The sequence below is a fragment of the Seonamhaeicola sp. ABD4_175 genome (assembly GCF_056160885.1).
Genome location: NZ_JBSWYC010000001.1, coordinates 1 through 57,671, shown reverse-complemented (window position 1 = coordinate 57,671; position 57,671 = coordinate 1). Strand labels below are relative to the sequence as shown.

47 protein-coding genes and 1 tRNA gene (1 of these 48 running past the window's edge) are annotated in these 57,671 nt (G+C 32.7%); 27 read left to right on the top strand and 21 right to left on the bottom strand.

Annotation, left to right across the window (positions count from 1 at the left end; genetic code table 11):
• The 21 genes from ACXAG4_RS00240 to ACXAG4_RS00140 form a co-directional block, all read left to right on the top strand.
• On the top strand, positions 1-1,714 hold the 3' portion of the coding sequence (locus tag ACXAG4_RS00240; RefSeq protein ID WP_475294078.1) for a sulfatase-like hydrolase/transferase. 128 nt of this gene lie to the left of the window's left edge; 1,714 of the gene's 1,842 nt are visible here — the last part of the coding sequence; its start codon lies beyond the left edge, outside the window; it ends in the stop codon at positions 1,712-1,714.
• Between the two features lie 9 nt (positions 1,715-1,723).
• The gene (locus tag ACXAG4_RS00235; RefSeq protein ID WP_475294077.1) at positions 1,724-3,760 is read left to right on the top strand and encodes a right-handed parallel beta-helix repeat-containing protein; all 2,037 of its coding nucleotides are present in this window, start codon (positions 1,724-1,726) and stop codon (positions 3,758-3,760) included.
• 7 nt (positions 3,761-3,767) lie between these two features.
• The gene (locus tag ACXAG4_RS00230) at positions 3,768-5,072 is read left to right on the top strand and encodes a glycoside hydrolase family 117 protein (protein WP_475294076.1); all 1,305 of its coding nucleotides are present in this window, start codon (positions 3,768-3,770) and stop codon (positions 5,070-5,072) included.
• Between the two features lie 4 nt (positions 5,073-5,076).
• On the top strand, positions 5,077-5,838 hold the full coding sequence (locus ACXAG4_RS00225) for a 3-keto-disaccharide hydrolase (protein ID WP_475294075.1): 762 nt from the start codon (positions 5,077-5,079) through the stop codon (positions 5,836-5,838).
• 169 nt (positions 5,839-6,007) lie between these two features.
• Positions 6,008-9,211, top strand: coding sequence for a glycoside hydrolase family 2 TIM barrel-domain containing protein (locus ACXAG4_RS00220; protein WP_475294074.1), 3,204 nt, complete (start codon positions 6,008-6,010; stop codon positions 9,209-9,211).
• Positions 9,212-9,225: 14 nt separating this feature from the next.
• Positions 9,226-10,914, top strand: a complete 1,689-nt coding sequence (locus ACXAG4_RS00215) for a hypothetical protein (RefSeq protein ID WP_475294073.1) — start codon at positions 9,226-9,228, stop codon at positions 10,912-10,914.
• A 51-nt stretch (positions 10,915-10,965) separates the two neighbouring features.
• Positions 10,966-12,492 (top strand): alpha-L-fucosidase, encoded by a 1,527-nt coding sequence (locus ACXAG4_RS00210; RefSeq protein ID WP_475294072.1) that lies wholly within the window; start codon positions 10,966-10,968, stop codon positions 12,490-12,492.
• Positions 12,493-12,579: 87 nt separating this feature from the next.
• A complete protein-coding gene (locus ACXAG4_RS00205) occupies positions 12,580-13,473 on the top strand; it encodes a family 16 glycosylhydrolase (protein ID WP_475294071.1) in 894 nt (297 codons plus the stop codon).
• Positions 13,474-13,823: 350 nt separating this feature from the next.
• Entirely contained in the window at positions 13,824-16,070 is a 2,247-nt protein-coding gene (locus tag ACXAG4_RS00200) for a chondroitinase-B domain-containing protein (protein WP_475294070.1), read from the top strand.
• Between the two features lie 12 nt (positions 16,071-16,082).
• On the top strand, positions 16,083-17,096 hold the full coding sequence (locus ACXAG4_RS00195; protein ID WP_475294069.1) for a polysaccharide lyase family 7 protein: 1,014 nt from the start codon (positions 16,083-16,085) through the stop codon (positions 17,094-17,096).
• 169 nt (positions 17,097-17,265) lie between these two features.
• Positions 17,266-19,536, top strand: coding sequence for an alginate lyase family protein (locus tag ACXAG4_RS00190; RefSeq protein ID WP_475294068.1), 2,271 nt, complete (start codon positions 17,266-17,268; stop codon positions 19,534-19,536).
• A gap of 5 nt (positions 19,537-19,541) precedes the next feature.
• Positions 19,542-19,916, top strand: a complete 375-nt coding sequence (locus tag ACXAG4_RS00185) for a cupin domain-containing protein (RefSeq protein WP_475294067.1) — start codon at positions 19,542-19,544, stop codon at positions 19,914-19,916.
• A gap of 411 nt (positions 19,917-20,327) precedes the next feature.
• Positions 20,328-23,411, top strand: a complete 3,084-nt coding sequence (locus tag ACXAG4_RS00180) for a SusC/RagA family TonB-linked outer membrane protein (protein WP_475294066.1) — start codon at positions 20,328-20,330, stop codon at positions 23,409-23,411.
• A 19-nt stretch (positions 23,412-23,430) separates the two neighbouring features.
• On the top strand, positions 23,431-24,915 hold the full coding sequence (locus ACXAG4_RS00175) for a RagB/SusD family nutrient uptake outer membrane protein (protein WP_475294065.1): 1,485 nt from the start codon (positions 23,431-23,433) through the stop codon (positions 24,913-24,915).
• A 20-nt stretch (positions 24,916-24,935) separates the two neighbouring features.
• A complete protein-coding gene (locus tag ACXAG4_RS00170; protein WP_475294064.1) occupies positions 24,936-25,883 on the top strand; it encodes a PKD domain-containing protein in 948 nt (315 codons plus the stop codon).
• 37 nt (positions 25,884-25,920) lie between these two features.
• Positions 25,921-27,411 (top strand): hypothetical protein, encoded by a 1,491-nt coding sequence (locus tag ACXAG4_RS00165; protein WP_475294063.1) that lies wholly within the window; start codon positions 25,921-25,923, stop codon positions 27,409-27,411.
• A 15-nt stretch (positions 27,412-27,426) separates the two neighbouring features.
• Positions 27,427-28,347 carry a polysaccharide lyase family 7 protein gene (locus ACXAG4_RS00160; RefSeq protein WP_475294062.1) on the top strand — a complete coding sequence of 307 codons (921 nt, stop codon included), beginning with the start codon at positions 27,427-27,429 and terminating at the stop codon, positions 28,345-28,347.
• Positions 28,348-28,392: 45 nt separating this feature from the next.
• Complete coding sequence (locus ACXAG4_RS00155) at positions 28,393-29,301, top strand: polysaccharide lyase family 7 protein (protein WP_475294061.1); 909 nt, start codon at positions 28,393-28,395, stop codon at positions 29,299-29,301.
• A gap of 199 nt (positions 29,302-29,500) precedes the next feature.
• Positions 29,501-30,202, top strand: coding sequence for a FadR/GntR family transcriptional regulator (locus tag ACXAG4_RS00150; RefSeq protein WP_475294060.1), 702 nt, complete (start codon positions 29,501-29,503; stop codon positions 30,200-30,202).
• 251 nt (positions 30,203-30,453) lie between these two features.
• Positions 30,454-31,755 (top strand): MFS transporter, encoded by a 1,302-nt coding sequence (locus ACXAG4_RS00145; RefSeq protein WP_475294059.1) that lies wholly within the window; start codon positions 30,454-30,456, stop codon positions 31,753-31,755.
• Positions 31,756-31,788: 33 nt separating this feature from the next.
• Entirely contained in the window at positions 31,789-32,553 is a 765-nt protein-coding gene (locus ACXAG4_RS00140) for an SDR family NAD(P)-dependent oxidoreductase (RefSeq protein ID WP_475294058.1), read from the top strand.
• Between the two features lie 303 nt (positions 32,554-32,856).
• Here the strand turns inward: ACXAG4_RS00140 and ACXAG4_RS00135 are convergent, their stop codons facing one another.
• From ACXAG4_RS00135 to ACXAG4_RS00120, 4 genes are read right to left on the bottom strand one after another with little or no spacing between them, the layout of a single operon-like run.
• Positions 32,857-34,203 carry a DUF3526 domain-containing protein gene (locus tag ACXAG4_RS00135; protein ID WP_475294057.1) on the bottom strand — a complete coding sequence of 449 codons (1,347 nt, stop codon included), beginning with the start codon at positions 34,201-34,203 and terminating at the stop codon, positions 32,857-32,859.
• 1 nt (position 34,204) lies between these two features.
• Positions 34,205-35,650 (bottom strand): ABC transporter permease, encoded by a 1,446-nt coding sequence (locus ACXAG4_RS00130; RefSeq protein ID WP_475294056.1) that lies wholly within the window; start codon positions 35,648-35,650, stop codon positions 34,205-34,207.
• 5 nt (positions 35,651-35,655) lie between these two features.
• Complete coding sequence (locus ACXAG4_RS00125; protein WP_475294055.1) at positions 35,656-38,154, bottom strand: TonB-dependent siderophore receptor; 2,499 nt, start codon at positions 38,152-38,154, stop codon at positions 35,656-35,658.
• An 18-nt stretch (positions 38,155-38,172) separates the two neighbouring features.
• Positions 38,173-38,865 carry an ABC transporter ATP-binding protein gene (locus ACXAG4_RS00120; protein WP_475294054.1) on the bottom strand — a complete coding sequence of 231 codons (693 nt, stop codon included), beginning with the start codon at positions 38,863-38,865 and terminating at the stop codon, positions 38,173-38,175.
• A gap of 544 nt (positions 38,866-39,409) precedes the next feature.
• On the opposite strand from ACXAG4_RS00120, the gene ACXAG4_RS00115 reads away from it, so the two are divergent.
• Positions 39,410-39,787 (top strand): Fur family transcriptional regulator, encoded by a 378-nt coding sequence (locus tag ACXAG4_RS00115; RefSeq protein ID WP_475294053.1) that lies wholly within the window; start codon positions 39,410-39,412, stop codon positions 39,785-39,787.
• A 181-nt stretch (positions 39,788-39,968) separates the two neighbouring features.
• Here ACXAG4_RS00115 and ACXAG4_RS00110 read toward each other — a convergent pair.
• A tRNA-Met gene (locus tag ACXAG4_RS00110) sits at positions 39,969-40,042 on the bottom strand.
• 130 nt (positions 40,043-40,172) lie between these two features.
• Here ACXAG4_RS00110 and ACXAG4_RS00105 point away from each other — a divergent pair.
• Together ACXAG4_RS00105 and ACXAG4_RS00100 are read left to right on the top strand one after the other, a co-directional pair.
• Complete coding sequence (locus ACXAG4_RS00105) at positions 40,173-40,565, top strand: START-like domain-containing protein (RefSeq protein ID WP_475294052.1); 393 nt, start codon at positions 40,173-40,175, stop codon at positions 40,563-40,565.
• 63 nt (positions 40,566-40,628) lie between these two features.
• Positions 40,629-41,471 (top strand): aminotransferase class IV, encoded by an 843-nt coding sequence (locus tag ACXAG4_RS00100; protein WP_475294051.1) that lies wholly within the window; start codon positions 40,629-40,631, stop codon positions 41,469-41,471.
• On the opposite strand, the gene ACXAG4_RS00095 is transcribed toward ACXAG4_RS00100, so the two are convergent.
• From ACXAG4_RS00095 to ACXAG4_RS00075, 5 genes are all read right to left on the bottom strand, one after another.
• On the bottom strand, positions 41,468-42,028 hold the full coding sequence (locus ACXAG4_RS00095; RefSeq protein ID WP_475294050.1) for a YqgE/AlgH family protein: 561 nt from the start codon (positions 42,026-42,028) through the stop codon (positions 41,468-41,470). The two genes, ACXAG4_RS00100 and ACXAG4_RS00095, sit on opposite strands and share 4 nt — an antisense overlap.
• Before the next feature lie 121 nt (positions 42,029-42,149).
• Complete coding sequence (locus ACXAG4_RS00090; protein WP_139698478.1) at positions 42,150-42,422, bottom strand: HU family DNA-binding protein; 273 nt, start codon at positions 42,420-42,422, stop codon at positions 42,150-42,152.
• Between the two features lie 188 nt (positions 42,423-42,610).
• Positions 42,611-43,558, bottom strand: coding sequence for a methionyl-tRNA formyltransferase (fmt, locus tag ACXAG4_RS00085; protein ID WP_475294049.1), 948 nt, complete (start codon positions 43,556-43,558; stop codon positions 42,611-42,613).
• A complete protein-coding gene (locus tag ACXAG4_RS00080) occupies positions 43,555-45,459 on the bottom strand; it encodes a RecQ family ATP-dependent DNA helicase (RefSeq protein ID WP_475294048.1) in 1,905 nt (634 codons plus the stop codon). The genes fmt and ACXAG4_RS00080 overlap by 4 nt, the downstream gene beginning before the upstream one ends.
• A 4-nt stretch (positions 45,460-45,463) precedes the next feature.
• Positions 45,464-46,021, bottom strand: coding sequence for an AAA family ATPase (locus ACXAG4_RS00075; protein ID WP_475294047.1), 558 nt, complete (start codon positions 46,019-46,021; stop codon positions 45,464-45,466).
• A gap of 88 nt (positions 46,022-46,109) precedes the next feature.
• On the opposite strand from ACXAG4_RS00075, the gene ACXAG4_RS00070 reads away from it, so the two are divergent.
• The 3 genes from ACXAG4_RS00070 to murA all read left to right on the top strand — a co-directional run bounded on the left by ACXAG4_RS00070 (position 46,110) and on the right by murA (position 48,432).
• Positions 46,110-46,403, top strand: coding sequence for a DUF493 domain-containing protein (locus ACXAG4_RS00070; protein ID WP_475294046.1), 294 nt, complete (start codon positions 46,110-46,112; stop codon positions 46,401-46,403).
• A 65-nt stretch (positions 46,404-46,468) separates the two neighbouring features.
• Positions 46,469-47,110 carry a DUF4290 domain-containing protein gene (locus tag ACXAG4_RS00065; RefSeq protein WP_475294045.1) on the top strand — a complete coding sequence of 214 codons (642 nt, stop codon included), beginning with the start codon at positions 46,469-46,471 and terminating at the stop codon, positions 47,108-47,110.
• 8 nt (positions 47,111-47,118) lie between these two features.
• Positions 47,119-48,432, top strand: a complete 1,314-nt coding sequence (murA, locus tag ACXAG4_RS00060; RefSeq protein WP_475294044.1) for a UDP-N-acetylglucosamine 1-carboxyvinyltransferase — start codon at positions 47,119-47,121, stop codon at positions 48,430-48,432.
• A gap of 101 nt (positions 48,433-48,533) precedes the next feature.
• On the opposite strand, the gene ACXAG4_RS00055 is transcribed toward murA, so the two are convergent.
• From ACXAG4_RS00055 to ACXAG4_RS00005, 11 genes are all read right to left on the bottom strand, one after another.
• Positions 48,534-50,339 carry a cytochrome-c peroxidase gene (locus ACXAG4_RS00055; protein WP_475294043.1) on the bottom strand — a complete coding sequence of 602 codons (1,806 nt, stop codon included), beginning with the start codon at positions 50,337-50,339 and terminating at the stop codon, positions 48,534-48,536.
• A gap of 75 nt (positions 50,340-50,414) precedes the next feature.
• Positions 50,415-51,974, bottom strand: coding sequence for a PhoX family protein (locus ACXAG4_RS00050; RefSeq protein ID WP_475294042.1), 1,560 nt, complete (start codon positions 51,972-51,974; stop codon positions 50,415-50,417).
• A gap of 154 nt (positions 51,975-52,128) precedes the next feature.
• A complete protein-coding gene (locus tag ACXAG4_RS00045; RefSeq protein WP_475295224.1) occupies positions 52,129-52,371 on the bottom strand; it encodes a helix-turn-helix domain-containing protein in 243 nt (80 codons plus the stop codon).
• Between the two features lie 394 nt (positions 52,372-52,765).
• Positions 52,766-52,888 carry a helix-turn-helix domain-containing protein gene (locus tag ACXAG4_RS00040; protein ID WP_475294041.1) on the bottom strand — a complete coding sequence of 41 codons (123 nt, stop codon included), beginning with the start codon at positions 52,886-52,888 and terminating at the stop codon, positions 52,766-52,768.
• Positions 52,889-53,096: 208 nt separating this feature from the next.
• The gene (locus ACXAG4_RS00035; protein ID WP_066757883.1) at positions 53,097-53,396 is read right to left on the bottom strand and encodes a type II toxin-antitoxin system RelE/ParE family toxin; all 300 of its coding nucleotides are present in this window, start codon (positions 53,394-53,396) and stop codon (positions 53,097-53,099) included.
• Entirely contained in the window at positions 53,389-53,640 is a 252-nt protein-coding gene (locus ACXAG4_RS00030) for a type II toxin-antitoxin system ParD family antitoxin (protein ID WP_070138491.1), read from the bottom strand. The genes ACXAG4_RS00035 and ACXAG4_RS00030 overlap by 8 nt, the downstream gene beginning before the upstream one ends.
• Before the next feature lie 666 nt (positions 53,641-54,306).
• Positions 54,307-54,594: a type II toxin-antitoxin system RelE/ParE family toxin gene (locus tag ACXAG4_RS00025; RefSeq protein WP_475294040.1), complete on the bottom strand. Its 288-nt coding sequence runs from the start codon at positions 54,592-54,594 to the stop codon at positions 54,307-54,309.
• Positions 54,587-54,826, bottom strand: coding sequence for a ribbon-helix-helix domain-containing protein (locus ACXAG4_RS00020; protein ID WP_036118677.1), 240 nt, complete (start codon positions 54,824-54,826; stop codon positions 54,587-54,589). Before ACXAG4_RS00020 ends, ACXAG4_RS00025 begins: the two co-directional genes overlap by 8 nt.
• 163 nt (positions 54,827-54,989) lie before the next feature.
• Complete coding sequence (locus ACXAG4_RS00015; RefSeq protein WP_475294039.1) at positions 54,990-55,484, bottom strand: hypothetical protein; 495 nt, start codon at positions 55,482-55,484, stop codon at positions 54,990-54,992.
• Between the two features lie 701 nt (positions 55,485-56,185).
• Complete coding sequence (locus ACXAG4_RS00010; RefSeq protein ID WP_475294038.1) at positions 56,186-56,803, bottom strand: hypothetical protein; 618 nt, start codon at positions 56,801-56,803, stop codon at positions 56,186-56,188.
• Positions 56,804-56,961: 158 nt separating this feature from the next.
• On the bottom strand, positions 56,962-57,579 hold the full coding sequence (locus ACXAG4_RS00005; protein ID WP_475294037.1) for a hypothetical protein: 618 nt from the start codon (positions 57,577-57,579) through the stop codon (positions 56,962-56,964).
• Positions 57,580-57,671 lie beyond the last annotated feature (92 nt).

Below are 57,671 nucleotides of genomic sequence, written 5' to 3'. Positions count from 1 at the left end.
TGACTCGGTAAAAACATTCAATATGGCAATAGATGGTCAAGAGATGAGTAAGCTTGGTTATATTGAATCTCCTGAAGTTGATAAACTTGCAGCCCAAGGCACCACATTTATAAATACCTATTGTCAGGCAACAGGTTGTGCGCCTTCAAGAGCTACCATGCACCAAGGACGATATCCCTTTAGGTCTGGAGTGTATGAATTTGAATGGCATAATAATGCAGCAAAACACATGAAACCTTCATTGCCAGAACAATTGGCAACCTTAGGATATCAAACATTTCATGTGGGTAAATTAGGATATCGCCTAAAAGGGCTTACGCCAGATGGAAAAACTAAAAAACATAATGTATACCAAACCGATATAGACTTTAGGAGATTGGGATACGAAGGTTTAACTGATTATTCTTATGGCGGATTTAAAAAAATTGATGGTAAACCTTTAGATTCATACGTTAACAATATTGGGTTCTTTGTAACTCCTGATGGCAAGTTTGAATATGTTTCAAAAGATTTAGTAGCTCAGCGAAGTGAGTATAAAAATGTTGCAGCAGAAGTTACAAAGAAATACGATTTGTTAAGACATTATAAAAAAGGCCAAAAAGAATCTATTTACAAAGGCATGATCATTTCTGGAGTAAGTCCGCAACCTGCGGGGAAAACTAGAGATGGGTATTACGCACATTTTTTAAATGAGTACTTAATTAATGAAAACAAACAGTTTAATGCTGGTTCAATGAAATTTCAAGGTGTAGATCCTTCAAAACCTGTGTTTGCGCATGTTGGTTTCGATTTTCCGCATACACCAGTGCTGCCTCCAGCAGATTACAGAGAGCGTTTTCAAAAGCATACTTATAAAATACCTGAGTTTAGTGAAGCTGAATTAGCTTCAATGTCTCAGCAAATGAAAAAAATAACAGGTAATAAACCATCCTATCATTTTTCAGAAGAAGAAAAACAAAAAATGATTCAGGATTATTATGCGTTTTGTGCTTACGGTGATCGCCTTGTAGGTAAAACAGCAAAAGACTTTGTTGCTTACAGTGAAAAACACAATCAACCTTGGATGATAATTTACGTTTGTGGAGATCATGGTTGGAAGCTTAATGAGCACGGTGCAATTTCCAAATTTACCCCTTGGGAATGGGATAGCCACAACCCAATTATTGTAGTGTCTTCAGATAAAAAGAAATTTCCAGCAGGGAAAATTGTTACAGAATTTACAGAGTTTGTTGATATAGCTCCTACGGCTTTAGGCGCTGCCGGAGTTAACCTTAAAGATACAGATTTTGATTATTTAGATGGCTTAGATTTAGCAGAAGTAGTATCAAAAGAAGCACCAATTAGAGATTATATTGTTGGGGAATCTCATGCTGTAACTGGTGCTAGAGCTTATATACGAACTAAAGATTATGTGTTGTCTTTAAAAACAAGACCATCACGTAAAGAAGGTGAAAACATGCAATGGGCATTAACCGCTTCATGGGAAGATTTAGATCCAGCATTATATGACTTTAAAAAAGATCCTGCTGAAATTAACAATGTAGCTTTTGATAAAAAATACAAGAAAATAGCAGAGAAAATGAAAGATAAACTCTTAAATATTGTTTTAGGAGATAATAGAGTAGAAGTTAATTGGGAAAAATGGGGAACGGGAACTAAAACCTATCATAGTAATTTTGCACCAGGGGCTCATGATTATAAACTAAAATTATAGACCCAAAACATGAAAGCAATATTTCAATTTTTATTTATAATAGGAGTATCTTTTTCTGTTTTTGCTAAAGATTATCATGTAGATGCCAGTAATGCTAAAGCAGGTAATGGTTATAAAGAAAACCCTTTTAAAACAATAGCCCAAGCAGCCAAAATATTAAAAGCTGGTGATGTTTGTTACATACATGCGGGAGTTTATAGAGAACAGATTGCACCCCAAAACTCGGGCACAAAAAAGAACCCCATAATATTTACTAATTATAAAAATGATGTTGTAATTATTACGGCAACCGAAACCGTTACAGCTTGGGAACAACACCAAGGTAATATATACAAAGCCCAAAATGTAGTGATGGCTTTAGGCGATGGTAACAATGTTTACTTTAACAATAAAAAAATGCAAATTGCACGTTGGCCTAATGATACTGATGATAATGAATATTCATTAGATGCTAAGTTTATTGATATAACCAAAGGAACTTGGTCAATGTCTTTTATAAGTAATAATGAAATTCCTGATTTCGATTGGGCGGGAGGCATCATTCATTATTTAGGAGCGCATAGCGGATGTAGTTGGGAACGCACTATTACAGGATACGATAAAGATTTACATAGGGTACATTTTGAAACCTTACCGAATAAGTGGCCTTTCGGAAAAACACATAGTCCGCAACGTTTTGAAAATGGTCATAGAGGTATGTTTTACCTAATGAATAAGTTAGAAGCGCTTGATACCCCTAACGAATGGTATTATGATAAAAACAAAAAAACACTTTATTTCTATGCGCCTGAAGGTGAAAATCCTAATAAGAGTTTAGTAGAGGTGGCAGTTAGAAAGAGCACAGTAAATATCAAAAGTGATAATGTTCATTTAAAAGGCTTAAACTTTTTTGGAGGCATGATTACTATTAATGGCAACGGCAATAAGGTTGTGAATTGCATGGTAAAACACGGTGCAGAAAGGTTGATAACCAATTTAAAAGGAGCAGCTGTAAGTGATGCAGCTATTCAAATTAATAGTGGTTTTGAAAATAGTATTGAAAAATGTGTGTTAGAAAATGGCTCTGTAAACGGTATTATTTTAGGTAAAGAAACTGAAGCGTGCACAGTTAAAAATAACATTGTGCAAAATTTTAATACAATAGGAATTCACGCTTGCTTACTTAGTAGTTATGGTAATAGAAACAAAATAATTCAAAACTCATTTTATGGTTCTGCCCGAGATGGCGTAAAGGTAACAGGAGATGATAGTGAATTCGCATATAATCACGTTCAAAAGTGTTTAATTTCTGGAGCTGATGGCGGATTATTTTACGTAACAGGAAGAAGTATTCCTAAAAACATAGAGTTACATCATAATTGGTTTCACGATGCCCATTCCGATGATAATCATGCGGGAAAAAAGGCAACAGGCATTTATTTAGATAATAATGCTGCCGGATACATTGTACATCATAATGTGGTTTGGGATGTAGAATGGGCTGGGTTACATTTTAACTGGGACGCCATTCAAAATGAAATATATAACAATACTTTTTGGAATGTTGGTCCTCCAAATGAAGCCTTAATAAATTCTTGGGTCCCTAAACGTAATGACCATCAAACTAATGTAAAAGATAATACGCTTTATAATAATATTTCTGATGTGCGTCCTTGGTGGGATTCAGGAAACGGTAAGCATTACAGAGTTGATGAAAAAGAATTTAAAGGAAAAGAGGCTGATAATGTTTTTAAAAATAACGAGCAGTTTGCTACAATTCCTTTTAGTACAGAAAAACACACACTTTTTATGCCTTTAGAAAATCCAAAGTTAATTGATAAAGGAAGAAAAATTGGCAAAATAACCAAAGGATACAAAGGTAAAGCACCAGATTTAGGTGCTTATGAATATGGCGGTAAATATTGGAAAGCAGGTGTAAATTGGGAGCCAAATAATTTTGCTTGGAAAGTTAGTAAAGGTTATTTAAATGTTGGAATTACTTCAATAAAAAATAACCAATATGAAGGAAAGACCAGTAGAACAGTTAAAGAACTACAACTAAACTAAAAGCAACATGAAAAACAAAATTTTATTAATATTAGTTTGTTTTATGTTTTTCTCGTGTGAGAAAAGTGTGAAAAGCGAGCAAAATGAAAATGAAAGTGAAGAATTAAATTCTAAAGACGAATTCCCATTTTTTATACCTGAGGAAAAACCAAACCGTCCTTTAAGTAAAGCCGTAGAGCGTAATTATGATGCTTATGAATCTATTCGTCCTGAACAGAATGAATTATACACCCAGTTTAAATATACCAAGCTAAAAGGCTTTGATTATAACGGTGGAGATGGTACAATTACCCGTAGAGACCCTTCAAAAGTAATTTTTGAAAACGGAAAATATTACGTATGGTATACAGGAAGAAAATCGCCGGTAAAACCAGTAGGCATGTCTAGAGCTAAAGAAGCAACAGATGTGATACCTTCAGCAGATTGGGATTTGGCAGATATTTGGTATGCCACTTCCGAAGATGGTTTTAGTTGGGAAGAACAAGGAATTGCTGTTACTAGACCTCCAAAACCACAACCAGGGTGGCGTTCTGTAACTACTACAGATATTTTAAAATTTAAAGGGAAGTATTATTTGTATTTCCAAGCCTTTATGGAGGCTAGTGGATTACGAGGAGATTTTTGTCCGGTTTCGGTAGCTTGGGCAGATTCACCAGATGGCCCTTGGCATCATACAGGTAAAGTGGTTTTACCTAACGGACCAGAAGGGTCGTGGGATCAATATTCCATACATGATCCGTATCCTTTAGTGCATGATGGTAAAATTTATTTGTACTACAAAGGTGATTTTGATAAGAGACCGGAATTAAAACCATCAAAAATACGTATGCAAGGTTTAGCCATTGCTGAAGATCCATTGGGGCCATTTGTAAAACATCCTTTAAATCCGGTTATCAATTCTGGCCACGAAACCACATTGTTTCCTTTTAGAGAAGGCGTGGCAGCTATTGTGCAACGTGACGGACAAGAGCATAACACCATCCAGTATGCCGAAGATTGGGTGAATTTTGAAATTGCTTCTATTTCAGAATTGTTGCCATTAGCTGGAGGACCTTACGTTCCCGATGCGTTTACCGATACCAAAGATGGACGGGGTATTACTTGGGGAATTTCACATTTTATCAATGCCGATGGTAATTGGAATCATACTGTATTAACACGTTTTGATTGCGATTTAAGTTTAGATGTTCACGATGATGAAATGAAAAAACATTACTATACATATCCACAAGATTTCTATTATAAAAAACATGGTTTAAGCGCTAAGCAAAAGAAGAGGATTCAAAAGGAAAACAAAGAAATGGTAAAATAGCGCTATGAGAAGAATTAGAAATATTGTCAATATAATAGTTCTTGTATTATGTTCGTGCTACTTACTTGAAGCTCAAAACACATATCCTGTGTTGCCTAACGGTTGGCATGTACATGACGAGCAAAGACCTATTCCAGAGAAGGTAACCCCAGGAAAAACAGACTTGCAAGCACCTTCTGATGCCTTTTTATTATTTGATGGGAAAGATTTTAGCCAATGGGAAAGTATTAATAATAAGTCTATTGAATGGAAGCTAGAAGATAACTACATGGAAGTAGTTCCAAAAACCGGAAGCATTCAAACAAAAAAAGCTTTTGGAGATATCCAGTTACATTTAGAATGGTCAATTCCGTCTTCGGCATTTGCAAATGGTCAGAAAAGAGCTGTTGGTGGCGTCTTTTTAATGGGCTTGTACAAAATTCAAATTGCTCATTATCTTGAAAAGAATTATGCCGATGGTATGGAAGGCGCCATTTACGGTCAAAATCCTCCATTGGTAAATGCCTCAAAAGAAATAGGAGAGTGGCAATCTTATGATATCATTTTTAAAGCACCAGTTTTTGAAAAAGACAAACTCGTATCACCAGCTTATTGTACCATTTTGCAAAATGGTGTGTTGATTCAAAACCATACTGAAATCTATGGTCCGGCGGCTTATAAGGCAACAATCCCTTATAAATCCCACCCAAGTAAATTACCTATTATGTTACAAGATCATAAATGTGACGTACGTTTCAGAAATATTTGGGTTAGGCAACTTAATTAGAGTTGAAATTGACAATATTATTTAACAAGGAAATAAATTACTGTTAAGTTTAAAACTTTTGATTTAAAGAGGGAAAAAATAATTTAAAAGACATTAAAGAACTTTGAATTCACAATGTATATTAAAATACAGTTATAAATACTTTAAATTTAGAAGAAACCAACAAACAATGATAAATAAAACAAAATTTATAAAACATGTACTTTTTACTTTAATTAGTACGCTTTTAGTACAAAATAGTTCAGCACAAGAATTCTGGAAAGACAAACAAGTGTATACCGTTGGTACGGAACCTCATGCTGCTACACATTATATATTTCCAGATACAGCTTCGGCATTAAAAGGAGAACATGAAGATTCGCCTTATTTCCAAAATTTAGTAGGTGATTGGAAATTCAATTGGGTAGAAAAAGTTGCAGATAAGCCAAAAGATTTTCATTTACCAACATATAATGTGGACAACTGGAAAACCATTCCTGTACCTTCATGTTGGGAACGCCAAGGATACGGAGTACCATCTCATCGTGGTTTAGGGATGTTGGTAAGAGCGGAAAAGATTAAGATTCCGGATGTTCCAGAAGATAATCCTGTGGGAAGTTATAGAACCACTTTTGAAATTCCTGAAAACTGGAAAGACCGAGAAACCTTATTACATTTTAATGGTGTTTCAAGTGCGTTTTATCTTTGGATTAATGGTGAGTTAGTAGGATATGACGAAGATTCTATGACCAGTTCTGTATTCAATATCACACCTTATTTAAAAGAAGGTAAAAATACTCTTGCGGTACAAGTATATCGTTGGACGACAGGTAGTTATTTTGAATCAGGAGATACTTGGACATTTAGTGGAATATTTAGAGATGTATATCTTCAAAGTCGCCCTAATGTTAGAATTCGTGATTTTTTCTTCACTTCAGATTTGGATGAAAACTATAAGGATGCCGAATTAAATGCTAAAATTAAAATTTTCAATAACAGTGAGGCTGTAGCTAAAAATTATCAAGTAACTATTGATGTGTATGATGATGCAGGAAACTTAATTTCAGAATCTGGAAAGAATAGTCCTAAGTTAGGTTGGCGCATGGGCAATTTGGGTGCTGAAAGTATTTTAGAATATTCTACTAAGATTGAAAATCCAAAGCTATGGTCGGCAGAATTTCCTAATCTGTACACTATTGTCATGACGCTTAAAGATGGTGACGGAAACATTAAGGAAGTTACAAGAACACCATTTGGTTTCCGTGAAGTAGAAATGAAAGATTTACAAGTACACATCAACGGGAAGCCCATAAAAATAAAAGGAGCCAACCGAGGTGAATCGCATCCAGAAACTGGAAAAACCTTATCTGAAGAATCCATGATTCAGGATATTTTGTTGATGAAGCAAAACAATTTTAATGCGGTACGTTCTAGCCATCACCCCAATGATCCAAGGTGGTACGCCTTATGCGACAAGTACGGATTATATGTGATGGACGAGGCTCTAGAATCACCAGATTATTTCATTCGTGGAAACGGATTACCAGGTAGTGATATGAGTTGGATGGCAACAGCATTAGATAGAGCGGTAGCTATGGTAGAACGCGCTAAAAACCATCCTTCTATCATCTTTTGGTCATTAGGAAATGAATCTGGTTTTGGGCAAAACTTTGCTCTAATGAGTGATTATATCCGTCGTTTTGACCCATCACGATTGATTTCTTACGATGGGAGGGAAACTGATTGTTGGGCGCAAAAAGACTATTTTGATATGAATAGTTCTATGTATCCATTTATTGAAGATGATGAAAAGCAAAAACACTGGAAACTTTTAAGCTTTTGGGCAAATCCTAAATATGATAAACCTTATATCATGATTGAATACGCCCATGCGCAAGGAAACTCTTTAGGTAATTTTGCTGAATATTGGCGTGTGGTTGAGCAAAACCCGTCGTTTATTGGAGGTTATATTTGGGATTGGGTGAATCAAACCTATAATACCAAAATGCCAGATGGTCGTGTGCGTCAAAGTCAGCGGTTAGATTATCATCCAGTGGACAGTCTTTCGGTAGATGGCGATTTTTCCGAAGTTATAAAATTAGATAATGAGTGTGCTAAAGGAGCTGTGTTTGCAGACCGAACGCCTAAACCAGCAATGGAAGAAATGAAAAAGGCGCAGCAATACATTGGAATAAGTGCGGTTGAAAATAAGAAGAACGTCTATCAGATTGAAAACAAATATTATTTCACCAATCTTAGTGATTTCGTTGGAAACTGGAAGTTGTTAAAAAATGGTATGGTCATTAAAGAAGGTAATATTTCAGAATTAAATGTAGCCCCGGGAGCATCAACTGAAATTACGTTAAAACTTCCGAAGTTGGATGCCGAATCAGAATATAGTTTAAATTTTAGTTACCGATTGAAAGCACCAACCTTATGGGCTGAGGCAGGATTTGAGGTGGCAAAAGAAGAAATCATACTTCAAAAATGGACACCAACTGAAAATGAAGCTTCGGACACTGTATCGGTTTCAGAAACAGATAATACATTCATAGCTTCTGGTAAAAATTTTAAAATAAGTATTGATAAAGAAGAAGGAGTCATCACTTCAATTGTATCGAACAAAAGAGAGTTAATTGCTCAAAATGGAGCTATAAAAGGCCCTTCTTTAAATGTATATCGCTCACCAACTGAAAATGATAGACCTTATAAGCAACCTTGGAAAGATGCAAAATTGAAAGACTTAGAATATAATGTGCTTTCAGTTAATTCAAAACAAATAAATACATCTTTAGCTTCTATTACTGTGGTTAGAGAATTCAAATCAGATTCCGGAAGCATCAAACATGAATGCGTATACGATATAAGTGGACAAGGTAAAATTACATTAAACAATAAGATAACGCCTTCAGGTTTCAAAAGTTTAGAAACCTTACCAAGAATTGGACTAAAATTAGGCCTTACACAAGGGCTTGAAGACGTAAAATGGTACGGCCGTGGTCCGCAAGAAAATTATCCAGACCGTAATGAATCTGCTTTTATAGGAAATTATAAATCTACCGTTTCTAATTTGTTTGTGCCTTATTTATATCCTCAAGAAAATGGGGCGCGTTCAGATGTACGTTCTTTAGAAATAGCGTTTAAAAATCAAAAGAAATCAGCTTTAAAAGTAACCTCAAATTCTCCTTTTGTGTTTTCAGCATTGCATTATGATGCTAGTGATTTAGATAGAGCCATTCGTCCGCAATTCTTAAAAGAACGAAAAGAAACCATTTTATGTATAGATGCTGAAATGTTAGGGTTAGGAAATGCCAGTTGCGGCCCAAAGCCTATGAAGCAGTATTTAGTGCCAGTAAAACCATATGAATTTAGTTTTACATTGAGTTTTAAATAAAACAGGATCTAACAATGAAAAGAACAGCAATTTTATACATCCTGTTAATTGGGAAATTATTCTCTTTAAATGCTCAGGAAATTGAAACTTTACCTAGGTATCCTATTCTTACCAATATGGTGCATCATAATCCTGGTGAACCTCGGTTTATTACAAAATATAATAACCCGGAATACATTAAAAAAATAGGTTATAAAGCGCAGGCTCCAAAAATAGAAATTCAATGTGCTTTAACCTATGATGATTGGCAAGAAGGCATTGTTCCTAAAAAAAGTCAAGAACGCGCTTGGATTGAAAGGCATGGTGCAAGAATCAATAGATTAATAGATTTGCAAAAGGAAGCAGGCCTAGAAGTATATCCGTTTACTGATGTATTGGTAGTGCCTAAATCTATAATGGAAACCTATGGCGAAGAGATGAAAAAGGATGGGGAATTATCCATCCATCAAGCCAGAACTCAAGAAATTTTAAAAGCTCAAATTGCTGAAATATTTGAAAGATTTCCGAAGATAGATGGATTAACCATTCGGTTTGGAGAAACCTATTTGCATGATACACCTTTTCACCAAGGAACCAGACCCGTTTACGCGCCCGAAGATCACATAAAATTTATTAATATTTTAAAAGAAGAAGTCTGTGTAAAAAGAAACAAAAAGCTGTTTTATAGAACTTGGGATTGGGGAAAAGTAAAAAGAAAATTTCACCTAATTCCAGAAGTGTATTTAGAAATCACTAATGCTGTAGAACCGCATCCTAATTTGTTTTTTTCAATAAAACACGTCAATGGAGATTTTTTAAGAAATAACCCTTTTAATAAAACGGTTGGTATTGGTAATCATCAACAAATTGTAGAAATATCGATGAACCAAGCAGGCATGTACGGAAAAAATGCGCATCCATATTACATTGGCAAAGGCGTAATTGAAGGTTGGCCAGAAATGGAAAATAAAAAAGGAATTCGAGATTTGTACAATAACCCTCAAGTAAAAGGTTTTTATACTTGGACATGGGGTGATGGTTGGTACGGTCCTTACTTTGATAATGAGTTTTGGTTAGATTTAAACAATTATGTGATTAGAAAATTCACTAAAAACCCACAAAAAACGGAAGAAGAATTATTCAATGAATATGCTAGTTCTTTTTTAAAGATGTCTTCTGAAAACATCGAAAAACTTCGTGAGTTATGTTTATTGTCTGTAGATGCGGTATTTAAAGGGCAATCAACTTCTATTATGAGAATGCGACCTTGGTGGATTAGAGACCATTTCTTTTCTGCCGAAGACATGTCCAGATTCGTAAAGGGAGGTGTTGTTAAAGAGGTTTTGGCAGAGAAAAAAGAAAACCTCAAGACTTGGTACAAAATGGAGAAAATAGCCAAAACTATTTCATTACCCAATAAAGAAGATGAAGAATTTTTAAAAGTTTCCACTACATACGGACGTATTAAATATGAATTGATTGAATTGATATTTAGAACCCAAATCATGTTTGCGCAAATGGATACGGGAAAAGATTTCAATTCTAACGAAGCAAAAGATATTTTAGATACCTACAAGCAAAAATGGGATGAGTGGTATAAATTAAAAAGAGAAAACCCTTGTTGCCCTTCACTTTATGTAGATTATGAAGCCATTCATTGTCAGGGTAACGAGCCGTTTTTAGTTTCAATAAATAAATTAAAATCGCTATTGGGAAATAAATAAAACTATTTCAAAAACTATCATAAATGTCAAGGTTAAAAATAAATGAATAATATGGGTAAAAATAAAATAACTCTTCTCTTAGTACTAATTATAATTACTGCATCATGTAAACAGGAGAAAAAAGCGATTAAAAGTGATGAATCTATTACTTACAAACCAAATTTTGAATCACTTTCAAAACACGGTGCAGCACCAGAATGGTTTGCAGATGCCAAATTAGGAATGTACTTTCATTGGGGGCCATATAGTGTTCCTGCTTTTGGTAGTGCGTGGTACCCACATAATATGTACAAAGACAACAATCGTGTTCGAAAACATCACGAAAAAACCTACGGTAGTATTCATGAATTTGGTTATGAAGATTTTATACCTATGTTTAAAGCCTCACAATTTAATCCAGATGATTGGGCAGAATTATTTAAACAAACAGGTGCAAAATTTGCAGGACCAGTAGCGCAACATCATGATGGTTTTGCCATGTGGGATAGTGAAGTAAACCCTTGGAATGCTGCCGATATGGGCCCAAAGCGCGATATTTTAGGTGATATTTTTAAATCTTTAAAAAGTAAAGGTTTAAAAACTATAGCAACATTTCATCATGCCCGTAACGGACAAAGAAATAAAGATAAACCAGATATGTGGAAAATAGCCTATGATAGTCATTACCCATATCACCCAGATTTACCAACAGCAACAACAGACCCTAAATTGCGTAAACTATTTGGTAATTTTGAAACTATACAGGAGTTCAATCAGTATTGGCTAGACCAAGTGAATGAGGTTGTAGATAAATATAGTCCAGATATTTTATGGTACGACTCATGGTTAAATTTAATTCCAGAAGAAAAACGTAATCAAATGGCTGCCCACCATTTTAATAACGGTTTAAAGCATAACAAAGAAGTTATGTTGGCTCATAAACAAGAAGATTTACCCTTAGAATATAGTGTTTTAGATTATGAACAGGGTGGAAGAAGAGACTCATGGCCAACACCATGGATGACTGATATTACCCTTGGAAAAAGCCGTTGGATGTATGTAGAAGGCCACCCATATAAAAACGCCAGCTTAGTAATAAGAAACATGATTGATGTATGGAGTAAAAACGGCATAGTTTTATTAAATGTTTCACCAACTGCCGATGGTGTAATAAATAAAGAACAAAGAGATGTATTAAAAGAAATAGGTAATTGGATGAAAATTCATGGCGAAGCCGTTTACGGCACACGGCCGCATACCATTTTTGGTTATGGAACTGCCAGTGCTGGCGATGGACACCACGGTGGGCAATCTGCAACAGTTAATTACACCGCAAATGATGTACGTTTCACAGTAGCTAAAGATAAGAAGGCTATGTATGTGTTCTTCTTAGGAAAACCAGAGGCAGGTAAACGCATATCAATGCGCTCAATAGGAGGCTATCACCGTAATATACCACCTTCAAAAATTAAAAAAATTGGCCTTTTAGGTTCTAATGTTAATGTTGAATGGCAGTTAACCTCTGGCGATTTCTTTTTAACAATGCCAAATAAAGATTTAAATGAAATGGCTACCGTTTTTAAGTTTCATTTAGAATAATGGTAAGTTAAATACGCTAATTGCACATTTGTTATTTTAAGTAAAACATTTGTTGTTAAATATTATAAGGTATTTAAATAATTTTGAATGAAACATTTAATAAACAACATGAAATTATTTAAACACTTTGCATTACTAGCATTACTTTTTTTTATAACATCAATTAATGCACAAAAAGCACCTTATTTTTTAAAAGGAGAAGACCCTAAACCAAACGTTGGAAAATGGAAATTAGTAAAAAATATGTCTGATGAATTCAACGGTAAAAAAGTTGATGAAAAAAAATGGCAAATTTCTGGTCAAGGTTGGATTGGTAGAGCTCCTGGTTTATTTCAAGCTGAAAATATAAAAGTTAAAAATGGCAAGCTTCAAATTACAACAAAAAAACTTGCTAAACCCATTGTAAAAAACGGAAAAACATTTACACACGGTGGTGGTTATGTTGGTTCTTATGAAGGGATGACTTATGGGTATTTTGAATGCAGAATGAAAGCAAATAAAACATTTATGTCTTCTACATTTTGGTTAATAAATGAAGGACGAGATAATAAAGGGTGCGATAAAAGAACCACAGAATTAGATATTCAAGAATGCGTAGGTGAAATAGTAAATGATGCTGCTTGGATGAAAGATTTTGATCAGAAAATGAATTCTAACACCCATAGTAGAAATATACCTGAAGGCTGTGATTTTGAAAAAGGTTCTAACAAAAGTAGTGGTCAAATAGGAGGAAAAGTCTATGATGACTACCACGTTTACGGTGTTTGGTGGAAAAGTAAAGACGAAGTATTATTCTTTTTAGATGGTAAATTAGTGAATAAAGTTACACCACCAGCTGATTATGATATTGCTATGCACTTGCGTATGGTTGTTGAAACATATGATTGGAACCCTGTACCAACTGATGGTGGTATGAATTACTCAGCCGAAGACCGCACAACAAGTTATGACTGGGTACGCACTTGGAAATTAGTTAATTAAAACAATATATAAAGCACTTATAAAAGCACTCTTTTTTAGAGTGCTTTTTTTGTTTAAAGAAGCGCTTATCAAATGTTTAACATAAAAAGAATTTGGATTTTAAATATTTATTGCTATTTTTGGAAAACCAATCTGGTTTACCAATTTGGTTTTCCAGATATGATAATGTAACTATAGTTTAGTTGATTATATTTTGAATAGTTGTTTAGTTGTTAAAAGAAAGTCTTTCTTTATTGAGGGCTTTCTTTTATTTTAATCTTTAACATGTAAATTAAAACGGTATTATAATGAAGAATTTTGTGTTGTTAGCGTTAAGTATAATTTTGATTTCTTGCACAGAATTAACATCTGTGAAAAATCAAATATTAGTAAAAAACAATTCAGAATTAAATTCAGTAATACAAAAAGCTCAACCAGGAGATGTAATTGCTTTAAAAAATGGTTCATGGAAAAATGTAGTTATAAATTTTACAGCTAACGGAACAAAAGAAAACCCTATTACCCTAAAAGCAGAAACCCCAGGAAAAGTATTCATTGAAGGTGTTTCAGAATTAAAATTTGGAGGGAACTATTTAATTGTTGATGGTTTGCATTTCAGAAATGGTTACGCGCCATCTGATGCTGTGGTAGAATTTAGATTAAATAAAGAAGCCATTGCTAACCATTGTGTGTTTACAAATTCAGTAATTGAAGATTTTAATAAAATGTCACGTGATGATGCTGATAGATGGGTGCAGTTTTGGGGCAGACATAATACCTTAAGCAATACATACATTGCAGGTAAAACTAACCGTGGGCCAACCATTAGAGTAGATTTAAAAGGGAATGAGCACATAAACAATTACCATCAAATTTTAAATAACCATTTTGGGCCAAGACCACCAAAAGGAGGCGCTAGCGGAGAAACTATTCAAATAGGAGACAGCTACACTTCTATGGCGCCAAGTTACACAATGGTGGCAAACAATTTATTTGAAGAATGTAATGGCGAGGTTGAAGTTATTTCAAGTAAAACTAATTTTAACCAGTTTAGAAATAATGTGTTTTATAAAAGCGAAGGGTCTTTAGTAACACGCCATGGAAATTATTGTACCATTGATGGTAACTATTTTATTGGCGATGGTAAAAATGAAAATATAGGCGGAATTAGAATTATTAACACAGGCCACTGGGTAACAAACAACTATTTCTATAATTTAAAAGGAAAAAGTTTTAGAAGCCCCTTGGCGGTAATGAACGGTATACCAAAATCGCCACAAAATAGATATAATCAAGTAACCGATGTGGTTGTGGCTTACAATACGTATATAAACTGTAAATCGCCATGGCAATTTGGTGTAGGTCAAAATTTAGATCAAGAAGGTGTATTGCCCAAATCTGAAATACGCTCAGCAAGACCTATTAGAACTTTGGTAGCTAACAATGTGTTATACAATGAAGTAGCTGATAAAAATCCAATAGTTGCACATGATAAAATTGATGGTGTAACATTTAAAAATAACGTAATTAATAATCAAGGGGAAGCATTTAAACCTCAAGAAGGGCTTCAAAATATTAGTTTTAAGTTACATGAAGTGGCAGAAAATATAGTGTTGCCAATATCAAATTTTAAAGTTGAGCCATTTCATGGTTTTGAGTTTGATAAAATAAATAAAGACCTTTTTGGTAATTTAAGAAGCGAAAAAAATAGCATTGGGGCAGTGGTAAACCCAAATGCTAAAAACCCCTTGATTTTAGATAAAACTAAGTATGGCCCAAGCTGGTTTTCAAATGAAATTGAAGAAACTAGAGCAAACACTATTCAGGTAAATAGTGATAACAATTTTCAGGCTAAAATAAACCAAGCTCAGTCAGGTGATGTTATTTTATTAAGTGAAGGCGTTTTTAATATCAATAAACCTCTTGATGTTTTAAAAAACATAACAATAAAAGGAGTAAGTGCTTCAAAAACAATTATAAATTATACAGGTGCACCAAATACGCCATTATTTCAATTACAACCTAAAGGCTTTTTAACATTAGAAAACGTGTCTTTAAAAGGCACTGGAACACAGCAAACTTTTGCCAGTTTAAAAGAGAATATGTACACGCATTTTGGGTTAACAGTTAAAGGTTGTGAAATAAGTAATTTTAATTATGCTTTAAAAGTTTATAAACAAACATTTGCAGAACGTATTACTTTTGAAAACACTTCTATTTCTAACTGTGAAAACGGACTAGAATTATCTGAAGAAACAAACGATAAAGGCGATTATAACACCGAATATTTAACCATAAATAACTGTAAATTTAATAACATAAAACAAAATGTTATAGATTATTACAGAGGTGGTTATGATGAGTCTACCATTGGCGGAAACCTATTAGTATTTAACAGTACTTTTCAAAATTGCGGAGCTAAAGAACAAAACAAAATTTTACTTAACACAAGAGGTATTGTAAATGTTAACATAAAGGGCAATACCTTTAAAAATAACCCTGTAAAGTTAGTAGCATTACTTTGGGGCGCTAAAAATAACAGCCATTCAAATAATACAATATCAAACTCGGGTAAAATTGTAGTTGAGCAAAATTTAAAGCAAACCTTAATGTATTAAATATTTCAGGTAATGAAAAGAAGTTTTATAGTCATCGTCATATTTTGTGCCACAGTAGCTTGTAAAAATAATTCTAAAAACAATATAGAAACTACAACAGCTTTTGCAGAAGAAAAAAAATACCCAAGTGATGTAATACCTTTTATGGAAAAATGGAAAATTCTTTTAGGTGATGGTACAACTTCAGAAGATTTAGTGAATTTTCACAAAGAAAATTTTTTCTATGTTGAAAATGAAAATAACACAAATTGGGTAGTTTACAAAACACCAAATGCAGGAATAACGTCTAAAAACTCAAGCAATACAAGAACAGAGTTAGGTGAAAAAAAACGTTGGATTCCAGAAGAAGGTGGTAAACTAACAGGTACTTTAAAAGTGCAACATGTATCAACAACTGGCGATGCCACTGCGCGTTCTTCATACTCGGTAGTAGTTGGTCAAATTCACAGTGATGAAGGGCATGAAAATGAACCTTTAAAAATATATTACAAAAAATTCCCTAATCATGAAAAAGGTTCTGTTTTTTGGAATTATGAAATAAATACAGCAGGAGAAAATGATGGTCGTTGGGATTTTTCAACAGCAGTTTGGGGACATGATTTTTCGGTGCTTGGTGAAACAGCAAATTCTTATCCAAAAGAACCAAAAGATGGCATTGCTTTAGGTGAAGAATTTAGTTATGAAATTAATGTATATAAAGGTGTAATGTATTTAACCTTTAAAAGTCAAGGTCACAAAACAAAAACATTCACTAAAAACTTATTACAATCAGATTTTGCTGAAGAAACTAATATTCCTCAACAAGTAAGAGATTGGTACTCTACAAAAAGACGCGTTGGAGTAGAGCGAGATAGTGCATATGCTGGCGAAAAACAATTTTTTAAACAAGGTGCTTATAATCAAGTAAATCCAAAATCTACAAAATCTAAAACCTATAATGGCAATATAGATAAGCAATATGCTAATGGTAGTTATGCTGAAGTGTGGTTTAAAGAAGGAACTATAGGAGAGGCAACAAAGCCTTAATGTTAGCTGGAAACAATATGTTATTTCTGTTAGAAATGTATTAGAAAGCTTCAATAAAAAAATAATTAACGGTGTTAAGCACAAGAAAAAATTATTCAATAAAAAGCGGAGTTGATTAATTTGTTTAATACCGTTTAAATTACACAAATGTTTATTACTCAAAATCTTTATGCAAAAAAGTCTAAAAAAAATAGGTGTAGTTCTTTTATTAAATATTGTAATATTTTCGTGTAAAGAACCCGTAAAAAAACTAATTAACACAACAAAAGTTTCTCAGCATCCTAGTATTATTTTAACAAAAAACGGTGTTGAATCAATACAGCAGCATTTAGGTAATATACCTATGTTCGACGCTTCGTTAAAAGAAACTCAAAACGAGGTTGATGCCCAAATTAAAAAAGGCATAGATTTACCAATTCCTAAAGATTATTCTGGTGGTTACACCCACGAAACACACAAAAAAAACTATTTAACGGCGCAAAAAGCAGGGGTGTTATTCCAAATTTTAAATGAAGAAAAATATGGTAATTATGTAAAAAACATGTTGTTAGGATACGCAAAAATGTATCCAACATTACCAAAACATCCGCAACCACGTAGTTATGCTCGTGGTAAGCTTTTTTGGCAGTGTTTAAATGATTCTAATTGGCTAGTGTACATGAGTCAAGCTTATGATTGTATTTATAATTTTTTAACAGAAGAAGAAAGAAACACACTAGAAAACAATTTATTTAAACCTTTTGCTAATTATATTTCAAAAGAAAATCCGCAGTTTTTCAATCGCGTACATAACCATAGTACATGGGGTAATGTGGCAGTTGGTATGATTGCTTTAGTAATGGATGATGATAGTTTATTACAGCGCGCATTATACGGTTTAAAAGATGTAAATATTGATAAAAACTTGAAAGATAATGATGGTGGTTATATAAACAGAAATGGTAAAGTTGGTTTTTTTGCTAATTTAGATGAGCCATTTTCACCAGATGGTTATTACACCGAAGGCCCTTACTATCAGCGTTATGCGTCTTACCCTTTTTTAATATTTGCCCAAGCACTTCAAAATAAAAAACCAAGTTTAAAAGTGTTTCAGTATAAGGATAGCGTACTTGTAAAAAGTGTTTCGGCATTAATTAATTTATCAAATGCCAAAGGTGATTTTTTCTTATTAAACGATGCACAAAAAGGCATGTCTTATCATGCAAGATCATTAGTGTCTGCTGTAGATATTGCATATCATTTTGGTGGCAACAACCCAGAGCTTTTAAGCATTGCCCAAAAACAAAATATGGTAAGTTTAGATGATGCAGGATTAGCTGTAGCTTTGGCAATTAAGCAAGGAAAAACCAAAGCGTTTAATAAAAAGTCAATTGAATTATCTGATGGCCCTGAAGGAAAACAAGGTGCTGTTGGGGTTTTAAGAAGTGAAGCTTTAGAGGTAGTTTTTAAATATACAGCACACGGTTTAAGTCACGGGCATTATGATAAACTATCGTTTGCATTATTTGATGAAGGTGATGAGGTTGTGCAAGATTACGGATTAGCACGTTATGTAAATATTGAGCAAAAAGGCGGTGGAAACTATTTAAAAGAGAACAAAACATTTGCAAAACAAACTATTGCTCACAATACTTTGGTGCAAAATGAAACATCGCACTTTACAGGTAAATATGATATTGGTAGCAAGCATCATTCAGAGAAATACCTTTTTAATGTAGAAAATGAAAATGTACAGGTTGCCAGTGCTAAAGAAAATAATGCTTACCCAGGTACAGAACTGCACCGCACCATTGTTACTTTAAAAGATGAAGATTATAAAAACCCGTTTGTTTTAGATATTATGCGGGTTGCATCAAAAACTTCAAATAACTACGATTTGCCATTTTATTATTTAGGGCACATAATGCAAACAAGCTTTAAATATTCTAAGTTAAAAACACCAGTAGTATTAGGCAGTAAAAATGGTTATCAACATCTGTATAAAGAAGCATCAGCTGTTTCAACTGGAGAAAACATAAAGCTTAATTGGTTAAATAACAACAAGTTTTATACATATACAGCGGCAACTTCAAAAAATGACACTATTATTTTAGCACGTATTGGTGCTAATGATCCTGAGTATAATTTAAGGCAAGAGCCTGCATTAATTTTAAGAAAAAAAGACACCAAAAACGCCTTATTTGTTTCAGTAATAGAATCACACGGAACCTACAGCCCGGTTTCAGAATTTGCTGTTAATGCTTATAGTAATATTAAAAAAATAGAAACGGTATATAATTCAAAAACATATACAGCGGTAGGTATAGAGACTACAAACAATAAAAAATATTTATTCATTATTGCTAATGAAAATGCAAATAAGCTTAAAACACACAATCTTTCTATAGAAGGTAAAACATTTTCATGGAAAGGAGCGTATACATTAATTAACTTAAAATAAATAGTATGAAACGATTTAGTGAAAAGTACATTATAACCAAAAACATAGAATGGGAAGCACTAGGAGGCGGTGTTTCTAGAAAATTTTTGGGCTATGATAACCAAATAATGATGGTTAAAGTGAAGTTTGAAAAAGGGGCCTTAGGTTCACCACATAAACACTTTCACACACAAGCAACGTATTGTGTCTCAGGTATATTTGAATTTGAAATTGATGGCATTAAACAAATTGTTGAAGCTGGTGATGGGGTATATATTGAGCCTAATTTATTACACAGTGCAGTTTGTTTAGAAGAAGGGGTTTTAATAGATACTTTTAGCCCTGTTAGAGAAGATTTTTTAAGTGGCAATGGTGTGTCTTACTTTGGAGATAAAAAATAATTATAAAGCGATTATAAGCCAGCGTTTTAAAAAACATAAATACTTGATGTAAAATTTGAAATTTAGTTTGTTTTAACAAAAAAATAACATATATTTGGAAAACCAATCTGGTTTACCAATTTGGAAAACCAAAAAACAAATCTAAACTAAATGTATAACTCTTCTAAAAACATCAATTTATTTATGAGAAAAAAATAAAAAAAAGGACAGGTGCACGCCTATCCTTTTTAAATCATTACTTCTTTTCGGAGGGAAGTAAATTACACACAAATGCTAAGCAAATCATGTGTTTTACAAAACTACTAAAAAAAGTTAAACAGTATGAGCTAAAGTGTTAGTGTTAATTGGTTAAAAGTGTAATAGTGTTAAAAAAAGCTATTCACAACAAAAATTAAACTAAAAAGACAAATTATGAATTTAAAAATTAAGCTAACTCTTATTGCAGCATTGTTTTTTAATGCTGTATTATTTGCACAAGGCGAAATTAATATTTCGGGCACAGTTGTTTCTGCAGCCGATAATATTCCAATTGCCGGTGTAAATGTTATTGTTGTTGGTACTACAAACGGAACTACTACTGATTTTGATGGTAATTTTCAAATTAAAGTAAAAAAGGGAGCTGCAATACAGTTTTCTTATGTTGGTTTTGTAGCCCAAACGCGTATAGTGGGAGATCAATCTGTTTTCAATATATCATTAGCTGAAGATGTTTCAGCTTTAGATGAGGTTGTTGTAATTGGATACGGAACTCAAAAGAAATCACATTTAACAGGAGCTATTTCTAAAGTTGTAAATGAAGACTTAGGGCAAATTGCTGTAGCAAGGGTAGATGATGCTTTAGTTGGCCAAGTATCTGGTGTAAACATTCAGGCTAGTTCTGCAGAGGCAGGAGCTGCACCAACAATAACCATTAGAGGTTTTGGCTCTATTACGGCTGATTCTGGTCCTGCAGTTGTGGTTGATGGAGTTATAGTGGACTCAAGTTTTCTTGGAAATTTAGATATGAATGATGTAGAATCTTTTGAAATTTTAAAAGATGCAGCATCCGCAGCTATTTATGGTAGTGAAGGTTCCAACGGGGTAATTTTAATTACTACAAAAACAGGAAAAGAAGGAAAAACAAAATTTTCTTATGATACGTATGTAGGTTACAAACAAGCTTTTGGAAGCGATGATTATAAGAAAAGTGTTGCAGATTGGGCAGCTAGAGAGTTAGCTGCAACCGGAGAACTTTCTGAGCAAACACAATACGCACAAAAGTTAGTTGAAGTTACTGGTATTGATAGAGATTGGCAAGATGTTTTCTTTAATGGAGGCTTCATTCAAAGTCATTCATTATCAGCTAGTGGTGGTACAGATAAAACAAAGTTTACAACATCTTTAAGATATCTTCATGATGAAGGTGTTGTAATTACAGATGATTTTAAATTATACACAGCAAAACTTAAATTAGATAGTAAATTAGGTAAAAAATTTAAGTTTGGGTTAAGTGCTACGCCTTCTTATTCTAAAAGAAGAGCATTACCAACATCGGTTCACAACCCTATAAGACAATCACCTTGGTTACCAATATATCATACAGAAGAAACTTTACAATTTATAAATAGAGATGCGTATCCTGATGTTGGAGTGGGCGATTATTTTTATGAAAATCATTTAGTTGAGTTAGATTTAGATGGCAATGGAAGTGATAGTAGACCTCGTACCTCAGGTGATGCTAACCCTTACGCACAATATGTTGAAAGAGAACACTATGAGTTTAATACAAAACTTTTAGGTAACACCTATTTACAATACGAAATTACTGATGGTCTGTTAGCTAAAACATCTTTAGGTGTTACTTTAGAGCAGCGCAAAAGAACAAGATGGGATGGCACAAAACATCATGCATCAGGAAATAGTAGAGCGCAGTATTTACTACAAAATAGGTTTAGTACAAGGTTAATTTCAGATAACACCTTATCGTACAATAAACAATTTGGTAAACATGAAATTAGTGCTTTAGCAGGTTTCACAATTCAAAACAGAAGAGCAGAATTTAGTCAATTAACAGGTACAGGATACACCAATGATTTACTTAAAAATTTACAAGGTGCTACTACTGTTGTTGCAGATGGAGAATACACAACTGTTCAAAACAAAATAGGTTATTTCGGTAGACTTTCTTATGTTTTTGCAAATAAATACTTAATAAATGCATCGTTCAGGCGAGATGGGAGTTCAGTCTTTGGTAGAGATACTAAATGGGGTAATTTCCCAGCAGCTTCTTTAGGTTGGAATGTACATAACGAAGATTTTTTAAGTGAAAGTGATGTTTTAAGTAAATTAAAACTTAGAATTAGTTATGGTCTTACAGGTACTGAAAGATTTAGTGTTGGTAATGATTTAATTAATTCATGGCCTTATTTAGCACAGTTAAATAATACTAATGCCATTGTTAATGGCGGAATAACTACAGGGTTTTCGCCAACAAATATTGCTAATCAATTATTACAATGGGAAGCTTCAGAAGAGTTTAACCCAGGTATAGATTTTGGATTTTTAAGAAATAGAATTTCAGGGTCATTAGATTACTATGTTAGAACTAGTGATAATTTATTACTAAACACTCCGGTATCATATATAACCGGTTTTAATACAGGTATAGCTAATTTAGGTAAAGTAGAAAACAGCGGATGGGAATTAGAATTAAGAACCAAAAACATAGCTAATGAAAACTTTACATGGAATACCACGGTAATAGCTTCTACAAATAAAAATGAATTACTTGATTTTGGTGAGTCTAATGGTGCTTTAACTGAAGACGGATGGGGAAGAAACTCACAATGGATTAATTCTGTTGGTAACCCAATTTCATCTTTTTATGGTTATGTAGTAGATAAAGAATTAGCCAATGAATATTGGGATTCACCATGGATACCAATAAACGGTGTATCTGAAGATGTTATTGTAAAAGATTTAAATGGAGATGGTTTAATTACTGATGATGATAAAACAATTATTGGTGATCCTTATCCAGAAATTGTTTGGAGTGTTACTAACGATTTTAAATATAAAAACTTCGACTTTTCTTTCATGATTCAAGGTAGTCAAGGTGCCGAAGTTAAAAACATAGGAGACCAATATTTCTTTACACATTGGCAAGGTGCAACTTCAGATGAACAAGCCGTTGTTGATGCAGGAATAATACCTGATGCATCATTTCTAAAACCAAGAGTACAAACTAATGATGTTGTAATGAGTGCTGGGTATTTTTCATTAAGAAATGTAAATATAGGTTACACATTACCACAAGATTTTGTAAATAAATTTGGTGTTACTTCATTAAGGCTTTATGCTACAGGTCAAAACTTATTATATATCACTTCTGATGATTATCATGGGTTTAACCCTGAGTTTGTTGATAGTAACAACACACCACAATCTTATGGTGCACAAAGAGCAGGTACACCATTGTTCCGTACCATGTCATTTGGTTTAAATGTTAATTTTTAATAAAAGAAAACTATTCGTTATGAAATATATAAAATTTTTAATAGTAGCTATAGCAGGGGTTATGTACACCTCTTGTGATAGTGATGAGTTTTTAAATCCACTGCCAGATGGCGCTGTTGTTGCAGATAGTTTTTTCCAATCAGATGAAGATGTGTTGGCAGGTATAATTGGTGTTTATGATGCTGTGCAAGGCGTTAATGAAAACACACAATCTAGTTCAATTAGGTATAACAGAGGTGTGCAATTAGAATACCTGTTAACTGAGCACCGTTCAGATAATACTAGAAGTAAAACACTTGAAGGTTCAAGAGCAGATTTTCACAGGTATATAGTTGAACCAGAAAATATTCAATCTGAAGATTACTGGCAATCTATGTATGAAATTATTTTTAGAGCCAATAATGTTTTACAATACGTTAATAATGCCGATGCTGCAAATATTGAAAAATATTCAGCTGAAGCTAAATTTTTAAGAGCCTATGCTTACTTTAATTTAGTAAGGTTATATGGTGCTGTGCCGTTAGTAACAACAGTAGTTGGTGCTGAAGATAAGGAGGCACTTTATACCAGAATTGATGAAGCTACTGTATACCAGCAAATAGTATCAGATTTACAAGAAGGTGTTGCAAGTTTAGATAACAAATATAAAGCAAGAGCCTCTAAAGCAGCAGCACAAGCATTATTAGCCAAAGTTTATTTAACACAACCAACACGTAATTATGCGGGTGCAAAGCAACTGTGTGAAGATATTATTAATAGTGGTGAGTTTAGTTTACAAGACAACTTTAGTGATGTGTTTTATAATGAGTTGAATAGCGAAATCATTTTTGCAATTCAATACCAATCAGGTAACCCAGATGAAAGTCAAGGTTTTTCAGCAGAGTTTACCTCATATAGTCGTCAAGGAAGGCAAGATGGTCTTAATATTGTAAATACAAACCTTGTTGAGGATTTTATGTCTCACGGAGGAAACAGAGGCGCTTCTTCTTATGCAGCCTTTGGTAGTGAAGCTGATCTTCCAGATGGAGAATTACCTGAAAATGCCGAAGTTATTAAGTTTTTACCAGACGGTTCTGATATTTCAGATAGAAACGTACCTACTTATGGTGAGTCTCCTGCTAATGCAGGTAACGATTGGATTATTTTACGTTATTCAGATGTGTTACTAATGCATGCAGAAGCTATTATGGAAGATAATGATACAAATAATAGCAGTGCTATAGATTCTTACATGGAAGTAAAAACAAGAGCAGGTTTTGATCCTGTAGCTGATCGTCCTTCAGTTTTAACAAAAGATGCTTTATTAGTTGAAAGACGAGTAGAGTTAGCTTTTGAAAACCACCGTTTCTTTGATTTATTAAGATTAGGTGTTGCTCATGAAATATTAGGTGCTCATGCTGATGAAATGGGGTATACTAGTTATAATATTAGAAGGTTACTACTGCCAATTCCGGCAAGAGAAATTAATTTAAGTGATGGTGTTTTAACGCAAAACCCTCAGTAAACTTAAAATTTTAAAAAATTATGAAAAATCAATTAAATATTTTTAAAAGTACCATTTCAATGGTGTTTAGCTTATTGCTAATAGCATTGTCGGTTAGTTGTGAAGAAGCTTTCGAGTTTGATTTACCAGAGGCAGGTTCTCAGCCAGATAATGTATTGCCAACAGCAAATTTTACATACATACCAAATGCTGAAAACTTTAAAACCATTGAATTTAATAATTTGTCTACAGAATCTACTAAATTTCTTTGGGACTTTGGTGGAGGAAACACATCTACTGAGAAAGACCCTATACATACATTTCAAGCAGGTGAAGGTGTTTATCAGGTTACATTAACAGCATCTGATGCTAACAATGCAGAAAATACAGTAACTTTAGATGTAGCTGTAGTAGATAAGTTTATTCCAATTCCTGTAACTATTTTAAATGGTGATTTTGATGATAGCCAAAACGATTGGAAATTTTCATCATTCACAGGCGGTACAACAAGTCCTTTTAACTCAAGCTCCGATGGGTCTTTTACAAACTACGACGGTTCAGATAATGGCGCAAAAACTAAAGGAGCAAAATGGACTAAATCAACTTCAGCAGGAGCCTATTTAAGTTCAAATACAAGATATGCATATCAGGCTATTGTAGTATCACCTTCTGATGATGATAGAGAGGTTAAATATATTTTAGAATATGAGTACGCTATAAAAACACCAGCAGAACAAGCAGGTGTAGCACCAGATGGAAACAGAATTATATCTGAAGTTTTAAATGCTCACTTTGAGGATGGTGCAGATGCTGTAGCTAGTTCACCAGTTTCTCAATTTATAGCCGATAAAGCTCTAGGAAAAACATCGCATACAAAAGTACTACAAGAGTTTAAAACCAATGCTAGCGGAGAAATGGCAATAATGTTTTATGCAGTTACCGATGTAGATGTTTATATAGATAATGTTAAAGTATATCCAGCTGAATAATTAGGCTAGTGTTAAACAACAAAAAACAAAGAAAATTATGAATTTATTAAAAAAAGGAATGTACGTTTTGTTATTAACTGGCCTTGTGTTTTCTTGTAATGAAGATGATGAAATTACAGCGCCAGCTGAAAGTACCAAAGGCACCGGGCTTACTGAAATTACATTTTCAAGTTTCGATGCTGCCCCAGGACCAGATGCTAATGGTTTAGAAGACGGAACTTTTGTAACAGTTAAACCCATTGCCATTGGAATGTCTTCGTTTGATATCGATTTTGGAGACGGTAGCCCTGTAGTAACTATTGGTGGTTTAGAAACAGCATCACATGATTATTCTAATACAATAGCAGAAGCAGTTTATACCATAACAGTTACTGCAAAATCAGATGAAGGACTACCTAGCGTTACAAAATCTTTAGATTTAACTGTAGAACATCAAATCACAGATGTAGCTTCAGCACCAGCGGCGCCAACTGTTGGCCTAGAAGAAGTTATAGCCATATACAGTGACGGTATTGAATATAACGGAGCTACCATATCTTACAGGTACGAACCTTCAGGATTAGACCTAAAAAACGGAAATGCTCAACAAAGTGAAGCTACCATAGCAGGAAATAAAGTGTTACAATACTCAAGGTTTAGTGAAACAGTAGGTGCATCTATAGCTTTAGATGAAGTGGTAGTTGCAGATGCTTTTGAAACAGGTGTTGCAGCTACACATTTACATTTAGATGTTCACTCAACATTTGCTGTAGGTATTGATAAGTTGAAAATAACTTTGGTAAACGGAGCAACAGAATACACATACAATCAAGACTTAACAGATGGTGAGTGGGTAAGCTTAGATTTAGATTTAGCAACAGATTTCTCTTCGCCAGTTGATCAATTTACTGAAATTAAGTTAGAATTAGCCGAAGGAGGTACAGCCAATGATGCAGCAACGCTTAATGTAGATAATGTATATTTATACAAGCCTGTTACTTCAGTAATTTTAAATGGCGATTTTAATGATAAAACAGACCATTGGAGATTTACAACATTTACTGATGGTACTACAACACCTTTTGGATCAAGTTCTGATGGGTCTTGGACAAATTATGACGGATCAGATAATGGTTCTAAAACAGCAGGAGCTAAATGGACGGCAAGTCAGTCTGGAGGCTATTTACAAAGTTCAGGTTCAAGGTACGCCTACCAAGCACTTCAGCTCATGCCTAACACAAATTATATTTTAGAATATCAATATGCAATAAAAGATGATAGTGGAGATGAACCTATTGGTGGTAGAAGAATTGTAGGTTTAGTTTTAGATGGTCATTATATAGATGGTGCTGATGCTGTGAATGATGTAGATTCTAACTTAGCAAATCATGTAGGAACAATAGCTGAAGGTAAATTTTCAGATTCTAGACGCGAAACAGTAATGCTTCCTTTCACATCAAATGATAGTGGTGAAGTAGCAGTAATGTTCTATGCAGTTACACCGCAAGACGCCTATATAGATAATGTAAAAGTGTATTTACAACCTTAAAAACATCAATTATAAATGAATATCCGAAAAAACATACTATTTACAATTTTAATAGTTTTTATATCTGTAAACGCTACCTGTCAAAATCAGGAAGGTAGCGTTTCAGGTTCGGATGTTAAAATTGAAAAAAAGAAAAAGAAAGCTAAGAAAAAGAGAAAGAAGGTAAGATTACCAAATATAGATTTAAGTCATTGGAAGGTTACATTACCTGTAGCTAATCAAGAAGGTAAACCATTAGAAATAAGTCCGCCAGAAATATTAAATTTTGCAAGTATAGATGTTGCTAAGCCTTACATGTATATAGATTCAACAAAAGGAGCTATTGTGTTTCATGCAATGCCAACAGCATCTAAAACTAGAAATACAAAATTTACAAGATCTGAGTTAAGAGAACAAATGAAACCAGGAGACAATAATGTAAACTGGACATTTGCCGATGGTGCTTACATGCGTGGAAAAATAGCAATGGAAACATCAACAAGAGCATCTAATGGAAAATATCACCGCACTATTATCATGCAAATTCACGGGCGTTTAACAAATGAACAACGTGATTTAATAGGAGCAGATGATAACAATGCACCACCAATATTAAAAATTTATTGGGATAATGGAAAAATTAGAGTTAAAACCAAAGTTCTTAAAAATTTAAACGCAACCAATACTGAAATTTTACATGAAGATGCATGGGGTAATGATGAAGGCTTCAACTTTAAAGAAGAAGTAGGCTTTAGAAAATTCACATTAGAAGTAAAAGTATCTGAAGGCAAAATGGTAATAGTTTTAAATGGTAATGAGTTTAAGGTTTATGAAAACATTCATATGAAAAAATGGGGTGTTTTTGAAAACTATTTTAAAGCAGGAAATTATTTTCAAACAAGAGATAATGGAGCTTTTTCAAAAGTTAGGTTTTATGAATTAGAAGTAAAGCATTAATAACAAGTTATGAAGTATTTAAATAAAATATATAATGTAAAAACTATGGCAATTTTAGTTTTGTTTTTGGCTTTAGCTTGTTCTAAAAATGATTCTGAAACAGAAAACTTAAATGAAGAGAATCCAATAGATATTATTGACCAAGAAGAAGAAACTAACCAAGATCCTGAACCAGAACAAGAAGAAGCAAATTATATACTACCAAATATAGATTTAAGTAACTGGAAAGTAACACTACCAATAGGTAAACCAACAGAGGTGCATCCACCTGAAATATTAAATTATGCTTCAAACGAAACATTAAAACCATTTTTTTATAATGATTCTATAAATGGCGCATTAGTATTCCATACATATCCAGGTGCATCAACAGCTAATTCATCGTATTCACGTACAGAATTAAGAGAATTAATGAATCCTGAAGATAGGGGTAAAACCAACTGGACATTTAAAGATGGCGGTTACATGAAAGGCAAATTACAAATGGAAGCCATTTCAAAAGATAGTGAAAATAAATACCACAGAACCATTATTATGCAAATTCATGGTAGATTAACAGATGCTCAAAGAGATTTAATTGGTGAAGATGATAACAATGCTCCACCAATGTTAAAAATTTATTGGAACAAAGGCTACGTTAGAGTAAAAACTAAAGTGTTGAAAAATTTAAATGCCACAGATACAGAAATGTTACATACAAGTGCTTGGGGAGATGATGACGGTTTCACTTTTAAAAAATATGTAGGTTTTGATCCTTTTGAATTAGAAGTAAATGTAGAAGAAGGAAAAATGGAAGTTACTTTAAATAACAATGAAAAAATTATTTATAATGATGTACACATCCAAAAATGGGGCATTTTTGAAAATTACTTTAAAGCAGGTAATTATTTAGTAACAAAAGATGAAGGTGCTTATGCAACTTTAAAATATTATCAGCTGCAAGTATCACATTAAAAAACAGTGCAAGTGTTAAAAATAGTAGTAAAACTTATTAATAAAAAAAGATTAAAGGTTATCAACAATTTATAAATTTGCAAATTGGTTAGCCAGTTTAGGTTATTAGGTTTTATTTAAGTAATAACAAGTCTGTAATAAGAGAACTTTTGGTGTAAACCAGCTAGTTATTATTCTAGGCATAAATTTTTGAAAGCATATGAAGTTAGAAGCAATTACAATAAACGAAAATCATCAAGCGCAAAACGCTATTATTGAAAAAATTCGAGATTTAATAAATTACAAAAATCTTGAACCAGGTGATAAACTTCCATCTGAAAGAATGTTGGCCGAAAAGTTTGAAGTAACACGCAGTAACGTAAGAGACGCTATTCAAAAATTAGAATTTTATGGCTTGTTAAAATCTATACCACAAAGCGGCACTTTTGTAGCTAATATAGGTGTTATTGCCTTAAATGGTATGATTGAAGATATTTTAAGGTTAGATAAACCAGACTTTAAATCGTTAGTAGAAACCAGAATTCTTTTAGAGCTTAAAACAGCAAGTTTAGCAGCAACAAGAAGAACCGAAGATGATTTAAAACACATGAAAGCTACACTTGATGCCTACACAGAAAAAGTAATGAATAATGAAGATGCTGTACAAGAAGACCTGTTATTTCACTTAGCAATAGCCAAAGCAAGCGGTAATAGTACCATGAATACATTAATGTTAACTATAACACCTGAAATTATTACAAATTTTGAAAAATATCATGTATGTAATGATAATCAGGCGTTTTTAGGAATACAAGAGCATAATGATATTTATGAAGCCATAAAAAATCAAGAACCAGCTTTAGCTAAAGAAAAAATGAAAATTCATTTTAAAGCGCTGTATCAATATTGTTACAATAAATAAAAAACAAAAATTGAAGTTAAGGAGTGCACGCCCAAACTTCAATTCATAAACATAAATTTAAAGGAGGGAAGTTATTACCACAAGGTATTTCTTCAAAAAAAAGTAAATAGAATGGGTTTTACAAGTTTTAAGTAAAACCATTATTAAAAATACAGATTAAACACATAGTTTTTAATGCTGGAGTAACCAGTACAAGCACTTCTTTGTCTGTATTTTAAAGAGTAAAGTAAAACAATATAAAAATTAAGTGTATGAAATTAAAAGGTTTACGCTGGTGGATTGTAGGTTTAATAGCCTTAGCTACTATAATAAATTACATTGATAGGCAGTCTTTAAGTGTACTGTGGCCAGAAATTGCAGCCGATTTATATCCTGATAAAACACCCGATGAGCATAAGTCTATTTACGCATACATATCAATTATTTTTGTGTTTTCTTATGCCTTTGGTCAAGCCATTTTTGGTAAAATATTTGATTGGGTTGGCACACGCATTGGCTTTGCACTGTCAATAGGTATTTGGTCTGTAGCAACAGCACTTCACGCTTTAGCAAAAGGCTTATTAAGTTTTGGTGTTTTTAGAGCAATTCTTGGTATTGCCGAAGCTGGTAACTGGCCAGGAGCCACCAAAGGAAATGCAGAATGGTTTCCTACTAAAGAAAGAGCTTTAGCTCAAGGAATATTTAATTCTGGTGCTGCCATTGGCGGTATTATTTCAATACCATTAATTGCTTATTTAACCGTACATTTTAGCTGGCAAGCCATATTTATTTTGGTAGGTTTAGCTGGTTTATTATGGTTAATTCCTTGGATGATTTTGGTAAAAGCACCACCAAAAGCACATCCTTGGATTACGCCCGAAGAAAGAGAATATATTTTAACCGGTCAAAAAAATCAAGATGTTGATAATGATGGTTCTTTTGATGATGGTTATAACCCTTCAGTTAAAGAGTTGCTTTCAAGAAAAGAAAGTTGGGGTGTTATTGTAGCTTCAGCAGTTATAGATCCTATTTGGTGGCTGTTCGTTTTCTGGATTCCTATTTACCTTTTTGAAGTGTATGGTATGGATGTAAAAACCATAGGTATTTACGGTTGGGTGCCCTATGTAGGAGCCATGTTAGGTGCATGGTTTGGAGGGCTTCTTGCTCAAAATAGAATTAAAGCTGGTTGGACTGTTAATAAAACCCGAAAATTAGTAATAACCATAGGTTGTGTAATAATGCTACCAGCATTGTTAGCAATGGCAAACCCAGGAGCTCCAACAATAGCTGTAATTATAATGGCAGTAATATTATTTGGTTTTCAAACAGCCATAGGTAATGTGCAAACACTACCTAGCGATTATTACGGAGGAAAAACTGTTGGGACCTTATCTGGTTTTTCAGGTATGGCAGCAAAACTTACAGCATCGGGTTTAACATTTTTAGTACCCATTTTAACTATGGGTGGTAATTATACGCCTGTATTTATTATAGGTGCTGCATTGGCCATAATTGCTTTAGCTAGTATCTGGTTTTTATGCGGAAAAATAGAACCTCTAAAAGCAAAACGTTAGTTTAAATAATAAAAACAAGTAAATAAAAAGAATATGAGTAATTTAAATGAAAAAGTAGCAATTGTAACTGGAGCCACTGGCGGTATTGGCTTTCAAGTAGCAAAAAGACTTGGTAAAGACGGTTATACAGTAATTTTAAATGGTATTGATGATGAAGCTGGCGCTGAAAGAGTTAAAGAACTAGAAGCCGAAGGTATAAAAGCAGAGTATCATGGTTTTGATGTTACCAATGAAGATGCTGTAACAGCAAATATTAAAGCTATTGGTGATAAATTTGGGAAAATTGATGTTTTAATTAACAACGCAGGTGGCTTAGGAGGCAGATCTAGATTTGAAGATATGACAACTGAATTTTACAGATTTGTAATGGCTTTAAATTTAGATTCTACATTTTTTGCATCAAGAGCAGCCATACCTTATTTAAAGAAAAGTGATAATGCTTCAATTATAAATTACACATCAAATGCAGGTTGGAATGCAGGTGGACCAGGTGCCGGTATTTACGGAACATCAAAAGCTGCTGTACACACCATTACTAGAGCCTTAGCTAAAGATTTGGCAGAGTACGGTATTCGTGTTAATGCGGTATCACCAGGTACTATTGATACTGATTTTCACAAGCAAATTAAATCTACTAAACCTGAAGTTTTTGCCTCTTGGAAAAATAATATTATGTTAGGTAGATTAGGGCAACCAGAAGAGGTAGCGGGTGTAGTTTCGTTTTTAGTGAGTAAAGATGCATCATTTATGACAGCTGAAACTGTACAAATAGGTGGTGGCCAAGGTTTAGGAATTTAGTTGTTATACCAAGGTTAACTTTCACATCTTTTTAAAATACAAAAACCTTCAATACAATGCGTGTTGAAGGTTTTTTATGTCTTATATGTATAATTTTTTAAACAGCTCCTATAACAACTATCGTTTCGTCTTTATTAATTGGTGCTGTAACAAGCATAAATAAAATTACACCGCTTGATTCTGCAAAAACAGTTTCTAAAACATTACCAAAAAATTCTGTAATTACACCAATTAGAATGCCTTTATTAACATAATCTCCAAATTGTTTTGAAGGATAAAAATACCTTGATGTTTGATTTTTTGTTATTTAAAAGTTTTAAGGTTTTTAAATATTGCAAAACCAATTAATAGGCAAGTTATTAAAACTAAAGGTAGTATGTTTTTAAAAACTGTAAAATGAGTTTTAGGCTTAAAAAATTCAGGTTTGTATTTATTTAAATCTACGGTGCTTGGGTGGCGATTTTCAAAAATACTAGGATAAATATCTAAACGTATGTTTTCGTGAAACTTAGTAGTGGCATCTAAAAAATCAATGTGATTTGTTAAACTGGTTTTTGCCAATTCATTCATAGATAACTGTAATTGAATTGGCGGAAAAAAGCGTGCTATATTTTTACTTACCGCCTCACGTTGCTTAATTTTGGCATACATGGCATCGCGCTCGGTTTGTGAGTCATCATCACCTAATTGTTGCATGGCGTAATACCATAACCATGTAAATCCTTCGGTTGGGTAGCCATACTTTTCTAAATGCGGGTAGCGCTTATAAAACCTTTTTAATGTTTCTTCTTTATCTGTATCCCATTTTTGGTGGTAGGCATCACGTTGTTTAATAACCATAGAAAAAGCTTCATTAACAGGGTATTTACTGCTTATGTAGTTGCTTACAAGTGCAGGAATAAATACTACTAATAAAAGCCAACTAGCTAATAAAACAATGGCGTTTGTGCTAGAAGATTTTCTAAGTAGAATAACAAAAAAGCACAATGCAAACCAAAATAATATGTACAAATAACTCATAGAAATGAGGGTGAAAAAATTTGTAGACCACGGAATATTCATAACTATTTTTGCCACAAGAAATAAAATGGTTAAAGCAAATACAATAAAAATAAGCCTTATAAATAGTTTTGCTATTAAGAAATTAAAAGCAGATTTGGCTTGTATGGTTATCATTTTCCAAGTTCCACTTTCTTCTTCTTGAGATAGAATATTAAAACTTAACGCAATAATTATTAAAGGAAATAAGAAAATAATTAAAAAACTCATGTCTAAATTTCCTACTTGCTGGCGCATGGGATTTATTAAATCTGTATTATGTTTTTGGCCTTCTAAGGAAACAATACCAACACTTTGAATGTGTGAGTTTAAATCCCTTTGTCCAATAGAAATTCCAGACAATGCATCAACAGGATTTATAAATGCAAATTTTAAGTAATAGGTTAAATATGCAATATCATCTTTATAATATTTTTTTTGCGTTTCTAAATGTTTTTGTTGGTGGGCAATGGTTTTTTGTACAGCTTCGGTTTGGTAGGTTAAAAATTGTTTACCCGTATTTATACTTAAAGCACCCAAAAACATAAGAATACCAAAAGCCAACCATACGGTTTTAGATCTAAAAAACTGTTTTATTAATAAAGTATACAAGTTAAATAATTTTAAAACGATTAGAAAAATTGATAATTATAAGTACTGTAAGTACTAACCATGTTATTAGCGCAACAAAACCTATAAAGTGATTTTTTAAGGTTTTTATAGTTGAAATATATTCGTAACTAAATTTTGGGAACGATTGCCAATAGTCTTGCTTTAACACATGTACTTTACCTTCACTTCCTTTAGCTTTATTGCTAATAAATTTCATTTGCAGTTCATTTAAATATTGAGATTGCTTATAACGATAATTTTCGGTTTGAGTTAAAAAATTAGTGTAAGTATGAAAATCTGTGGCCGTAAGCCCCATAGATAAATTTTTAATAGCTAAATACGGATTAAACAATACCAAACCATTAGTTATGCTATTTTGTTTTTTATAAGTTTCTATTAAATGCTTATGCTCATTGGCATAAATTTTAGCCGATGTTTCTTCGCCTTTACGCATTAGAAAACCACTGTAATTAAAGGGTAAATCGGTTACATTTTTAACATTATGTGCCTTTAAAACAGAGTCTCGTAATTTTTTAAAGTGAACATCATCTGGGTTGTGGCTATCGCCTTGTTTACTCACTTCTTCTTCAATAGCCGCCGCAAATTCAATTTTAGATTTATTGGGGTAAATTGAGTTTCCTATTACTTGTGCCGTTTTAGGTATGATTATAAAAAATAGCAGCCAACCACCAAGTAAGCTTAGAAGCGCTTTGTTGGAATTAACGCTTTTTGCTGAAATTAAAACTGTAATACAGCAAAGTATAATTAAAAATATAAGATAGCTTATAGATATGAATAATGATCTTAAAAACACTTGCGCATTAAAGGTGTGTACTTCAATAAATAATATACTCCAAAGGGCAATTAAAGCAGGAATAAAAAATAAAGTTGTTATAAAAAACAACCCTAAAGTTTTACCAAAAATAATTTGTTTCATTGATAAACCTTGAAGATACATTATTTTTAAGGTACCATTTTCTTTTTCTGATGTAATGGCAGCGTAGCCTATAAAAAATATAATTAAAGGCAAAATGAGTTGCAGTAAAAGCGCAATATTTAAATCGCCAAACCTAACTAAACCAGTTGATAAACTAGCTTCAGAGAAATTAGCCGTATTTTGTTTATGTGCTTCTAAAAAAATGGCATTTCCAGTGTAGTTTTCAATACCAGAATCAAAAATACTTAAGGGGTGTTGTTGCCTAAATACAAAAGACCCAAAGTGAGCCATTCTATGCGGATGTTTATCTGGGTTGCTTTCCCAACTTTCTCTTTGTTCATCTTGATGGCTATCGGTAGTATGATCGTGGGCTTCAAATGTTTGCCAACTATTAATAGTAACATATATTAAAGCTAAAATAAAAAGGGTTAACAGTACAAAAAGACCTTTGTTGTAAAAGGCCTTTTTGAAAAATTGTTTTCCTATTAAAACAACAACATTTTGTTTCATTTAAACTAAAATTTATAGGTTGCATTAAGTAACACATTTCTTGGTGCTCCTGGGCCTAATCTTGATGGGTTAAGGCCTCCTAACCAATACGTGTCGTCAAACACATTGTTTATTTTAAGAGTTAATTGCATGCCTGTATTACTTGGTTTGTAATATACTGCGGCATCAAAAATGGTGTAATCTGGTAGTAATACTCTGTTGGCATCATAAGATGGGTTGTACCATGTGTAACGCTCATCTACATATTGTGCGCCAAAACCAATACCAATACCTCTTAAGGTAGTGTTGTTAAAATCATAACGTCCCCAAAAATTGGCATTGTGTTTAGGTGCTCCACCAATGCGTTGGCCTTCATATTCTTCAATAGCATCTTCAACAATTTTTGCATCATTATACCCATACGACAGTATAACTTGTAGGTTAGATGCTATGTATCCAGAAACATCCATTTCAAAACCTCTACTACGTTGTTCTCCTCTTGTGGTATATGTTGTGAAATCGTAAATATCATCACCTGGGATTAAAATATTTTTTTGTGAAATATCAAAATAAGCTAGGTTTGCAAATATTTTACCATTTAAAAATTCGGCTTTAGCACCAAATTCTTTTAAGCTACTTTCTAACGGGTCAAACCTACCTGGTGATGCACCCCAGAAAAAACTTTCTGCAGATGGTGATAAGGAAACTGTGTTGGTATGTGGTTGAAAACCTTCAAGGTAAGTGGCATAAGCACTTATGTTATTTGTAATTTCATAAGTTAAACCTAGCCTTGGTACAAAAGCACTGGTTTTAAATTCTTGTTCATTGCCTTTGTAGTCAAAAATATCAGAAAACCATTCGTATCTTAAATTTACAAGAGTAGAAATTTTACCAAATTTAAATTGATTTTGAAGGTAAATACCATCAGAGCTTGTTAAGTTAGCAGGTATAGTTAATTCTGCAAGATTATAAGCGTTTGTGTTTCTTGATGCATTAAACGGATTTTCTAAATTAAAATGAGGTACAGCAGGAACGGGCATGGTTACGCCATCTTCTACCATTTGCTGATAATTATCTGGATTACTTGGGTTGTAATTTGCTTGTCCGCCATTTACAGTTAAATAACGGCGAGCTCTTAAAAAGCCAGCGCCTGTTTTGCGTTCCCAACGTGTGGCATCGTAACCAACTAATATTTTGTTTGTAAAGTTTGCTTTTTCAATAGTATAATTAAAATAAGTGCTAAAATTATCAGTTTCCCAAAACTGTTGTCTTTGGTCGTAGCGCATTCTAGCAAGTGTGGTTATAACATTGCCATCTATATCTACAGCGGTTCCATCAACTCTATGTTCGGCTAAGTCTTCGTCCCATGTTTGTTTCATGTATTGTGCATTAAACCCAAGGTTTTTGGTAAACTTTTTATTAAAGCTAGCCATAAGCATAAGTTCTTTGGTTTTATAATGGTCGTTAGATGCGCCAACATTCATGGTAATTGGTGTACTGTTAATATCGTATTCGCCATTAATAGCTCCAAAAATAGGTTGTCCGCGGTCTAAATTACCTTCGGCATTATTGTAAATCATTTCAACATTAAGTGATGTGTTTTCGTCTGGAATATAACTAAACGAAGGCATGAATAAGATAGCGTTATTGTTAACAACATCTCTAAACGAATCTGCATCTTGGTAAGCGGCATTAAAACGATATAAAAGTGTTTTAGATTCATTTAATGGTCCTGTAAAATCTGCGGTGGCGCGTAACGTACCAAAACTACCAGTTGTTAATGATACTTCTCTGCGTTTTTCGTCAAGTGGTTTTTTAGTTACAAGGTTTACAGTACCTCCAGGGTCTGCGCTAGAAAAAGTTACCGATGAAGGCCCTTTTATAACCTCTACTCGCTCAAGATGCGAGGTAATGGGCTGTAAAAAGTAATATTGGCGTGAGCGCATACCGTTTACAACTTGCCCATCATCGGCTTGTGTAATACCTCTAATATTAAAATGGTTGTACAACCCTGTAGGCGCAACGTTACTTACGGTTTTAACCGCTTCTGTTATTTGAAACGCTTGTCTATCGGCCAAAAGTTCTTTGGTAACGGTAGTAAGTGCTTGTGGTAACTCTTTGTTTTTTATGGCCATTTTTGTGGCGGAAAACGAATAATCACTATTATAATCTTTACGTTTTCTACCTATAATTTCTACAGATTGTAAAGACTCTGTAGATTCGTTTAAGGTAATGGTTTCTAGGTTAATGTTATTGCTGTTAACATCAATAACCTTAGTGAATGTTTTGTACCCAATGTAGGATACTTTAAGTGTGTGTGTACCTTTATTTTTAACTTCAAGGCTAAAATTACCATCAAAATCTGAAGTTGTTCCTTTTTTAATGTTATTTCCGTAAGTAATAATATTAGCACCAGGTATTGGTGCATTAGCTGCATCTACAATTTTTCCTTTTAGTATGTTTTGTGAAAAACTAAGTTGTATGCTAAAAATGAATAATATGAATTGTATGTTTTTGAAATTCATCTTTTTATATAAAGTATGTTATATTGTTTTTATGTATAAATCTTGAAGCTCTTGAGCAGTAATTTTAGATGTGTCTGTTGTATGAATTAAGGCGCCTTCTTTCATAATTCCTATTTTAGAGCCAATGTTTACGGCATTAAAAATATCATGCGTAGCCATTAAAATGCCAACTCCTTTTGCCGATAAATCTTTGCAAACTTTTGCAAATTCTACAGATGCCTTGGGGTCTAAACCAGAGGTTGGTTCATCCATAAGAATATAATTAGCATTTTTAGCTAAAGCTATAGCAATACCTACTTTTTGGCGCATACCTTTAGAGTAGGTAGAGAGTCTTTTACCATGAGCTTCTTCTTGTAAATTAGCTTGATTTAAGTAATCTGACAATTCTTCTTTAGAGTATGAAAATCCTGCAAGTTTACTAAAGTATTCAAGGTTTTCTATACCGCTTAAATTACCGTATAGCTGAACAATTTCTGGAATATAGGCAATTAAGCTTCTTGCAGATTTATGTTCTGTTACCGAAACTCCATCAATTAAGGCTTCACCCGAAGTAGGCTTTAAAAGGCCTAAAAATATATTTATAGTAGTAGTTTTACCAGCTCCGTTTTGCCCAAGTAAGCAAAAAATATCTCCAGGAGCTACAGAAAAACTTAAATCTTTAAGCGCTAAAGTATCATTATAGCGCATACTAAGCTTATTGGCTTGTAACATAAAATAAAATTTAATAAATAGTTTTAACACAGAATTTTGTAAACTGTGTTAGTAAGAAAAAAAGTAGTGCAGCTACCTTTTATAAATGTTAAGCGGTAACGTAAGATAAGTTATAAGGTGGTGAGCGTGATTTTTTTCGGAATAAAACAACCGAAATAAACACCTGTTTAGTAGCTGTTATTTTTGTTTGTAAAATAGTTAAAGGGGCTATTACAAAACTTGTGGGTTCTAAATTAGGATAATTTAAATTAAAGAAAGTATCACAAAAACAACAATGTTCATTTAAATAAGTTTGTTTTTCAAACCTTAAAACATTGCTGTATTCATTGCTAGCATTAATAGTATGTGTATGTTCAAAAGCATGAACAAAAGCCACTATGTGATTTGTAATAATAATCACAGGTAATAAAAAATATATGAATTTTTTAAAGGGCTTCACTATTTAAATTATAAGGTTTTTTAAAGCTTTTATCTTAAAAGAATAAGACGGCAAAATTACTGCGTATTTATTAATTAAGCAACTTAGTTGCATTATATTTGTAATATGGGAGTAACAAGGCAAACAAAGCAAGTAAAAACGTTATTAGAAGTTTTTAACACTGAAAATAACGCTATTTCTGTGGCAGATTTAGTGAAAAAATTAAGTGCAGAAATGAATAAAACCACAGTTTATAGAATTTTAGATAGACTTATGGAAGATGGTGTTGTACACTCTTTTATAGGTAAAAATGGTTTAAAATGGTATGCTAAATGCCAAAGTTGTTCATGCAATGCACATTTTGATCTACATCCACATTTTCAATGTAAAGTTTGCGGTAAAGTAACATGCCTAACTACCAGTTTTAAAATACCCGAAGTTAAAAACTATAAAGTAGATTCTGCTAGTTTATTATTGGTAGGTACTTGTGAGTTATGTTATTAATTACAGTTGGGTTGTAAAAATACATAACCGTTAACATCATAATTTTTAGTTCAGATAAATTGTGGTAGTGTTTGTAATCTGGTTTATTTCTTAAATTTAAAGAATTACATTTAATATATTATTCATAAAAAAAACGGTTTAGTGTGAGCTAAACCGTTTGTTTTTAGTTATTTGTATTTTGTAGCGAGATCGAGATTTGAACTCGAGACCTCCGGGTTATGAATCCGACGCTCTAACCAACTGAGCTACCTCGCCATATTGCGGGTGCAAATATAAAAACAAAATTAACGTAAGCAAACATTACTGCAATAAAATATTATTAAAAAAATTGCTATACTTACTAATTAATGTATATATTACGCATCATTAAATTTTTAAAGTACTTATGGACGATAAAGTTAGATTTGACATAGAATTTCCAATTCACGCTTCACCTCAATTATTATATCAATATATATCAACACCTTCAGGCTTATCTGAATGGTTTTCAGACAACGTAAATTCTCGAGGTGAATTATTCACCTTCATTTGGGATGATAGCGAAGAGCAAGCTAAATTACTAAGTAAAAAAAGTGGAGAACGTGTTAAATTTAGATGGTTAAATGATGAAGAAGAAGGTGCATCTTGCTATTTTGAAATTAGAATTCAGGTAGATGAAATTACCAAAGACGTATCATTAATGGTTACAGATTTTGCTGAAGATGATGAAATTGATGAAGCTAAAATGCTGTGGGAAAATCAAATATCAGACTTAAAACAGGTATTAGGTTCAGCTTAAAATTAATACATTTAAATACCCTATATTTGCCCCGTTTTACAACTATTAAAACGGGCTTTTTTTATGATAAATTTTAACGGAAATATAGTAGAAAATAATAACGCTATTTCAGTTGAAAATAGAGGTTTTACTTATGGTGATGCAGTTTTTGAAACCATAAAAGTAAACAACGGAAACATATTGTTTTTAGAAGACCATTACTTTAGGCTCATGGCCTCAATGCGTATTATGCGCATGGAAATACCAATGAGTTTTACCATGGAATATGTAGAAAGTGAAATACTAAAAACCATTGCCGCCAATAACCTGTTAAAGCAAACCGTACGTGCAAAATTTTTTGTAAACAGAAATTTTGGAGGACTTTACACACCAACCGATAATAATGTTACGTTTTTAATAACTGTAAAACCTATTGAAAACACTTTTTATACCTTAAATGAAGATGCTTACCAAGTAGATTTGTTTAAAGATTATTACGTGTCACCAAGTTTATTATCAACACTTAAAACAAACAACAAAGCTTTAAATGTAGTAGGAAGTATTTATGCCAAAGAAAACAACCTAAATAACTGCTTTGTGCTAAACACAAATAAGCAAGTAGTTGAAGCTTTAAATGGTAATATTTTTGTTGTGAAAGGAAATACTATTAAAACACCACCAATTATTGATGGCTGTTTAAAAGGCGTTATGCGAAAGCAAATACTTGAAATTTTAAATAGTATGACAGATTTTACTGTTGAAGAAACATCAGTATCACCGTTTGAACTTCAAAAGGCCGATGAAATTTTTATAACCAATGTAATTGTAGGTATTCAACCTGTTACTAAATACAGAAAAAAGACATTTTCAAACGCAATAGCTAAACAGCTAATTGGCAAATTAAATGTAAAAATTAGGCTAAGTTAGTTAAAGTTTGGATTTTCGGGCGCGTTTGACCAAATACTGTATTCGCCACCAAACTCAAGCATTTTTTCTTTCCAAAAAGATTTGTAATCCTTATCAATTATATTCTTTTTGTACATATTTTCAGTAACTACCCATGAGTTTGCTTTTAGTTCATCTTCTAACTGTAAGGCACTCCAACCAGAGTAGCCTAAAAAGAATTTTATGTCACTTTCTTCAACTAGGCCATTACTAATAAGGTCTACCACTTTATTGAAATCGCCACCCCAATAAATGCCTAAAGAAATTTCAATACTATCGGGTATTAAATCGGGTACTTTATGTATAAAATATAAATTATCTTGCTCTACAGGGCCGCCGTTATACACTTTAAAATTCACATTAACATCACTAATTAATTCATTTATAGTATAATCTAAAGGTTTATTAAGAATAAAACCTATTGAGCCTTCTTTGGTGTGGTCTGCTATTAAAACAATTGAGCGGTTAAAAGAAACATCTCCAATTATTGATGGTTCAGCGATTAACAAATTTCCTTTCTTGGGTTTTATTGTAATCATATTTTAGAAGATTTAGTAATTAAATCTAACATTTATTTATTAAAAATGCAACTTTTGGCCTTAAACGCAAAAAAGCCTTCAGTGTTTGAAGGCTTTTTTTAAGTTATTTTGTGTAACTAAATTAGTTTACTGCGTTAGATAAATCTGCACCCGCTTTAAACTTAACTATATTTTTAGCTTTTATTTTGATAGTTTCACCAGTTTGAGGGTTTCTTCCTTCTCTAGCTGCTCTTTTAGAAACAGACCAAGAACCAAAACCTACTAAAGAAACTCTGTTTCCTTTTTGTAAAGCACCTTCTATTTCAATAAGTGCACATTCTAAAGCTTTTTTAGCAGCAGCTTTTGTGATTCCTGCGTGTTCTGCCATTGCATCGATTAAATCTGTTTTGTTCATAATATAAAGTTTAATTATTAATAAATTGGTTAAACATTTTTGTTAAATCCTCTACAAATTTATACGGATTATTATATCACGCAAGTAATAGCAAGGGAAATACGTGCTTTTGTTAATAACTTCAGGCATTTGTTAATAAAGCTTATGTGTTTTATCGATGTTTGGAAACAGCTAGTAGTTACAAGGGTTTACAGCATTTTAGCATTTTCATAAAATGTGTAACCATTTAAAAACGATTTTACATCCATATTTCGTTTACCTGGAAGTTTAATTTCTTTAATAGTTATATACCCGTTTGATACTGAAACTTTTAATTCATTTTTATTTGAAATAATTAAACCAATGTCATTATTATGGTTACAAGCTTCTTTTTCGGCGTTATAAATTTTAATATCTAATGTGTTTTCACCGTTTTGTAAAATACACCACGCTGCTGGGTATGGGCTTAAGCCTCTTATATGATTATAAATGTTACTTAAATTATCATGCCAGTTTATTTTACAATTATTGCGGTTAAGTTTATAGGCTGTTTTAATATCTTTGGTATCTATTTGAGGCTTGGTTTTTACAGGGCCTTTTTCAATTAAGGCAACAGTTTTTAAAACCAATTTGCTTCCAATAGTCATTAATTTGTCATGAAGACTTCCAGCGTTTTCATGTTCATCAATGCCTATGGTTTCTTGTAAAATCATTTCGCCGGTATCAATTTTTTCATCAATAAAAAATGTAGAAACACCCGTTTTTGTTTCGCCATTAATTATAGCCCAGTTTATGGGCGCAGCACCCCTGTAATTTGGTAGTAATGATGCGTGTAAATTAAAGGTGCCGTATTCTGGCATTTGCCAAACTACTTTTGGTAACATTCTAAAAGCCACCACAATTTGAAGATTTGCATTTAAAGATTTTAATTCTTCAATAAAATTTTCATCTTTTAAATTGGTAGGCTGTAATATATTAAGGTTGTTTTCTTTGGCATATTTTTTTACAGCGCTTTCATTTAGTTTACGGCCTCTGCCAGCAGGTTTATCGGGTGCTGTAATTACGCCAACTACGTTATAATTATTATTTACTAGAGTTTTTAAGGTGGCCACAGCAAAATCTGGTGTGCCCATAAAAACTATTTTTAAATTCCTCATAAATGACTTAATTTATAGGTGTTTGTTTCTGTTAATGTAATAATATTATGTTCTAAAAGAAGTTTTAAGGTGTTTTTTAAATCTGCTTCAGAGCATTGTATGTTTTCTGCTAAATTTCTTGATGATAAATTACCACTTTGTAAATGCTCAATAATTTGTTTTTTTATGGTTGAAGTATCAACAGGTTTATTGCTTTTTTTTGAGCGAATACACACAGAGCAAATGCCGCAGGGTTTTAAATTAGTTTCACCAAAATAGGAGAGAAGTAGCATGCTTTTACAAGTATTTTCATTTTCAACATAATTTAAAATAGCTTGTACTTGGGTTTGTTTTAGTTTGTTTTGTTGCTCTATAATATTGGCAATACGGTTTATTGTTTTATCGTCTTCTCTGGGTTGAATAAAGGTTATTTGAGCATCGGTTTTTGTAAGATTTAATGTAATTATTTCATCTTTTTCTAACTGTTTAAGTACTTTTATTATTGCAGTTTCATGAACCGATGCTTTGTCGGCTATTTTTTGAATGCTTATACTAGTTTCGTGTTCAAAAATACCACCATACATTCTTAAAATAGATTTTACAATAAGGCTAAAACTTGGGTTAGCATCTAAATAATTAAAAATGGAGTTACTTGTAACTATAAACTGTACGGTAATTTTATTTTTAAATTGTTTTGAAAGACTTATAACGCTGTTTCTGTCTAATAATTGTAGTGCATTATAACATAAAATACCATTAAAATTATATGTTTTACAAAAGGTGTTGAAGTTAAAATCTTTAGTGAGATATTCACCTTCGCCGTATGAAACTTGAAAATAATTACATAATTTACGGTACACTTGTTTAGTGTACTGCAACGTTGGTAGTACGCTTAAAAACTGGTTTTTAACTTGTTGAACATCAGCTTCATTTTTTAAAATAACGGCAAACGCCTTTTGGCCATTTCTACCGGCTCTTCCGGCTTCTTGAAAATAGCTTTCAATACTTTCGGGTAAATTTATATGAATTACTGTTTTAACATCGGGTTTATCAATACCCATTCCAAACGCATTTGTGGCTACCATAACTTGTTTTTTGTTATGTAACCAAGCACTCATGTTATTTTCTTTTTCAGCATTTGTTAATCCGCCATGATAATGTGTTGCAGTAATGTTTTTAGTTTGTAAATAGTTGCTTAAATCTAAAGTTAACTTCCTATTTCTAACATATACTATTGATGATGCTGTGTGTTTTTTTAAAATGGTTTCAATACGATAGTATTTATCTTGTTCGTTAAAAACCATGTAAGCTAAATTACTTCTAAAAAAAGAGTGTTTAAATACTTTAGGTTTAATAAAATCAAGTTCTTTAATAATGTCATTAACAACTTCAGGTTTAGCCGAAGCTGTTAAAGCAACCACGTTAACAGTTGGCTGTAGGGTGCGTAAAATGGCAATATTTTTATATGATGGCCTAAAATCATTACCCCATTGCGATATGCAGTGCGCCTCATCTACAGCTATTAAATTTACGTGCATTTGCCGTATTCTGTCCTGTACAAGTTCTTGTTGTAAACGCTCTGGCGATAGATATAAAAATTTATAATTGCCGTAGATACAGTTGTCTAACAGTGTGTCTAACTGGTTATATGAAATACCACTAGTTAATGCCAAAGCTTTTATGCCTTTATTGTTTAGCGCTTGTACTTGGTCTTTCATTAAAGCTACTAATGGTGAAATTACAATGCAAATACCTTTTTTAGCTATTGCAGGAATTTGATAACACATAGATTTGCCGCCACCTGTTGGTAAAAGCACAAAAGTGTCTTCGCCAGCAATTACAGCATTAATAATGGCTTCTTGGTTGTTTTTAAAGGAGGTGTAGTTCCAATAACGTTCTAATATGTTAATGGGGTGCTCCATTTAATTATTTTATAGAGTCAAGAATAAAATTTGTTCGTTTTTCAACTGTTCCAAAAGGCACTTCAATAATTTCATAATTAAATTTTTCATATATGTTTACTAAAGCTTTGTGAATTTTAACTGCTTCTTCAAAGCTTTCAAAGCGCTCATTATCAGTTTTGTATATGTCTTTCCAAGGCGGGAGTAAGTAAACGCAGGAATACGTGTTGTTTATACAAGCTTGTGTAAAAAAATCATCATACTCCTGATTAAAAAACGCCATATAAGCTAAAACGTCGGGTATTCCGCGGTCAAAAAAAATAACCTCTTTGTTTTGAGTACTAGCATTTTTAAATTGTTCAACACGTCCATTTAGCAATTTGGTGTTAAAATCTTTGGGGTCATTTGTAAAAGCAATAGGGTTAGAAACATGTAAATTTTCATCTATTTCTTTTTTAGCTTCTAAAGTAAGTGACCTTATAATTTCATCAAAACAATAATAACCTTTTTGTTTTAAGGCATTTATAATAGATGTTTTACCAGTTCCTGGGCCTCCTGTAATAACAATTTTTTTTGTGTTCAAACCATAAATTTAGAGTGTAAAATTCGGAATTTACTAGCGATTAAAAAAATAGAAATGAAACTGTATATTTGCAGCATATAAAAAAGCTATGAGTACACCAGAAAAAACAGAGGCGTTTTACAATAAGTTACGAAGTCAACTTTATGATACAACAAGCTGGCCATCAGAATATTTGTATAAATTTATAGTAAAGTCAGACACTGAAAAAATTGCCATTTTAGAAGCCATTTTTGATAATATGGGCGCTGTAATAAACACAGTAACATCAAAAAACGGAAAATATACCAGCGTTTCAATAAACCTTTTAATGCGAGACCCTAACAGTGTAATAGAAAAATATAAAGAAGTAGCAGAAAAAGTAGAAGGCGTTATTAGTCTTTAGTTTTTTTTTGTATTTTGCACAAGCATAATAACTACGTGCGTTAATTTAATTCCACATCATTTATTTTGATAGATACCTTAGAATATAACACAGAGCGTGAACATTTAATCATTCCTGAATATGGCCGCCATATGCAAAAAATGATTAATCATGCCAAATCAGTTGAAGATAGAGAAGAGCGTAATAAAATAGCTAAAGCCATAATTTCGGTTATGGGGAATATACAACCGCATTTGCGTGATGTACCAGATTTTCAGCATAAATTATGGGATCAATTATTCATCATGGCTAATTTTGAGTTAGATGTAGATTCACCATACCCAAAACCAACAAAAGAATTGTTAGCTGAAGGCCCAGAACCATTAAAATACCCGCAAAATCATCCAAAATATCGTTTTTACGGAAACAATATTAAAACCATGATTGATGTTGCAAATACATGGGAAGAAGGCGATTTAAAAGAAGCCCTTGTTTATACCATTGCAAACCACATGAAAAAGTGTTTTTTAAATTGGAATAAAGACACGGTTGAAGATGTTGTAATTTATGATCATTTATTTGAACTATCAAACGGAAAAATAAATTTGAAAAATTCTGACGAAGATTTATCAGCCTCATCAAGTTTACTTAGAACTAAAAATAAATTTTCAAGTAACAAAAAAGGAGGACATCACAAAAAACAAAATAGAGGAAGAAAACGCTACTAAACTAATCCATGGGAATATTTAAAATTGAAGGTGGGCATCAGCTAAAAGGCAGCATACAGCCACAAGGTGCCAAAAACGAGGCATTACAAATTTTATGTGCAGTTTTATTAACTTCAGAAAAAGTAACCATTAACAATATTCCTGATATTGTTGATGTTAACAAACTTATAAGTTTACTAAAAAAATTAGGTGTAAAAATTGAAAAACTTTCAAAAGGCACCTATACATTTCAAGCAGATGCTGTTAATTTAAATTACTTAGAATCTGATGAATTTAAAGTAGATGGGCGTGGGTTACGTGGCTCAATAATGATTGTTGGACCACTTTTAGCACGTTTTGGCAAAGGTTACATACCAAAACCAGGAGGCGATAAAATTGGTCGCAGGCGTTTAGATACACATTTTGAAGGCTTAATAAAATTAGGCGCAAAGTTTAGGTATAGCAAAGAAGAACAGTTTTATGGTGTTGAAGCAAATGAGCTAAAAGGCACATACATGCTTTTAGAAGAAGCATCGGTTACTGGTACAGCAAATATTGTAATGGCCGCTGTTTTAGCTAAAGGGCAAACTACTATATACAATGCTGCTTGCGAGCCCTATTTACAACAACTTTGTAAAATGTTAAATAGAATGGGCGCTAAAATTAGTGGCGTTGGTTCTAACATGTTAATTATTGAAGGCGTAGATAGTTTAGGCGGTACAACACATACCATGCTACCAGATATGATTGAAATTGGTAGTTGGATAGGTTTAGCTGCCATGACTAAAAGCGAATTAACCATTACAAATGTATCTTGGAATGATTTGGGCGTAATACCAAATGTGTTTAGAAAATTAGGTATTACAGTTGAAAAACAAGGAGATAATATTCACATACCTGCACACACTAATGGATATGAAATTCAAAGTTTTATTGATGGTTCTATTTTAACAATTGCCGATGCGCCTTGGCCAGGATTTACACCAGATTTGTTAAGTATAATTTTAGTAGTGGCTACACAGGCTAGGGGTAGCGTGCTTATACATCAAAAAATGTTTGAAAGTCGTTTGTTTTTTGTTGATAAGCTAATAGATATGGGGGCGAAAATTATTTTATGCGATCCGCACAGAGCTACAGTTATTGGGCACGATTTTAAATCTACCTTAAAAGCAACCACCATGACATCACCAGATATTAGAGCCGGTGTTAGTTTGTTAATTGCAGCACTATCAGCCAAAGGAACTTCAACAATAATGAATATTGAACAAATAGACAGAGGTTACGAAAATATAGATGAACGTTTACGAGCAATTGGTGCTAAAATAGAAAGAGTAAACGCTTAAATAATATAAGTTTGAATTACATTGGCTGCAACCAATGTAATTCAATTGTATTGTAATTTAATAGTTTGACACTTTTTTTTTGATTTACATTTTTAAATTAATCAATATACCTCTTCTGGAACATCTGTTAACGTATGTAAAAAAGCAATCATGTTTTTTATTTCAGTTTCTGATAAGTTGAGCTCATCAAAAGGTAAGGTTTGGTTGGGTACATGAAAACCTAAACCAGCTCCACCACCTTGATTGTAAAAATCCATCACCTCTTCTAAAGTATTATAAATTCCGTTGTGCATGTATGGCGCGGTTAATGCAATGTTTCTAATGGTAGGGGTTTTGAACATGGTTTTGTAATAATCTTGTTGAAACATATGATAAAAACCTAAATCTGTATCTAATTCTTTATTTTGATTTGTTTTAGGAACACCAATAGCTTCTTTTTCTGTGTCTGTGTAAAACGGAGGCACTGTTCCGTTAGTTAAAGGCATAAAATGGCAAGTGGCACACAGGGCTTTTCCCATAAATAAATTAAAACCTCTCTTTTCTGATGTTGTAAACGTATCTTCTTCTCCTCTGATGTTTTTATCAAATTTAGAGCTAAATCCATTTAATGTTCCTACATAAGAAGCAATTGCTCTCACCATATCATGATTGCTTTCGGGTACTTTACCATAGGCTTCTTTAAATAATTTTACATAGGTAGAATCTACCAATATTTGATTAGAAAACTGATGAACTGTGCTGTTAAATTCTCTTTCGTTTTTAAAAACATTGCTAATTTGTTCGTTTAAGTTTCCAGATTTTCCATCCCAAAAAAAGGCTTTTTGATAAATTGAATTAATTAATGTAGGGGAATTTCTTGTTAAAGGTTTTCCTGAATTGTCGATAGAAAATTGCAATCCGTCGGCATATCCTTTTTTAGGATTGTGACAGGTAACACAAGCCAAATCTTTTGTTTTAGATAAGTTTGTATCGTAAAATAGTTTTTTTCCTAATGCAATTTGTTTTGGAGTTGCGTTTTGATTTTTGGGTGATGCAAAATGATTTACATCCCAACTGTTTTCTTCAAAAAAAGTAGGAGCATCTACATTAAAAGGATACACGCCATTGGGTTGCCACAAATTGCTCTTTTTTCTAATTTTTACCCAAAGTCTTGTAATTGGATTTAGATGATTTTTTATAAAATTAAATGTATTAAGATTACTATTTGAACTTATTTTGTAAACTGCTTTATTGATTGCATTTACAAAAGCAGTATCTAAATCTTGATCTTTATTTTGAATTACTTTTTGAATACTGTTTTGATACACAAACAACAAACTTTGTAATGAAATTTGAGCTTCTGAAGCTCCCCATTGACTTACAGGCGTATCAAAATTTGCCATTGAAAAACTTACAATTCTAAGCAATTGCTGATGTGTTGATAAGAAAAAACGTTGCGCATTAAGTTGATAATAAGCCACTTCTTTTTTTACCTTGCCTAAGGTTCCTTGTATATAGTGTAAATTATCCTTCCATTCTTGATGAGTGGTTTCGCCTAAAAAAATTGCTTCTTCTAAAGCCTGTAAACCAACTGGAGGTAATATTTTTCCACTATTTTCTCTAAAAACAGGTAAAGCAGGCCCGTTAACTCTATGTCCAGCTTTAGGATTTAAATAAGATACATAAGGTTCACATTTTTTAAAAGCGGTTCTAATTTTTTTTAAAACAGCAACGTTGAGTTTAGAGGTTATATCAACACTATCTAAATCTTTTAGAAATACCAAAGTAGTATCTATATTATTTAGATAGTATTGCTGAACAGGTGTCCAGTTTACCAAAAAAGGTTGGTGCTGTTTTTCTTTTTTATTGGAACAAGCTGTTAAAACAAAAAGAGTGAGTCCTGTTAAAAGAAGAAGTTTTAATTTCATTACACAGATAAATTTTAAAAAATAGTTCCCAAAAATAATTTTGGGAACTATTAAATACATTTTAGTAAGATTGAATTATTGAGGCAACCCTCTTAAGATTACAATTTGAGAAGCTCTATCTGATTCTCCTGGACCATCATGACCATCTAAGGCCTTAAAAGCACTGTCTTGCCAGTATTTTACTTGGATGTTTAGCATAAAAGTTCCTGGTACACCTACCTTGTCAGATACATCTATTAACGCTCCAAATTCTCCGCTTTCTACAATATCTAAACTGTTATTTCCTAAAGATTTTACCTTTAAGTCTAAAACATTTTTTACGTTATCTCCAGATAAATCTGCTTGATAAATAGAAGCCGCATGTCCTCTGTTCCAAGTACCACCATTAGGGTCTTCTTGAATGTACACATAGTTGTCTGTAACACAAATATTATCTGGACTTTGTAAAGGTCTTAAATATCCATCTTTTCCTAAATCGCTATCATTACCACTAATAATTTTAGTCAATCTACCTGTTAACGGAGAATCCGCATCCAACTCTAACTTATATACCGTTCCTTGATCATTTACCGTACCTCTACCAGCTCCTTTACCCGTTACAGCAAAATAAATATTACGAGCATTGGCATCGCTTCCTTTTTGATAATCTAAGTCTTCCATTCTTACAAAGTGAGTGGCAAACAAAGTGTTTCTGTAATAGTTAGAAGTTTCATTAGTACTTAAATTTTTAGCATTAGGAATTTCTAAAAACTCAATATCGTATGATTGCTTTAAATCAAAATCACTTTCGTCGTGTCTTTCTCCATCAGGAGCAGCAATCACACCTCCGGCACCATCAGAAATTTGTTTTGCTCTTAACACATACACTTTTCCGTTAGTTCTGTCAGCATCACCATTTTCAGAAAAATATAAGATAGGTTGACCACCATCCAAATCATTTCCTCCTAAGATTACTGTTTTTCCTGGATAGGTGTTTTTAGGCAATGGAACAGCGTTTTCCCATAGAAAATGTCCTAATGCTTTGTTTCCGTAATCTCCTGTTGGGTTTGGAGTTGCTACTCTTGGATCTAATTCTTTTACTACATTACTGATTGATTCTTCAGAAGCAGATAAAAACACGTCTTTATCTCCGCCGTGAATATCTTTTTCCCACATGGTTCCAGAACATTGTCTAGAATAATCTGCAACTCCAGAGTTTAATAAATAATCTCCCGAAATAGGATTCAAATTATTATCTAAACGCAAACGAGCCACTGCTTTTGCATCTTCGCAGTTTACCACATAAATAAATCCGTTTTCGTCTTCTCTAATCAACCCAGCACCATCAACAGTACTCGCAATTTGAAAGTTTGACTCACCCACAACATCAACAGAAGTTAATAAAGAATAAGCTTTTACATTGCTAAAACTAGGATTGATGTTTACCAAAGGCTCAATTAAAGATTTGTTGTAAAACATCTCGGTATCTTCTAACACAACGGCATCTTGACCATCTTCTCCATCTTGACCATCCTGACCATTTATACCGTCAATTCCGTCTTTTCCGTCTAAACCGTCTTCAGCACAACTAACGTTGAATATTGTTACTATTAATGACATTGCTACCCATAACAAGGGTAATTTAAAAATTTTCATTGTGTTTAATTTGTTTTTTGTTAATGGTAACGAAACTAGAAATACACCCAGCAGAAAAGGTGTACTATTGTATTAAAGAAATGGAGTTTTGTATCAAAACATAGTACTCTAGAAACAAAAAATAGTACTATAATTACATATACATTAAGTTTACCTAAAAGACATGTTTACTTAACATAGAGCTGTGGCAAATTATTGATATAATTGAAATATTAATGCACTTATTTGTTGAGGGATTTTTACTTATAGCAATTTTCTTTTCCTCTAATGTACTGTGTTTTTTCAACCAATAATAAATAGAAGATTTGGAGATTTGATATTTTTTTGAAGAATGATTTACGGAAATCTGTCCATTTTGAATTTGATCAATTATCGAAAGCTTTAAATCGAAACTTATTTTTTGTAGGAAGTTTTAGGCGGAGTTGTTTTGTATAATCCTCTTTTACGGGAAATTTGGCGAATTATTGCGGTTTAAACACTGACTTTAGCAATTCCGAGTGGATTCGGACGTAATCGAATCTGCCGTAATTGTGGTTATGTATTGTTGGCAATAGTTTTTTCATTTCACTATTCATTTATTCTTATAAACTCATTTGTGAAATCCGAATCTTGATTTTTTAAAAATAGAGTATCCTTTTCCGAATTCAGTCTGTATTGCATTATAAAATCCGTTTCTAATTCAGGGTCAATATTTGTCAGTTGCGTATAATAAATTTTTGTGCTGTCATTTTTCCAAAAAAATTTAGTTGTCCTTTCCCAAGCGTTGTAAATCAGAGAATCTTTAGAAAATTTTAATTCGACAATATTCGCGCTTTTGGTCGATTTCCAATGTCCGCTTTGGATTTTCCTTCGTTTAAAAGTGTCTCAATTGTTATCCTTTCTTTGAGTGAAAGTCGTCTGTGTTTTGAACTCATATTACAAATCTATAATTTTAGATTTGTTGCGTTAAGTTATTGAATAGACCAACTTGCTTCAGCATTGAAACCAACGGTCTCGGCTATGAGTAGTTGCGTGGTTTAGCACCAAACTTTGCAAGTACACATCAAACTGAAAATCCGCGAGGATTTTCAGAAGTAGGCGAGAACATGCAATTACTTATAGCCATTGTTGGGTGTAGTTTTTTTATTCGGTTATTCTATTTTTTAAATCCATTTGTCCGTGTAAAATTCTCGTAATTTCAATCGGTAGGTTAATTCGTTTTCGGTAAAAAATTATATGCCGGCTTGTTTTAAGTCCGAATAAGTCATTGGTTATTCCCTCGTAATTTTTTCCTAAATCAGGATTATTAGCAATGTCTTGACAACTATCTAATAGCAAGTTATAATATCTATCAGCTTGTTGTTCAGACCACTTTTCAATTGTGTATTCCCAAATTCCAGTTAAATCTTCAACAGCTTTGTTGGTCAGTTCATATTTAGCCATTCTTTTTATGTCTAGCTTTTAATTCCTGAAGATGTTTTTCTGGGTCAAAATCGTGTGCAATCCCACTGTCAATTCCTTCTTGGATTGCATTTCTCAAAGCAATGACTTTACTTTCTTCGTTTTCTAAAAGACGTAGTCCAGCTCTAATTACTTCACTTACGTTTTTGTATCGTCCAGTAGAGACTTGGCTGCTCACAAATTGGTCAAAATAATTTCCGAGTGATATTGATGTGTTCTTACTCATAATTCAAATATTTGCTCAAAAGTACCAAAAATCGGTAAGTTTTCCAAATTACACCCAACGGTTAACGGCTAGAAATTCGTTGCGGAAAAATCCGCAGGATTATTCCGCCGTAGAACGAATTTAGTAAAAAGAAATGAATTTTCGGAAGAAAATTCAGTCGCAATGATTTTTAGCCAATGTTGTTTTTAGTAGCGGCCCACAAGAGTGAGCAGAGTCAGTTTGCGTGTCTGTTATTTTAACCGCAGCGTTTATTTAGTCGGCAATTTATTGGTCGGCTACATTTTTTATCCAAAGTGTTAATTTTTAGCTTTCAGATTTAATTTTTTTTTAAAATCCGCAACAGTAGTTTTTCACGCAAAGTTTTAAGTTTTAAAGAATCCTAGTGAATATCGATTGTAGTTTTTTTTCAGCGTTTTGCTGAAAGTCGGTCGCAGTTGAGTGATCAAGTTTTAACCGGCATTTTGTGAATCGGATGTTTTTAAAGAGTTCGAGTGAGCGTCGGCCGCTATTGAAAGCAACGGCTTCGTATAACCCGTCAGTTATCGGGCTAAATTAGCCAAAAGTTTTTAGTTATTCACTAGCTTAAGCAATTTTGAGTGGATTCGACTTCGTTCGAATCCGCCGTAATTGCGGTTATACATTGTTGGCTACAGTTTTTTAATTCCATTATAATTTTTCATTCAAATCTTGTCTTCCAATTATTGTCATTATTTCAACAATATTTTCATTGACTTTATAGTAAATACTATCAACTCCACAAACGCAACGTCTGTATCCTTTTTTTATATAGTCAACAGATTCAAAGGAAAAAGGGCGTTCAGCAATAATATCAAAATATTCGAAAAAAGACTCAAAATATTTGTCCGCTTGTTTCATTCCGAATTTTTTAACTCCGTAATGGTGAATCCGAATCAAGTCATTTTTCGCTTCATTTGTCAGTTTGTATTTAGCCATTTAGCAAAGACTTTGATTGAGCTAAAATACTTTCTTTACTGTCATTCGTAAATCCACTATTTTCAGCTTTTTCAATTTTGGCTCTAATCCAGTCAATTTGAACTTGCTGTTTTCTTGCTTGTCTTATCAAATCGTTAACTAATTCGCTTTTGCTAGAATATTCTTTATTGTCCACTTGAGCTTTTAACCATTCATCGTTTGGTTTAGTAAAAGATATACTTTGTCTTGACATAATTTAATTATTTGATGTAAATATACACCAAAAACGAATCATTCCCAAATTGTAGCCAACGTTTTGTGTATGGCTCGTTGCGGGAAATCCGCGAGGATTTTCCGCCGTAAAACGAAGATAGCAAATTGCAATGAATTCCGATTAGGAATTCAGCCGCAATGAGCTATACACGTTGTTGTAAGTAGTTTTTATTCAGTTTTCTAATCAGTTTGTCAAATTCAATTCCTTTTAGTTCCAGCTTTTCTTTTCCGTATTTTTTGTAATTCAGAGTGATTTTTATTTTTTCTCCACTTCCTATTACTATTTTATCATTTTCTATAATTTCTATATTAGAGATTAAGTATTTTGGAATTGAAAGTTTATTCAATGAATTCAAGTCTTTGTTGTTATAAAATACAAAAGTGGTTTGTCTTTCCCGATAGTAATCAAATCCACTAATTATTATATCGTTTTCAGTGTGTAAAATTTTTAAATCCACGTCTAACAATTTATGAAGTTTCGAAAATTTCACTTCTCCGTTAACTTTAAAGCTCTTGGAAAAATCAGATTCCAATTCAGTTAATAATTCTTTTGCTCGATTGTTATTGACTCTTTTGTTTTGGTAGATTACTATCATTATAATAGCGAATATTATAAAGTAAATTATTCCGTAATCCATTTATTATTATTGTTTTCCAGTTCAGTTTTGAAATTACTTACAACGGTTAACGGCTAGAAATTCGTTGCGGAAAAATCCGCAGGATTATTCCGCCGTAAAACGAATTTAGTAAAAAGAAATGAATTTTCGGAAGAAAATTCAGTCGCAATGATTTTTAGCCAATGTTGTTTTTAGTAGCGGCCCACAAGAGTGAGCAGAGTCAGTTTGCGTGTCTGTTATTTTATCCGCAGCGTTTATTTAGTCGGCAATTTATTGGTCGGCTAAATTTTTATCCAAAACGATAATTTTTAGCTTTCAGATTTATTTTTTTTAAATCCGCAACAGTAGTTTTTCGCGCAAAGTTTTAAGTTTTAAAGAATCCGAGTGATTATCGGTTGTAGTTTTTTTTTCAGCGTTTTGCTGAAAGTCGGTCGCAATTGAGTGATCAAATTTTAACCGGCATTTTGAGAATCGGATTTTTTTAAAGAGTTCGAGTGAGCGTCGGCCGCTATTGAAAGCAACGGTGAATATATGCAGTCGTGCGTGTAGAAATTCAAGGAATTTCGGGTTTAGCACGAGTGCATATCTTTTTGTTTGACGCTAACTTAATTCAAACCAGCGACTAATCAAAATTATATGCACGGCTTAGCAAAAAGAAACCATACATTAGCACAAAAAGATTACACCGCATGACGTATATATAGTGTTGTATACAGTGCTTTTCATTTAGGGTCTTTATTTCCTTTTAAGTTATACCAGCCTATATTTTCTCCATTTTTATCAAATTTTAGAATTGCATACTCATCTCTTAATTCTCCAATTTCGTTAAGAAACCATTTTTCTATTAATCTCTTTTGAGAGTCATATTTATACTTAATGATTGGCGTATCCTCCCATTTAGAGCTAATAAGTCTATTTTCTACATTGTATTTTCTTATTTCAATTAGTAAATCATTATTATACAAATATTTGATTTTTGCTACCTCATTATAAATAGTTGAAGGAGATGAGTATTGATTTTGTCCATATTGGGAAGTCAGTTGTTGTTTATCATTATATACAAAATACTCATTAACAGTCTTACCTATTAATTTATGAATAACAAGTCTAGGTTTATTAAATTCATTATAGGTAGTATCTCGAGTCATTTTTTTTGAAAATCCATTTAGTAGCTCTTTAGCTTGCTCATTGGATATGGTCTGTTTTATTTTTTTACCATCTGGTGTTGTGGCGGTTATTTCATATCCATCAGCTCTTTCCAAATTATTAGTATCTTTTCTATCCTTACTATTACAAGAAGTTAATAGTATTATGGCTGCGTATATAAAATTTCTTGTCATTTATTTTGTGTGGGCATTGTATACAACGGTCTCGTATAAGATTAGTTGCGTGGTTTAAGTCACTAATTTAGCAAATAAAAACCGAATAGAAAATCCGCGAGGATTTTCGTAAGTAGGCTAGAACCAAGCAATTAAATTTATACATTGTTGGCAAATCGTTATTTTCTTTTCCATTTAACTCCACTCCAAATAATTCCTAACGAAACTAAAATTAACGCAAAATTCCCAATATTAATTTTTTCATCTGTCAATGATTTGTAAATAGTTCCAATCACAAACAACATTGACATAATTACTGCGAAGTAATATCCTTGTTTAGATTCGAAAAATGATTTTTTTCTTTCTATTTGTCCGTTATTATAATTCAAGAGTTTTGAGTCGATATTTTGGCATAAATTCACAAATTGTTCAGAATCGCAGAAATTATCATTTGAGCTAATTCGTAAGGTTTTTCCGTTTTTGAACTTAAATTTTATTCCAGCTCCTTTCATCCAATGAATTTTATAATATTCTAAATCATTAAAAACAACATTTTTATTATCCCATTCCAATTTATTTGATTTTAATTCAAAATCTGAAATCTTTACTATAAACTTCTTTTTTAAGATATAGAAATAAATTCCAGCAAGAACAAATGCTAAAATTCCTTTAGCTAGCCCAAAACTCATAATTCTATTTAACACAAATATTATTCCTGAAAAGACAGCTACTGTTGAACCAAGTAAGAATAGTAATTCAAATGGGTTTGTATATTCAACATTTTTGTATTTCCGCATTGGCACATTCAAGGTTCTAACGCAACAAAGTGTGTTTATTTATTAATGATACTAAGCTACATTTTTTAATTCAAATTCCAAGACTTCTTTAG

Excerpts from the sequence above, each read along its gene's own strand:
- ACXAG4_RS00010 (WP_475294038.1), bottom strand. The coding sequence starts at position 56,803 with ATGACAAGAAATTTTATATACGCAGCCATAATACTATTAACTTCTTGT.
- ACXAG4_RS00025 (WP_475294040.1), bottom strand. The coding sequence starts at position 54,594 with ATGGCTAAATACAAACTGACAAATGAAGCGAAAAATGACTTGATTCGG.
- ACXAG4_RS00080 (WP_475294048.1), bottom strand. The coding sequence starts at position 45,459 with ATGGAGCACCCCATTAACATATTAGAACGTTATTGGAACTACACCTCC.
- ACXAG4_RS00040 (WP_475294041.1), bottom strand. The coding sequence starts at position 52,888 with ATGAGTTCAAAACACAGACGACTTTCACTCAAAGAAAGGATAACAATT.
- ACXAG4_RS00015 (WP_475294039.1), bottom strand. The coding sequence starts at position 55,484 with ATGGATTACGGAATAATTTACTTTATAATATTCGCTATTATAATGATA.
- ACXAG4_RS00140 (WP_475294058.1), top strand. The coding sequence starts at position 31,789 with ATGAGTAATTTAAATGAAAAAGTAGCAATTGTAACTGGAGCCACTGGC.
- ACXAG4_RS00105 (WP_475294052.1), top strand. The coding sequence starts at position 40,173 with ATGGACGATAAAGTTAGATTTGACATAGAATTTCCAATTCACGCTTCA.
- ACXAG4_RS00125 (WP_475294055.1), bottom strand. The coding sequence starts at position 38,154 with ATGAATTTCAAAAACATACAATTCATATTATTCATTTTTAGCATACAA.
- ACXAG4_RS00050 (WP_475294042.1), bottom strand. The coding sequence starts at position 51,974 with ATGAAAATTTTTAAATTACCCTTGTTATGGGTAGCAATGTCATTAATA.
- ACXAG4_RS00185 (WP_475294067.1), top strand. The coding sequence starts at position 19,542 with ATGAAACGATTTAGTGAAAAGTACATTATAACCAAAAACATAGAATGG.
- fmt (WP_475294049.1), bottom strand. The coding sequence starts at position 43,558 with ATGAGGAATTTAAAAATAGTTTTTATGGGCACACCAGATTTTGCTGTG.
- ACXAG4_RS00145 (WP_475294059.1), top strand. The coding sequence starts at position 30,454 with ATGAAATTAAAAGGTTTACGCTGGTGGATTGTAGGTTTAATAGCCTTA.
- murA (WP_475294044.1), top strand. The coding sequence starts at position 47,119 with ATGGGAATATTTAAAATTGAAGGTGGGCATCAGCTAAAAGGCAGCATA.
- ACXAG4_RS00035 (WP_066757883.1), bottom strand. The coding sequence starts at position 53,396 with ATGGCTAAATATGAACTGACCAACAAAGCTGTTGAAGATTTAACTGGA.
- ACXAG4_RS00210 (WP_475294072.1), top strand. The coding sequence starts at position 10,966 with ATGGGTAAAAATAAAATAACTCTTCTCTTAGTACTAATTATAATTACT.
- ACXAG4_RS00030 (WP_070138491.1), bottom strand. The coding sequence starts at position 53,640 with ATGAGTAAGAACACATCAATATCACTCGGAAATTATTTTGACCAATTT.
- ACXAG4_RS00090 (WP_139698478.1), bottom strand. The coding sequence starts at position 42,422 with ATGAACAAAACAGATTTAATCGATGCAATGGCAGAACACGCAGGAATC.
- ACXAG4_RS00100 (WP_475294051.1), top strand. The coding sequence starts at position 40,629 with ATGATAAATTTTAACGGAAATATAGTAGAAAATAATAACGCTATTTCA.
- ACXAG4_RS00235 (WP_475294077.1), top strand. The coding sequence starts at position 1,724 with ATGAAAGCAATATTTCAATTTTTATTTATAATAGGAGTATCTTTTTCT.
- ACXAG4_RS00115 (WP_475294053.1), top strand. The coding sequence starts at position 39,410 with ATGGGAGTAACAAGGCAAACAAAGCAAGTAAAAACGTTATTAGAAGTT.
- ACXAG4_RS00175 (WP_475294065.1), top strand. The coding sequence starts at position 23,431 with ATGAAATATATAAAATTTTTAATAGTAGCTATAGCAGGGGTTATGTAC.
- ACXAG4_RS00220 (WP_475294074.1), top strand. The coding sequence starts at position 6,008 with ATGATAAATAAAACAAAATTTATAAAACATGTACTTTTTACTTTAATT.
- ACXAG4_RS00070 (WP_475294046.1), top strand. The coding sequence starts at position 46,110 with ATGAGTACACCAGAAAAAACAGAGGCGTTTTACAATAAGTTACGAAGT.
- ACXAG4_RS00055 (WP_475294043.1), bottom strand. The coding sequence starts at position 50,339 with ATGAAATTAAAACTTCTTCTTTTAACAGGACTCACTCTTTTTGTTTTA.
- ACXAG4_RS00120 (WP_475294054.1), bottom strand. The coding sequence starts at position 38,865 with ATGTTACAAGCCAATAAGCTTAGTATGCGCTATAATGATACTTTAGCG.
- ACXAG4_RS00155 (WP_475294061.1), top strand. The coding sequence starts at position 28,393 with ATGGCAATTTTAGTTTTGTTTTTGGCTTTAGCTTGTTCTAAAAATGAT.
- ACXAG4_RS00225 (WP_475294075.1), top strand. The coding sequence starts at position 5,077 with ATGAGAAGAATTAGAAATATTGTCAATATAATAGTTCTTGTATTATGT.
- ACXAG4_RS00180 (WP_475294066.1), top strand. The coding sequence starts at position 20,328 with ATGAATTTAAAAATTAAGCTAACTCTTATTGCAGCATTGTTTTTTAAT.
- ACXAG4_RS00230 (WP_475294076.1), top strand. The coding sequence starts at position 3,768 with ATGAAAAACAAAATTTTATTAATATTAGTTTGTTTTATGTTTTTCTCG.
- ACXAG4_RS00160 (WP_475294062.1), top strand. The coding sequence starts at position 27,427 with ATGAATATCCGAAAAAACATACTATTTACAATTTTAATAGTTTTTATA.
- ACXAG4_RS00005 (WP_475294037.1), bottom strand. The coding sequence starts at position 57,579 with ATGCGGAAATACAAAAATGTTGAATATACAAACCCATTTGAATTACTA.
- ACXAG4_RS00130 (WP_475294056.1), bottom strand. The coding sequence starts at position 35,650 with ATGAAACAAAATGTTGTTGTTTTAATAGGAAAACAATTTTTCAAAAAG.
- ACXAG4_RS00020 (WP_036118677.1), bottom strand. The coding sequence starts at position 54,826 with ATGTCAAGACAAAGTATATCTTTTACTAAACCAAACGATGAATGGTTA.
- ACXAG4_RS00190 (WP_475294068.1), top strand. The coding sequence starts at position 17,266 with ATGCAAAAAAGTCTAAAAAAAATAGGTGTAGTTCTTTTATTAAATATT.
- ACXAG4_RS00165 (WP_475294063.1), top strand. The coding sequence starts at position 25,921 with ATGAATTTATTAAAAAAAGGAATGTACGTTTTGTTATTAACTGGCCTT.
- ACXAG4_RS00095 (WP_475294050.1), bottom strand. The coding sequence starts at position 42,028 with ATGATTACAATAAAACCCAAGAAAGGAAATTTGTTAATCGCTGAACCA.
- ACXAG4_RS00170 (WP_475294064.1), top strand. The coding sequence starts at position 24,936 with ATGAAAAATCAATTAAATATTTTTAAAAGTACCATTTCAATGGTGTTT.
- ACXAG4_RS00205 (WP_475294071.1), top strand. The coding sequence starts at position 12,580 with ATGAAACATTTAATAAACAACATGAAATTATTTAAACACTTTGCATTA.
- ACXAG4_RS00150 (WP_475294060.1), top strand. The coding sequence starts at position 29,501 with ATGAAGTTAGAAGCAATTACAATAAACGAAAATCATCAAGCGCAAAAC.
- ACXAG4_RS00215 (WP_475294073.1), top strand. The coding sequence starts at position 9,226 with ATGAAAAGAACAGCAATTTTATACATCCTGTTAATTGGGAAATTATTC.
- ACXAG4_RS00195 (WP_475294069.1), top strand. The coding sequence starts at position 16,083 with ATGAAAAGAAGTTTTATAGTCATCGTCATATTTTGTGCCACAGTAGCT.